Genomic DNA, 57,671 nt, shown 5'->3' with positions numbered 1-57,671 from the left:
GTGTTGCACCGTTTCGTTGAAGAACTGATCGGCGCAGACCACCATTTCCAGTTTTTCAAACGCTTTTTTCATCTTGCTGCGATCGAAATCCTGGGCAAACGGGTTTTTACAGGCGACCCACAGCATACGAACCGGCGGATCGTTGGCCTCCAGAATCCCCTGCGCCGTTTGGTTGATATTCAGAGAGCGATCGGAGTACTGCACGGCGTCGCTGCCAGCGGCAGCCCCGAATTCACTGGTGGTGCCCGCCGCTCCCGGTATGCCAATAGCGCCCACCGGCGGCTTCTGCAGCATGGCGTTATAGTTAAAGCCCCAGGTATGCAGATGGCCATAACGCGCGCCGCCGCCTTCGACACCGATGTTGCCGGACATAGCGACAAAGGCATCGATAGCGCGAACGTTGGCGCCGCCGTTGACATGACGCTGCATCCCGTAACCAATCCAGACCGTGGCCGGCTTAACCGCCGTAAACTCTTCCGCCAGCTGGCGAATGACATCCGCAGACAGGCCGCAGATTTCTGCCGCCCATTCCACGGTGACGTTATTGCGCAGATAGGCTTCAAATTCCGGATAGCCGTGAGCATCGTTGTTGACAAAATTCTGATCCACCAGGCCTTTATCCACCAGATGACGCGCCATTCCCAGCGCCAGCGCGCCGTCTGAGCCAGGCCGCACGCGCAGGTAGAGATCGGCTTTGGCGGCAGTCTGCGACAGCAGCGGGTCGATAACGACGACCTTCGCCCCTTTCTCGCGCGCCTGATAGATGTACTTCATGCTGTGCATTGAGCACCAGGCCGGGTTGGCGCCCCAGATAATGATGTATTTCGCTTTCACCATATCTTCCGGGTCGTTACACCACATGTCGCCCATGTCGTAGTTTTGCGCGTCGATACCGGCAGGCCAGCACGGCGTACCGGCAAAACGGGTGGTATAGCCAAGCGAGGACATCATCCCTTCAACGGCATAGTTCAGCACGCCAAACTTACCGGAATATTTGGTCAGCGCCAGACCGAGCATAGAACCGTCTTTTTTCTTAATCTCCAGCATTTTGGCGGCAATGCGCTGCATCGCCTCTTCCCATGAGATGCGACGCCAGTTGCCGCTACCGCGAACGTCCTGCGCCATGGGATATTTAATACGATCGGGGCTATAAACCCGGCGCGGATAGCTTAACCCTTTGACGCAAGGGGTACCGTGAGTAAATGTTGATTCCGGCGCGCCTTCCACGAAAGTAATGACCCCGTCCTTTACCCACGTCTTGAGGCTACAGGTGTCATAGCAGTTACGCGGACACGCGTTACGATAAATTTTGTACGTTTTAGGGTTAAAGGGAACAGGCGGCTGCGCAAGCGCGCATCGGGAGGTCAGTAATCCTCCGGGTAAAGCCGCAACGGCGCCCAGTGCCACTATCCCCTTTAAAAAAGAACGTCTGTTCAGATGTCCCGTCTCATTACTCATATTGATACTCTCGTTTTAATTCATCAAGCCAATAAAATAAGATGTCCGCCACCGTATATAACGTGGTCGTTTGTGCATGAGTTTTTATTTTTTCGATATATAATGGCACCCACTTTGTTAAATAGTTATTGATATATTGAGTGAGAGTAGATCGGTATTGTGACGTTTGCCGGGTATTAGCCAGTAATAGTGTGGTCAATTCCAGTACGCAGGAAATATGATCGTCAGGAATATTGCTCTCCTGATTAACCGATAATCCCAACGCTGCCATAAACTCCCGTATCTCCAGCGTCGCCTTTCCCATCACCAGCGCATCATCTTCCAGATACACTGAAGCGAAAGGCGCAGCCAGCAGCTTGCCAGGACCGACGAATAGCGCATTAAAGTCATACTCCGCCTCCAGCCACGCCCGATCGGTAAGGTTTACCGCAGCAGTGGGATTTAATCTCACGTAGGCAGATTTCAGTGAACGACTATCATGAGAATTAAAAAAATCACGCAATGTAAGCCCTGTTTTTTCTAATTCCGTCAGTGATTCATAGATTGAATCCATGAATAAATAACCTCACATACAAATGCAATATAAATCAAGAAAAAAGAATGAGCATGTTAACGGAAGCGCTTAATCTTTCTTTGATAAAAAAACAGAAAAATTCCAGTTAAATCCGTAGAAGACTTTTTTATTGTTTCAAAGTTTAAAAACAGAAGACCGTTGAAATAAAAAACCGTCTGTTATTAACAGACGGTTTCAGAGTATTGATAATGAAGAACGTGTTTTACCCGGCGGCGTTCCCCAGGCATAAACACCGCAGGCCCGAATAGCTTACACTATCGGGCCGTTTACGATGGCCAGTTAACTGACCTTGCAGGTGTGCTTACTTCTTTTTATGCGATTTTGGTACGAATCAGATAATCAAAGGCGCTCAACGAGGCTTTCGCCCCTTCGCCTGTGGCGATGATAATCTGTTTGTAAGGAACGGTGGTGCAATCGCCTGCGGCGAAGACGCCCTTAACGCTGGTTTCACATTTGGCGTCAATAATGATCTCGCCCATGCGGTTACGCTCAAGCGCGCCTTCCAGCCAGTGGGTATTCGGCAACAGACCAATCTGCACAAAAATCCCTGCCAGCGCGACGCTATGAATATCGCCGCTGACACGGTCACGATACTCCAGCCCCACCACTTTCGAACCGTCGCCCTTCACTTCTGTCGTTTGCGCATTCAAAATGATATCGACATTTTTCAGGCTACGCACTTTGTCCTGTAGCACCTGATCCGCCTTCATCTCCGGCGCAAACTCCAGCAACGTAACGTGTTCTACAATACCTGCCAGATCGATAGCCGCTTCAACGCCGGAGTTGCCGCCGCCGATAACCGCCACACGCTTCCCTTTAAATAACGGACCGTCGCAGTGCGGACAATAGGTGACGCCTTTGGTGCGATACTGATCCTCGCCCGGCACATTCATATTGCGCCATTTCGCGCCGGTGGCGATGATGATACTGCGCGCTTTCAATACTGCGCCGGACGCCGTTTCAATCTGATGCAAGCCGCCTTCTGTTGCGGCCGGAACCAGTTTACTTGCGCTCTGGCTGTCGATAACGTCAACGTCGTAATCGCTGACATGCGCTTTCAGCGCGCCCGCCAGTTTCTGGCCTTCGGTTTTCGGCACCGAGATATAGTTTTCGATATCCACGGTATCCAGCACCTGACCGCCGAAGCGCTCGCCCATCAGACCGGTACGGATGCCTTTGCGCGCCGAGTAGACCGCCGCCGCCGCGCCCGCCGGGCCGGAGCCGACAATCAGTACGTCATACGCATCGCGTTTGTTCAGCGCTTCCGCCGCGCGTTTTTCTGCGCCAGTATCCACTTTAGCGACAATCTCGGTCAGAGTCATACGTCCCTGGCCGAACTCTTTACCGTTAACAAATACCGCCGGAACACCCATCACGTTACGTTCGGTGATTTCGTTCTGGAAGGTGCCGCCATCAATTGCCGTATGTTTAATACGCGGGTTCAGCACCGCCATCAGGTTCAGCGCCTGCACTACGTCCGGGCAGTTATGGCAGGAGAGTGAATAATAAGTTTCGAATTCAAAATCGCCGTCAATATCGCGAATCTGCTCCAGCAGCGACTGCGCTTCTTTTGACGGATGACCGCCGGTCCACAGCAGCGCCAAAACCAGCGAGGTAAATTCGTGGCCCAGCGGAGAACCGGCAAAGCGCGGCCCCTGCTGAGAACCTGGATTCGTAATCAGGAAAGACGGCTTGCGCACCGGCAGAGTATTGTCTTCTTTAAATGTGACTTTGTCGGACAGCTCGGCGATTTCAGCCAGCAGTTCCTTGATTTCCGCCGATTTAGCGCTGTCATCCAGCGTGGCAATCAGCTCAACAGGTTTGGTCAGTTTCTCAAGGTAAGCCCTGAGCTGGGTTTTCATATTTGTGTCGAGCATTCTTCTTCCCTCTCTGAAAACATCATCATGCAAGCCGACTTCGCGGGACTGCATTAATGCAACTTGCGTCATGGTGCTGAAATGAAATGGGCGCGGGTGCGCCCATGACTGAAACAATTTCCAAAGTATTTCACGTCAGAGTAAGGCGGCTAGCCTGAGAATCCCCGGGAGCTTACTGAAGTAAGTGACCGGGGTGAGCAGGCGACGCCAACGCAGCTATGGCGTGAAAGACGACGGAAATTTAGATTTTACCGACCAGGTCTAAAGATGGAGCCAGAGTCGCTTCGCCTTCTTTCCATTTCGCCGGGCATACTTCGCCTGGGTGAGCGGCAACGTACTGTGCTGCTTTAATTTTACGCAGCAGGTCAGACGCGTCACGGCCGATACCTTCAGCGGTAACTTCGATCGCCTGGATGATACCCTGCGGGTCAACAACAAAGGTCGCACGGTCTGCCAGACCTTCATCTTCACGCATGTTGTCGAAGTTACGGGTCAGGGCGCCAGTCGGGTCGCCGATCATCGCATATTTGATTTTTGCGATAGTTTCAGAGCTGCTGTGCCATGCTTTGTGCGTGAAGTGAGTATCGGTTGAGACGGAATAAACGTCTACGCCCAGCTTCTGCAGTTCTTCGTAATGGTCGGCAACGTCACCCAGTTCAGTCGGGCAAACAAAGGTAAAATCGGCCGGGTAGAAGAAGAAGACGCTCCAGCGGCCTTCGGTATCTTTCTCGGTGACTTCAATGAATTCACCGTTTTTGAACGCCTGGTTTTTGAAAGGTTTGATTTTGGTGTTAATTAAGGACATCTATACTTCCTCCGTGTTTTCGTTGAGGAGTAAGTTAACGAAATTTTGCTGATTCGGCTAATGCGTTTCCATTATCAAATCAATAAGCGTTAACTAACAACCCGATTCGGGCGACATTGTGAACACTGCGCCCTGTCAGCCATCTAAAGTAAAAAGGCCGCCTGACAGGCGGCCCCATTACCTGAACTACCCGTAGGTAACTTCAGAGCCAGTACGACTCGTCTTGCAAATTACAGACGTATTGTCTGCAACTCGAAATCCATAGCGTATATGCTGGCTAAGTGTTGCGCTCTACATTACCTTAACAAAGGCTGTAACAGCGAAAAGGATTACATCACCCCAGCATAGAAAGGGCAATCCCGTCACGCCAGCTCTTACCTATGTCTGTGATAGGCATCATCATTAATACTCTTTTCGCTTTGATCTTAAAAGGAAAAAATATGATTAAACGTACACTGCTGCTTGCTATGCTGCCCATTCTCGCCCACGCGGAAGAACTGCCTGCGCCGGTAAAAGCCATTGAAAAACAGGGCATAACAATCCTGAAATCCTTCGAGGCGCCGGGGGGCATGAAGGGCTATCTCGGAAAGTATCAGGATATGGGCGTCACGATTTACCTGACGCCGGACGGTAAACACGCGATTTCCGGCTATATGTATAATGAAAAAGGTGAAAATCTTAGCAACGCCCTGATAGAAAAAGAGATCTATGCGCCGGCCGGACGAGAAATGTGGCAGAAAATGGAAAAAGCGTCATGGATACTCGACGGTAAAAAAGACGCGCCGGTGGTGCTGTATGTCTTCGCCGACCCTTTCTGCCCCTATTGTAAGCAGTTTTGGCAGCAAGCTCGCCCGTGGGTCGAATCCGGCAAGGTACAATTACGTACGTTACTGGTCGGGGTGATTAAACCGGAAAGCCCGGCCACAGCCGCAGCGATTTTAGCCGCGAAAGACCCGGCGAAAACCTGGCATGACTACGAAGCCTCCGCAGGAAAGATGAAGCTGGAGGTTCCGGCGTCCATCCCCCCGGCGCAGATGAAAGTCATTAATCAGAATCAGCAGTTAATGGACGATCTTGGCGCTAACGCGACGCCAGCAATCTATTACATGAATAAAGATAAGATTTTGCAACAGGTTGTGGGTTTACCGGAAAAAGCGCAACTGGACGCCATGATGGGGCAGCCTTAACGCAGAAATTAGCAAGGCAGAAGCTTAACCGTACCCCGCCCGATAGCGCTGCGTTTGTCGGGCCAACCTCCTCCCGGCATTAACGCGACGCCAGACCAGCATGTCATCCGGCACAGCCTTTTTAGACTAACGGCGTGATTATAAAAGTGTACGTTATGTCCGCCTTTACTGTGATTATTTACTCGCTAAAATATTCATAACTGTGGTATTTTAGTTTAAATAAACTCTACATTAAGTTTAATAAACATAACTCTGGTAAATTATTGAGATTAAGTCATAATCATGAAAGATACCATGATTATGCCAGGAAGATACTATGGCTAACCTTTACGACCTTAAAAAATTTGATCTTAACTTGTTGGTTATATTTGAATGTATCTATCAACATTTAAGCATTAGCAAAGCAGCAGAAACACTCTATATTACACCTTCTGCCGTAAGCCAGTCATTGCAACGCCTGCGCACGCAATTCAACGACCCTCTATTTATTCGTTCAGGTAAAGGAATTACGCCTACCGTAACAGGCATTAATTTACATTATCATTTAGAAAATAACCTTAACAGCCTGGAACAAACTATTAATATAATGAATCAGTCCAGCCTGAAGAAAAAGTTTATTATCTACAGCCCACAGCTGTTGATCACCCAATATGTGATGAAATTAGTTAAATATATCCGCAAAGATCCACAGGTTGAAATTGAACATCACGACATTTTGACCACTGACGAACAGCCTGAAGATCTGCTTGCCTACCGCAAAGCAGATGTTGTGGTTTCATCGGCCCCACTGAATAATCGTTCTATTGTTTGTTCTCACTTTAATAGGATGGAATGTATCCTGGTTTGCAGTGAAAACCATCCCCGACTAGGCGACACCGCCACTATCGATGAAATTCTACAAGAGTCATTTACGCAACTCGTCGCCCGGGCAAGCGGTATAAAAGAGTATCATTCACTTATAGATGATGTGCTGGGGGAAAGAATAATTGGTTTCAGAAGCAAATCGCTGATGACCATCGCCAACGCCATCAGCTCCACGGAGCTTATTGGTTTTTTACCAGAATCACTTGTTGACTATTACTCTTCCTCTATCAAACTTAAAAAAGTCACTACACCTTTTACCATTGCTCCCATACAGCTCTATCTTATGTATAATAGAGCTTCGCTGAATAATAGTGGATTTGCTGAACTCATTGAGCACATCACAAAAAAGCATTAATAAGAAGGTCAGATAACAGGTGTTAATATAAATTCAATGTATATATTTATGGGATATATTTATTTTACAAATATAATAAAGCATTGCAAGTTCATCTAATCCGCTTATCCTTTATGTTAATTATTTCGAATATACTGTAGTTAACACATCGGAGACTATCCAGAGATGTCGGTTTATAAAGTTCCACTTGAGCAAAATGTTCTGGAAGCGGCTCAAGAGCGTATAATGTGGACCCTGGAAACCTTACCCCGGGTCTGCGTCTCATTTTCTGGTGGTAAAGATTCAGGACTTATGTTGCACCTGACGGCAACGTTGGCGCGCAAAATGAATAAAAAGATCCATGTTCTCTTCATTGACTGGGAAGCGCAATTCTCCTGTACCATCGCCTATATTGAATCGTTACGTGAATACTACGCGGACGTTATTGAGCGTTTTTATTGGGTCGCATTACCCTTAACCACACAAAATTCCCTTTCACAATACCAGCCGGAGTGGCAGTGTTGGCAGCCGGGTACCGACTGGGTACGACAACCGCCAGAAGATGCGATTACCGATCCGGCCTTTTTTTCCTTTTATCAACAAGGCATGACCTTTGAACAGTTCGTTCGCGATTTTGCCGACTGGTTTTCAGAAAAACGTCCTGCCGCTATGCTGGTCGGTATTCGTTCCGACGAATCCTATAACCGATTTGCCGCTATCGCTAACTCGCATAAGCTGCGCTTTGCCGACGATAAGCCCTGGACCACGTTAGCCCCTAAGGGGCACACCTGGTATATCTATCCCATCTATGACTGGAAAACCGCAGATATCTGGACCTGGTTCGCCAAAACAGGTAAACCCTGTAACCCTTTGTATAATTTGATGTATCAGGCTGGCGTACCACCCCGTTACATGCGTATTTGCGAACCGTTCGGCCCGGAACAACGACAGGGGTTATGGCTGTATCATGTTATCGAACCTGAGCGCTGGGCGGCCATGTGCGCCAGAGTCAGCGGCGCACTCAGCGGGGGAATATACGCCGGACAAGACAGCCATTTTTACGGCCACCGGAAAATTTTAAAACCCGATCACCTTAACTGGGAAGAGTACGCGCTGCTCCTGCTACACAGTATGCCTGAAGTCACTGCCGAACATTACCGTAATAAAATCGCCGTTTATTTGCAGTGGTATAAGAAAAAAGGCATGAACACTATTCCACAGACGCAGCATGGCGATATCGGATCGCGCGATATTCCGTCATGGCGACGGATCTGCAAAGTATTACTGAACAATGATTACTGGTGCCGGGCGCTGTCATTCAGTCCGACAAAACCTAAGAATTACCAGCGTTATAACGAACGTATGAAAGCTAAACGCCAGGAATGGGGGATCTTATGCAACACCGACTCACAACCGAAATAACTCACTTTCTCTCTGAACTGCCTGAAGAGGAGAGGATCGCCGCCATTAATGAATTTAGAATGGCGATACATAGCGTTAGTCCTTTTCGCGATGAGCCTGTCGATTGTGTCCTGTGGGTGAAAAACGATCATATTTCGCCTAATGACTACAACCCGAATAACGTTGCGCCGCCCGAGAAAAAACTGCTGCTTAAATCGATTGAACAAGATGGGTTTACTCAGCCGATCGTGGTGGTAAAGGCCGATGCCGAGGAGTACGAGATTGTGGACGGTTTTCACCGTCATGAGCTGGGCAAAGGAAAAGCGGCCCTGAAAAGGCGTCTGAAAGGCTACCTGCCGATAACGTGTCTGGACAGAGAACGTCACGAACGCATGGCGGCAACCATTCGGCATAACCGCGCGCGCGGGCGTCACCAGATCCACGCCATGTCAGAAATCGTGCGCGAACTTTCTCTGCTAGGCTGGGACGAGAGCAAAATCGGCCAGGAGTTAGGTATGGACGCCGATGAAGTCCTGCGCCTGAAACAGATCAACGGCCTGCAGGAGCTTTTTGCAGACCGTCGATTCTCCAGAGCGTGGACGGTTAAATAACTACAGTTTACACAGGCGCTCTGCGGCGGCCAGCAGCGTTGATTCCTGTTTAGCGAAACATAAACGTATAAGCTGATGCGGGAAAGGGGCGGCGCAAAAGACAGAAAGCGGAATAGCGGCGACACCGACTTCTTCGGTTAGCCACTGACAAAACTCAACGTCATTTAGCGTCGACACTGCGCTGTAATCGATTAACAGAAAATAGGTACCTTCACAGGGCAGCACTTTTAATCGGCTTTGCGCCAGCGCGTTAACCAGCACATCGCGTTTTTTCCGGTAAAAATCGGGTAACGCGCGATAGTGTTCCGGCGCGGCGCGCAGCATATCCGCCAGCGCCAGTTGCGCCGGCGTATTGACGCAAAACGTCAGGTACTGGTGAACTTTGCGTATTTCGGCGCTAATGGCCGCAGGCGCAACGCAGTAACCAATCTTCCATCCCGTCATATGAAAGGTTTTACCAAACGATGAAACGGCAACCGCCCGCTCTCGTAACTGAGGGTGCGCCAATACGCTGGCATGACCTTCGACGGCAAAACAAATATGTTCGTACACTTCATCGCTTAATACATAAATTTCCCGCTCGCCGATAGCCTGCCACAGCGCCTCGATATCCTCCTGACGCCAGACGGTAGCGGTGGGATTATGCGGCGTATTGAGGATCACCAGCCGCGTGCGCTCGCTAAGCAACGCCGAAAACGCCTGCCAGTCGACGCGAAAATGCGGCGGCGTAAGCGCTATGCGTTTTAACACGCCGCCGGAAAGCGCCACGGCCGGGGCATAGCTGTCGTAACTGGGATCGAAACAGATAACCTCATCCCCTGCCCGCACCAGCGCGGTAATCGCCGCATACAGCGCCTCTGTCGCGCCCGCCGTGACGGTGATATCACTGACGTCATCGGGTCGATAACCATATATTTCCGCCGTTTTATCGGCTATGGCCTCCCGCAGCGCCTGCGCGCCCGTCATCGGCGCATATTGATTCGCGCCCTGCGCGACATGATAAGCCAACCGCTCGTGCAAATAACGAGGACCATCAAAATCAGGGAAGCCTTGCGATAAATTTATTGCCTGATGTTTCTGCGCCAGCGCGCTCATTTGCGTAAAAATCGTGGTGCCAAGATTGGGCAATTTGCTTTTTGGAATCAGTGGGTTATTTCTCATTATCTTCATACCCGCCAGTGATGTGGTTATTGACACACTATCACAGGGTGTTAGTATTTGGCAATCAAGACGTTTAGATGTCTAAATATAATAACAGCGGTGAGAAGACCCTAAGGACAACACAACATGAACCACACTGAAATCCGCGTCGTTACCGGCCCGGCGAATTATTTTTCCCATGCCGGAAGCCTCGGAAGACTGACAGACTTTTTCACGCCGGAACAGCTTTCCCACGCCGTTTGGGTGTACGGCGAACGCGCGATTGCCGCCGCCCGGCCTTACCTGCCGGAAGCGTTTGAACGTGCTGGCGCAAAACATCTGCAGTTTACCGGCCATTGTAGCGAACGCCATGTTGCCCAACTGGCGCACGCCTGCAACGACGATCGTCAGGTGGTGATAGGCGTCGGCGGCGGCGCGCTGCTCGATACCGCCAAAGCGCTCGCCCGTCGTCTGGCGCTGCCGTTTGTCGCTATCCCGACCATCGCGGCGACCTGCGCCGCCTGGACACCGCTTTCCGTCTGGTATAACGACGCGGGACAGGCGTTACAGTTCGAAATTTTTGATGATGCCAATTTTCTGGTGCTGGTCGAACCGCGCATTATTCTGCAGGCGCCCGATGACTATCTGTTAGCTGGCATTGGCGATACGCTGGCGAAATGGTATGAAGCCGTTGTGCTTGCGCCGCAGCCTGAAACGTTACCTTTGACCGTAAGACTGGGCATTAACAGCGCGTGCGCTATTCGCGATCTCCTGCTGACCAGCAGCGAACAAGCATTAGCGGATAAACAGCAGCGTCGGCTGACCCAGGCATTTTGCGACGTGGTGGATGCGATTATCGCTGGCGGCGGTATGGTCGGCGGCCTCGGAGAACGCTATACCCGTGTCGCCGCCGCCCATGCGGTACACAACGGTCTGACCGTCCTGCCGCAAACGGAAAAATTCCTGCACGGAACGAAAGTGGCTTATGGCATTCTGGTGCAAAGCGCGCTACTGGGACAAGATGACGTGCTGGCGCAATTGATTACAGCGTACCGGCGATTTCATCTGCCGACCCGGCTTAGCGAACTGGACGTGGATATTCATAACACCGCCGAGATCGATAGGGTCATCGCGCATACCCTGCGCCCGGTCGAATCCATCCACTATTTACCGGTGACGTTAACGCCAGACACCCTGCGTGCGGCGTTTGAAAAAGTTGAATTTTTCAGAATATAGCCTGGTGACGTTGCGTTTATCAGGCCTGGCAACCATCAGCAGCAACGCGCGCCGCCTTTTCCACCATAGCGCGCATCCTGCCGCTCGCGGAAAAATTCTTCATAGGTCATCGGCGTCTGATCCGGATGCGTTATGCGCATATGCTCAACATAGTTGTCGTAGTCTGGCACGCCAATCATCATTTTTGCGGCCTGTCCCAGATATTTTCCGGCTTTCGAAAGCGTATCGAACATTGTTGTCACCTGTCATCCAAATGCCCTCTCCTTATTCTGGAGAGGGCTATTGATGAAAAAAGATTAGTGCGCGCCTTTCGCCTGCGTCACGATCTCATCCACATTTTCCGGCATCGGCTCATACGGCGTTTCATTCGCCGTCGGTTTGTCAATCTTCAGAGCGGCCAGCGCCGTCTTAATAGAGAAGACCGCCAGCACCACGACCACCACCATAAAGAAGATGGTTAGCCCGGCATCCAGACGGTTATTGAATACCAACTGCGCGAGCTGCGATTCGGTGTACTGCGGCGGAATATTGCCGCTGTCGATCATCGCCTGGAACTTATTGGCAATGGCCAGGAAGCCGATTTTCGCATCCGGACTAAACGCTTTCTGCCAGCCCGCCGTCAGCGTACAAATCAGCAGCCAGGCCGTTGGCACCAGCGCGACCCACGCATAACGCTGACGCTTCATTTTGAACAGTACCACGGCGCAAAGCATCAGCGCCATCCCCGCCAGCATCTGGTTGGCGATGCCAAACAGCGGCCACAGGGTGTTAATACCGCCCAACGGATCGACCACGCCCTGATGGAGGAAATACCCCCACGCCAGCACGCACAATGCCGTAGCAAGCAGGTTCGCTGGCAGCGAATCGGTACGTTTCAGCCCTGGCGACACTACGCCCAACAAATCCTGCAACATAAAGCGCGCCGCACGGGTACCCGCATCCACCGCCGTCAGAATAAACAGCGCTTCAAACAGAATGGCGAAGTGATACCAGAAGGCTACATCCATCATGCCGCCCAACGCGCCATGTAAAATGTAGGCCATCCCTACCGCCAGCGTTGGCGCACCGCCTGCGCGGGAGATAATGGATTGTTCGCCGACTTCATTGGCAATCTGGTGTAACGTATCCGGCGTGATAGCGAAACCCCAACTACTGACCACCTGCGCGGCAGAAGCCACGACATCCGCTGTCCCCGCTGGCGCCAGTACCGCCATCGGGCTATTCATCGCAAAGTAAACGCCCGGATCGATAATACAGGCGGAGACCAGCGCCATAATGGCGACGAAAGATTCCATTAACATCCCGCCGTAGCCGATAAAGCAGGCCTGGCCTTCGTTGGCCAACATCTTCGGCGTCGTGCCGGAGGAGATGAGCGCATGGAAACCGGAGACCGCGCCGCAGGCGATGGTAATAAACAGGAACGGGAACAGGTCGCCCGTCCAGACCGGTCCGGTACCATCAACAAATTTGGTCAGCGCCGGCATAGTCAGCGTCGGACGCATAATCAGAATCCCGACCGCCAGACCGACAATCGTACCAATTTTCAGGAAGGTAGAGAGGTAATCACGCGGCGCGAGCAGCAGCCAGACCGGCAGTACCGCCGCGACAAAACCATACCCCACCAGCATCCAGGTAAGCTGCACGCCAGTAAAATCAAAGTACGGCGCCCAGGTTGGGCTTGCCGCCACCCATCCGCCGGAAATAATAGCGAAAATAAGAAATACCAGCCCAATGACCGACACCTCGCCGATGCGCCCCGGACGCAGATAACGCAGGTAGATGCCCATAAAAATCGCCAGTGGAATAGTGAACGCGACAGTGTACGTTCCCCACGGGCTATGGGTCAGCGCTTTCACCACGATCATCGCCAGGACGGCCAGAATGATCACCATGATCATAAAGCAGGCTACCAGCGCGATCACCCCTGCCGTCGCGCCCATCTCCTCTTTAACCAGCTCGCCAAGCGAACGCCCATCGCGCCGGGTCGAGACGAACAGCACCATAAAGTCCTGCACCGCTCCCGCCAGCACGACGCCCGCCAGCAGCCAGATCATCCCCGGCAGATAGCCCATCTGCGCCGCCAGTACCGGCCCGACCAGCGGACCTGCGCCAGCAATGGCCGCAAAATGGTGACCGAACAGCACTTTTTTATCGGTCGGGACATAATCCAGACCATCATTATGACGTACCGCGGGCGTCATACGCGTTGGGTCAACCGCCAGCACTTTTTTGGCGATATAGAGCCCATAAAAACGATACGCAATAAGATAGACACAGACCGACGCCACCACGATCCATAGCGCGTTGATCTGTTCCCCACGATTTAACGCAATATAGCCCAGGGCAAACGCACCCAATACTGAGAGCGCTGTCCAGACGAGGTATTTCCCTGATTTATTCATAGTTGTTGTCCGTTTGGGTGTTCCAGAGAGATGTTACATTTTGTTTCTATAACACCTTTACCGTAATTAACAACACAACAACATGATAAAACCGGATCGTTACCCATTTTTTACATTACAGTGTTAACCAGATCACTTCCTTTCTTCGTTGACGCTGCAATTGCATTTTACTTTGCCAGAACTATCCCATTACCGCCGTTCCCAGGCGACAGGTGCAGCAGCGCCTCCCTTGCTCGTCAAAGAGCGTAATTTCCCAGCTTTGATTCTGCCGCCCCAGATGCAGCGGCAGGCAAACGCCGCGTACTTTCCCCTGCGAGACGGCGCGGTGGTGAGTGGCGTTTAACTCGGTCCCGACCACGCACTGCCCGTCGCGGGTCATCAGATAACCGGCCATTGATCCTAACGTCTCCGCCAGCGCTGCCGATGCGCCGCCGTGTAGCAGACCAAACGGTTGATGAGTGCGGGCATCGACGGGCATTTCCGCCTCCAGCACGTCATCGCCCAGACGGGTGTAAACAATGCCCAGATGCGCCACCAGCGTGTTCTGACTGGTAGCGTTCAATTCATCCAGCGTTAAATGCCGTTTCCAGATCATCGTCAGGCTCCCAATGTTGAACCGCCGTCCACCACGATATCCTGCAAGGTAATGTGGCTGGCTAGATCGGAGGCAAGAAACAAAATGGTATTGGCTATCTCCTGCGGACGGGCGATTTTCCCGAGCGGTATGCCGAGCTTAAACTGTTCGCCGAAACCGCGAATACGCTGCTGTTCGGCATCTTCACTCACCCATAACGTGCGCTGCATATCGGTGTCAGTCGAACCAGGCGACACCACATTACAGCGCACCCCACAGCCCGCCAGCTCCAGCCCTACGGTTAGCGCCAGGCTTTTCAGCGCCGCTTTAGAGGCGCCGTAAGCGCTCATACCGATACGCGGCGTATGCGCCGCATCTGAGGCTACGGTAACAATCGCCCCTCCCTGCTGACGGCGAAACTGCGCCATCGTCTGCGAAAACAGGTTAAATGCCCCGCCCACATTGACCGCAAACGTCTGCTGCCAGTCGTCGACGCTAAGCGCATCGGTCGCTCCCATACGCAAAATACCGGCGGCGTTGACCAGCACATCCAGCCGCGGCGTTTTTTGCAACACACGCTGGCACACCTGCGCAACCTGTGCGGCATCCGCCACATCCATGACTTCGGTAGCAAAGGGATAATTCTCTTGCATAAATTCGCGATCGAAGCCGATCACCCGCGCCCCGGCGTCGACAAACGCCAGCGCCGTCGCGTAACCGATCCCTTTCCCCGCCCCGGTCACCCATACCGTTTTGTCTGAAAAATCAAAGCCGGTCATTACTCTACCCCGCGAGAAAGCAGCGCCCACCAGGCGTCAATGGTCGGGTTTTTCGCCAGCATCACGAAGTCGATATCGCCGTGTACTTTACGCCAGCGCGCTGCCAGCCCCATCATGCGTACTGAATCCAGGCCATAATCAATCAGGTTTTCATCATCCAGCGGCTCGTCGGTCTCATCCAGCAACGGCAGAATCAACGCCCGCAGCGCCGCTTTACTGGCAGGAACCGGCGTCGGCAGCAGCGACTCGGTCATGACGACGCGACCGGAACGCCCCGCCACATAGTTCAGCGCCATCAGATGCTCTTCCCGGCTGAAATCTGCCAGCGCATCCGCCACCATAAACGGCTTAATGTCGCGCATAAACGCATCGGTAGCGGTGGTCATACAGCCAATATGCGCATACACGCCGGTAATGATGAGCTGATTGCGTCCGGTATCTTTTAACATCTGTTCCAGCGGCGAGCGGTGAAACGCGCTATAGCGCCACTTCACCAGCACCGTATCCGCCTCATCCGGCGTTAAGGCTTCTACCACCTTCTGCTGTTCCGGAGAGCGCGTCAGTCCCGGCCCCCACATATCATTGAGTAACGCGCGATCTTCATCGCTTTGCTCTTTCGGCTGAGCGGTGTAATAGACCGGGATATGATGTTCCTTACAGTACTGGCGCAGAGCGGCGATATTGGCAATCACCTGGTCCATCATTGGGCAGTTGCGGCCCCAAAAGCTGACAAAGTAATCCTGCATATCGTGGATGAGCAGCGCCGCGCGCTCCGGCTCAAATGCCCAGTTCACTTTGTTGGTCGGGATATCCAGTGCGGTGGGCAGCGCGTAAGACTGTAGTTTTGGAATGGCCATCTCTCTTTCTCCTTCAGAGCGGTGAACGTGACGCCAACCGCTGGCGTAATTGTTTTTTATCGACTTTACCAACCGGCGTCAGCGGCAGTGACGCAACGCACTCCACGCGATCCGGTAATTTAAATTCCGCCACGCCCTGCTCTCGCAGGAAACGGCGTACCTGTACCGCTCGCAGCGGCTCTTTTACCACCAGATATGCGCAACTTTTTTCCCCCAGCAGTTCATCTTCCATGCTGACCAGCGCCGCATGGATCACCGCCGGGTGGCGCAGTAACAGGTTTTCTATCTCTTCGGCGGCTATCTTCTCGCCGCCCCGATTGATCTGATCTTTTTCACGCCCGTGAACGGTGATGTAGCCGTCTTGATCAATGGAGATCAGATCGCCGGAACAGTAAAAACCGTTGGCGTCAAAGGCGCTGGCATTGTGTTGCGGACTGTTGAAATAGCCGCGAAAAGTATAGGGGCCGCGCGTCATCAGACGACCAATCTCGCCCGGCGGCAGTGGATTCCCGTCGGCATCCGCCACCCACACTTCGTCGTCCGGACACATGGGTCTTCCCTGGGTATTGATAATCCGTTCCGGACTATCGTCCAGCCGGGTATAATTCACTAACCCTTCCGCCATGCCGAAGACCTGCTGCAACTGACAGCCAATTTCAGCCGGAATACGGGCGGCCAGCGTCGCAGAAAGCCGCGCGCCGCCAACCTGCAATAACCTTAATGACGCCAGCGGCGCATTGCCGCCCCACTCCTGGATAGCCTGTAGCCATAGACTGACCGCGGGCGGCACCAGCGCCGTGGCATTAATCTGGTGTTTTTCGATCAGCGGGAAACAGAGCGTGGCGCTAGGATCGGTCGTCAGCACTACCGTTCCTTTGGCGAGAAAAACGCCCAGCGCGCCCGGCGAACTCATGGCGTAGTTATGCGCGGCGGGAATCGCGCACAGAAAACGCGTCTCCTCGTTGAAACCGCAAATCTCATTGCTGCGGCGCACGCTGTAGTAATAGTCGTTATGGGTACGGGGAATAAGCTTTGGCGTGCCGGTAGTACCGCCGGAAAGCTGAAAGTAGGCCACTTCGTCAGCAGGTGATGGCGTGGCGGTGAAATCTTCCGCCGCCTGCCGCATCGCCGCGTCCAGGCTGTGATCGCCGTCGTCGTTGCGCAATAACACCACCCGCACAGAGCGGTGTTCAGCCACAAACGTGTTGAGAAAGTCCTCCCCGGCGAACAGCGTATGTTGGCGATCGGCAATCACCAGCGTCGGCGCGATCTGCATCGCATAGGCGTTAAGTTCGGTACGTTGATGGCTAAACAGCGCCAGAACGGGCGCTACGCCAAGCTTCAACAGGGCGAAAAAGGTGATATACAGTTCCGGTACATTCCCCAGTTGCACCAGAGCGGTTTCGCCAGGTTTGATGCCCTGACGGCGTAAACTGCAGGCCAGATTATCCGCGGCCTGGTTGAGCTGGCGATAGCTGAATGCGCGCTCGCCTTCAATGACCGCCGTCTTGTCGCTGTCAGCGTGGCGGGTCAGAATATCGGTCAACGGCACGTCTTGCCAGTAGCCTTTTTCACGATAACGGCGGGCAAATTCATCCGGCCAACGGGTGAAAGGTATACGCATCATCGTTCCTTAATGCAGTCCAAAAACGTTCAACATCGTAGAGAGCTTGACGCCGGTTTCCCGCCACTCGCCGACTGGCGAAGAGGCAGGGACAATCCCGGCGCCAGCGAACAGGCGCACCTGATTACCGTGCAATTTCGCACAACGAATCGTCACTACCCACTCGCCGTTTCCTTCGGCGTCGCACCAGCCGACAATGCCGCCAAACAGTTCACGATCGAACGGCTCCAGTTCAGCAATCAGCTTTTTCGCGACCTGATGGGGGAAACCGCTTAACGCAGGGGTCGGATGCAGCAGACAGGCCAGCGTCAGCGCGTTTTCTCCGGCGTTGGCCTTGCCCTCAAACGGCGTACCGAGATGCCATAGCGTCGGCGTGGTGATCAACTGCGGAGAGGAAGGTAATTGCAGTTCCGTGCTGCGATCGCGCAGGATCTGCTTCATTGCCTGCGTCACCAGCTCATGTTCATGGCGATCTTTTTGTGAAGCCAGCAGTCGGTTTCCCGCCTCGCGATCCAGAACGTCATCGGGCTGTCGGCGTGCCGAGCCTGCTAACGGCAGCGAACTAAACCGCTCGCCATCCTTGCGTAGCAGCAATTCGGGGCTGGCGCCCAGCAGAACGCCGCCATCCGCCAGTGGCACATGGAAGTTGTAACTAACTGGATTCTGCGCAACCAGCCGCTCCAGCAATGCTCCGCTATCCACCGCCACATCAGTGGTGATATCTATTAGCCGGGAAAGCACCACTTTATCGACGTCTGGCGTGGCGGTCAGCATAGCCGCGCGTGCGACCATCGCTTCAAAAGCATCCTGCTCCGGAATCGCCTTTCGCGCCGTCACCGTCAGCGGCTGATGGTCAGTAAAATAACGCGCCGTGCGCTGCTTTTGCTGGCGGGAAAAGGACTGCCACGCCATCGGGATAAATAGCGACGACGGCTGACGGGTATCAAAGGGGATTGCCCCCACCAGGATAGGGTTGGCGATGCCCTGCGATTTGGCCTCGGCAAACTGCTGGCGCAATTTCTGCTGGAAAGGGCTATCCGGCGAATCTCCGGCAACCGCAGGCTCGGTATAACGGGCGAAGCACCCGGAAGTGGTAAAACTGCGATACGGCGACATGAAGAAAAAGCGATCGGGAGCAAGCGTTGCCATTGTCTCCTGAGCGTCCTCGGCCAGTGACATATCCATATCATCCTCCAATGATAAAGGCTTATATACACTTCATCTTTCAAGCTGCCTCTTTGTTGGCTGCGCTCAGAAACCCCGGTCACACAGTTATCTATGCCCGCGGGGATTCTTCCCTTGCCGTCGCGATGCTTCTTGAATGATTTTGTGTATAATAATGATTATTATTTCTATTTTTAGTGCGCTAACCTAAGAGTAAAACGTCGCTCTGTCAACTCTGGTCATGAGTTAAATGGCACTAAGGCTTGCATCTCGTTGCTTCCGATATGAAAATGAGAAGCATTAACTTTATTAATAACAGGACGCTATTGTGAGACTCCCCGCCTTTTATCGTTGGCTGCTTTTAGTGGTTGGTATATCAATTTCAGGAATATCCTTAGCCCAGGACGCCGGTTGGCCCCGGCAAATCCAGGACAGCCGCGGCGTTCATACTCTGGACCACAAACCCGCGCGTATCGTCTCTACCAGCGTGACGTTGACAGGCTCGCTGCTGGCGATTGATGCGCCCGTCGTCGCCAGCGGGGCCACTACGCCGAATAACCGCTTTGCTGACGATCAAGGGTTTATGCGCCAGTGGAGCGACGTAGCAAAGGCTCGCCATGTCGCCCGGCTGTACATCGGCGAACCGAATGCCGAAACGGTCGCCGCGCAAATGCCGGATCTCATTTTGATTAGCGCCACCGGCGGCGACTCCGCGCTGGCGCTTTACGATCAGCTCTCCGCTATCGCGCCGACGCTCGTCATCAATTATGACGATAAAAGCTGGCAGAGTTTGCTCACGCAGCTTGGCGAGATCACCGGCCAGGAGAAACAGGCCGCCGCGCGAATAGCGGAATTTGAGGCGCAACTGACGACGGTTAAACAGCGAATCGCCCTGCCGCCGCAGCCGGTTAGCGCGCTGGTATATACCCCTGCCGCGCATAGCGCCAATCTGTGGACGCCAGAATCAGCACAAGGCAAGCTATTGACGCAGTTAGGCTTTACGCTGGCGACATTGCCCCGAGGGCTGCAAACCAGCAAAAGCCAGGGTAAGCGCCACGATATCATTCAGCTTGGCGGTGAAAATCTGGCCGCCGGGTTAAACGGCGAATCTCTTTTCCTGTTTGCCGGCGACAACAACGATGTTGCGGCCCTTTACGCCAATCCGCTGCTGGCGCACCTGCCAGCGGTGCAAAATAAGCGCGTCTATGCCCTGGGTACGGAAACGTTCCGTCTGGATTATTACAGCGCAACATTGTTGCTTAACCGGCTGGCCGCCCTGTTTTAGCCTTATCGGAGTCTTATCCGACTGACCAGACCGATTTTGTCAGTCGGATAAACGTCCCTTCATCAGCCAGCATCGCTAACCGGCGGCGTCTGGCGAAAACGACGTAGCTCGCCCAGCACTAACAGCAGCAGCAAACCGATAATCACCAACCCGAATCCACTCACGCTCGCGGAAGCGACCGGCGTCATCATTGCGCCAAGACCGCCTAACAGCGCCGCGCCGATAGCGTCTCCCGTGACGTTTTGCGCGGTCCACAGGCCATTCATTCGCCCCAGCATATTTTCCGGCGTCTGGGTTTGCAGCAGAGTGTATTGTAATAACGAACTGATGGCGCTAAGCCAGCCAAATAGCGCCAGACAGATAACACCTGCGATCCAGACCGGCATGATGGCGAACAGCCCCACCGCCAGAAAAGAACCGACTGTCGAAACCAGCATAATGAGCCCCGGACGAACGCTATGCGCCAGTTGTCCGCTGGTCAGCGCGCCAATGGCCGCCCCCAGCGGAATTGCCACATACAGTAAACCGATTTGCGCCGCCGACATCTGCCAGCTCATCGCCAGCGCCGGATAGAGGACGCGTACCGCGCTTGCCATCGTCACCAGACCGCCAAGCAGCGCAATACCGCCGATAAGCGGACTGGCGAGCAAAAAACGAAATGCCGCCAGTAACGCGATAAAAGGATTTTCCCGCGGCTGCGGAGGAACAGGCAGTCGCGGCAGCGTCAGTAGCGGCAATAGCGTAATAAACGTCCCGGCGGCCGCCAGCCCATAGTTCCAGGCTACACCGCCGCTGGCAAGCAATATGCCCCCCAACATCGGGGAAATAACCGATCCCAGACGTACCGTCAGCATGGTAATCGCGCCAGCCTGCATCAGATTTTCTCTTCCGACCAGCGCTGGCGTCGCCGCCAGTAACGCGGTCACGCCCAGAGACGCGAAAAAGCCGTCCCACAGGCCAAGGAGATATATCGCCAGCAATGATGGTTCCGGCAACAGCGCGTTCACACACAGGCCAATAAAGCCAATACCGCAAGTACCGCGCGCCAGCAGAATCACCTTTTTACGTTCGTAGCGATCGGCCAGCACACCGCCCACCATTAAGCCAATAAACATGGCGCCGCCGGTTAACGTTACCGACAGCCCTACCTGCCAGGTGGAGTGCGTCATCATTTGGATCTGTACCGGAACCGCCACGCCAAGCAGCCCCAGCGAGACAATAGAGATAAAACGGGCCAGAAATACTGCGCGAAATGCAGGGTGCGTCTTCAACAGGCTGAGATTGAGCAGCCAGGATTGTCGATTCATTACAACGCCTTAATGCGAGTTTTTTTAAATATCCATTCAATGGCTGCACATGCTAACATAACCAAATAAGATAGATAACGATAATTACTATCATTATCAGGGAAGTTACTATGTCATGCTCGTTTTCCGTGACGCGCGCGTTTGCCGTGCCCGGATTGTTGTTATTACTGAGTCTCGCCGCGGTTTTAAGCCTGGTCATTGGCGCGAAACCGCTGCCCGCCGCCGTCGTGCTGGAGGCGTTCACCGGCGTGTGCCAAAGCGCCGATTGCACCATCGTCCTGGATGCGCGTCTGCCGCGTACGCTGGCCGGATTACTGGCGGGCGGCGCGTTGGGTCTCGCCGGGGCGCTCATGCAAACACTCACTCGCAACCCGCTCGCCGACCCGGGGATTCTGGGCGTTAACAACGGCGCCAGCTTCGCCATTGTACTGGGCGCGGCGCTGTTTGGTTTCTCCACGCCGCTGGAACAGCTTTTCATGGCATTTAGCGGCGCGCTTATCGCATCGCTGATTGTCGCCTTTACCGGTAGTCAGGGCGGCGGCCAGTTAAGCCCGGTCCGCCTGACACTGGCGGGCGTGGCGCTTGGCGCGGTACTGGAAGGACTGACCAGCGGCATCGCGCTGTTAAATCCAGAGGTCTATGACCAGCTTCGCTTCTGGCAGGCGGGATCGCTGGATATTCGCAGCCTGCAAACGTTGAAAGTCGCGCTCGCACCCGTGGTTATCGCTGGGATCGTGGCGCTATTTCTGAGCCGTGCGCTGAACAGCCTGAGCCTCGGCAGCGATACCGCGACGGCGCTGGGGAGTAAAGTGGCGCGCACCCAACTTATCGGTTTACTGGCGATTACCGTCTTGTGCGGCAGCGCAACGGCGCTGGTCGGCCCTATCGCCTTTATTGGTCTGATGATGCCGCATATGGCGCGTTGGCTGGTGGGCGCAGACCACCGCTGGTCGCTGCCAGTGACGCTACTGGCAACCCCTGCTCTGCTGCTTTTTGCCGATATTATTGGTCGTCTGTTGGTGCCGGGCGAACTCCGCGTATCGGTTGTCAGTGCGTTTATCGGCGCGCCGGTACTTATCTTTCTGGTACGCCGTAAATCGAACGGAGGCGGCCTGTGATGTTTCTTTCTCGTCGGCTTATCGTAAGTTGCCTGCTTCTGGCGGCTGGCTGCTTCGCCATTGGCTTATGGAGTCTGCAAAGCGGCGCCGTGCCTCTTGAGACCGGGCAGATTATTGCCGCGCTGCTGGGCGACGCGCCGCGTAACATCACCCTTGTCGTAACCGAATGGCGACTACCGCGCGTATTAATGGCGCTGCTGATTGGCGCTGCGCTTGGCGTCAGTGGCGCGATTTTTCAGTCGTTGATGCGTAACCCGCTAGGCAGCCCTGATGTGATGGGCTTTAATACCGGCGCCTGGAGCGGCGTACTGGTCGCAATGGTCCTGTTTGGCCAGCATCTTACCGCGATCGCGCTGGCGGCAATGGCGGGCGGTATCGTCACGTCATTGATTGTCTGGCTGCTCGCCTGGCGTAACGGGATTGAAACTTTCCGGCTGATTATCATCGGTATCGGCATCCGCGCGATGTTAGTCGCCTTTAATACCTGGCTTCTGTTGCAGGCGTCGCTGGAAACGGCGCTCACCGCCGGCTTATGGAACGCCGGGTCGCTCAACGGTCTGACATGGGCAAAAACCTGGCCTTCGGCGCCGCTGATTATTGTAATGCTGACAGGCGCCGCGCTACTGGTGCGTCGTATGCGGCTGCTGGAGATGGGCGATGACAGCGCCTGCGCGCTGGGTGTTAGCGTGGAGCGGTCACGCCTGATGCTGATGCTGGTGGCGGTGTCGCTCACCGCTGCGGCAACGGCACTGGCTGGCCCCATCTCGTTTATTGCCCTTGTCGCGCCGCACATCGCCCGCCGTCTTAGCGGCACAGCGCGCTGGGGATTAACCCAGTCGGCGCTGTGCGGCGCGTTGTTACTACTGGCCGCCGATGCGTGCGCGCAGCAACTGTTTATGCCTTATCAGCTTCCAGTGGGCGTGGTCACCGTCAGCCTCGGCGGTATTTACCTTATCGTCTTGTTAATTCAGGAGTCCCGCAAAAAATGACCGAATCCGTAGCCCGTTTGCGCGGCGACCAGTTAACGCTGGGTTATGGCAGCTATACCGTCGCAAAAAACCTTAATGTTTCGATTCCGGACGGCCATTTTACCGCCATCATCGGCCCTAACGGCTGCGGCAAGTCAACGTTACTACGCACGCTAAGCCGTCTGATGACGCCTGTTGACGGCCATGTCTGGCTGGATGGCGAACAAATACAGCGTTACGCCAGTAAAGAGGTGGCGCGGCGCATCGGATTGCTGGCGCAAAACGCCACTACGCCGGGCGATATCACCGTACAAGAACTGGTCGCCAGAGGGCGTTATCCGCATCAGCCATTATTTACCCGCTGGCGCAAGGAAGATGCCGACGCCGTCGCCAGTGCCATGCGTGCAACAGGTATCACCTCACTGGCGACGCAAAGCGTAGATACTCTGTCCGGCGGCCAACGTCAGCGGGCGTGGATAGCCATGGTGCTGGCGCAGGAAACGTCCATCATGCTGCTGGATGAGCCGACAACGTGGCTGGATATTAGCCATCAAATTGATTTGCTGGAGTTGTTAAGCGATCTCAACCGCGAAAAAGGTTATACGCTCGCCGCCGTCCTGCACGACCTGAATCAGGCCTGCCGATACGCCACGCATTTGATTGCATTACGCGAAGGTAACATTGTCGCACAGGGCGCGCCGAAAGAGATTGTTACCGCAGAGCTTATCGAAAAAATCTATGGGCTGCGCTGTATGATTATCGACGATCCGGTTGCCGGGACGCCGCTGGTGGTACCGCTGGGGCGGCGATAGTCGCCCACACAGATGACAAAGCCGGATATCGCTATCCGGCTTTTCGGGTAAATCAGACTAACCGTTCATCTATCGCCAGCGCGTTTTCCATTTTACGCGAGACCATCGCGTGACGCAGTAATACGCCGCCGCAGGCCATCATACCGCCAATCAACGCCGCCAGGATAATAATGATGGCTTTACCCGGGCCATCTTTTTTCACTGGCAGAGACGGCGACAGTTGATATTTAAACGGGGTAAACTTCACGTCACTCACATTCATTGCCGCCAGTTGTTCAACATGGTATTGACGGTTACGCAAATCACCGTCGATCTCGGCCACGTCCGTTACCCCTTTTTCAATTTCCAGTTTGCGGGAAATACCATCCGCGCCGAGAGAAATAGAAAAATCCGGATCATCTTTTACCGCCTGACCATTGCTGTAAACCGGTCTCTTAATACCGGCGGCGTTGGCGATTTCCAGCGAATAATGAAGACGTTGAATATTGGCATCAAGCTGATTTTTGAGACGCACCCGATCCATCGCCAGCTTTTCCTGCTCATAGCGGGTTTTGATTTCCAGCTGGTTACGAATATTTTCCAGCGTCTCTTTCACGACGATATCGGAGATGTACTGAATATAGCCAGCCAGCACTTTTTGCGCTTCTTCCCGCGTCGGCGCGGTAAAACTCAGCGTCCACGACGTGAATAACGACGTTTCATTTTTCTTGCCGACATTACTGTCCACCGCTTTCATTTTTTCGCTCAGCAGGACAATCGCCCGGTGAAGATCCTGCTCGTCTATTTGCGCGCCTTTTAATTGATCCATGACATACGGAGAAGAACGAAGATATTCTTCCAGCAGCGAGGGCGAGCTAAACTTTTTAATAAACAGATTAAATACGCTGGCCCGATCAACGCTTACCTCCATATCCAACACGCGCAGCGCGGTCAACGTTCTCTCCAGCCCCTGCCACTGTACCGACTCCGCCGGTGTGACAATCGCCTGGCTGGTCCATTTTTGCGGCAGCAGAAAGGACAGAAGCAACCCCACGCACGCAAAGGCGAAAACGGTAGCAAGAATACGACGTTTCGCCTGCCATAACACCTCTATAAGGCTAAACAAATCGATTTCATGACTGTTGGCGGGCGGCAGTGAGTAACCTGCAAATGACTGATTTTTTTCTTGTTTTACATTAAGAGATGGCATGCCGTATGACCTGAAAACTTTATCCAATGAAAGAACACATTCCTGTCAGAGATTCTAACAGCAAGTCAGAATTATCCGAAACAATCTTTACGCGCCAGTGCCCGAAAAGCTAAATATTCGGAATTAAACTTGCCTGTAGCATGTATCACTTATGTTAAAAGAATTAATAGTTGCAATAAAAAACCCATAATAATTAGTCATTATTATGGGTTTCAGGATTTAATTTGTTAAAGGCAGAAACAACGCCCGTTATTTATTAATAAGTTCGCTGATGATGGGCCCGATAGTTTCAAAAGCGGAGGGAGAAATAATATCTACATGCGCGCACGGCTGGCGATAAATAGCCAAAGACGCTATCCACGGCGACCAGCTCTGTTCAGGCGATACGCCTTCCGGCACCGTTTTATCCGCCACAAAGAGCGTAGCATGTCCATCAAACGGTACGCTATGCGCCGTCGTCAGCAAACGGACTGCATCCGCATAATTGCCTTCAATGGCGGTAAATAAGGCTTCGGAGGCATTTCCCTGCTGCGCGGCGACAAACGCAGCGCGTTCACGTTCAATTTCCGCCAATACGTCCGGATTGAGGCCATTCGCCTCTTTTTCCCGCCAGTTTTGTGTTTCCGGCGGCCAGGTGTCCAGTAACCCCAAAAACGCCACCGTTTCGCCGCGTGCGCGCAACCGGGCGGCGATCCCTTGCGCCAGCGTCCCGCCCAGCGAATAGCCTAATAAATAATAAGGGCCATGCGGCTGCCGGGCGAGCAATGTCGCCAGATGATGTTCACATACCTCATCAAGAGTGGTTGCGGTTTGCATAGGGCCAGCGGGGCGCGGCGACTGAATCCCCATAATCGACCACGACGGGCTGAGATAGCGTGATAATACGCTAAATTGCCAGGCGAACCCCGACGCCGGATGGAAACAAAATAACGTTGGACCATCGCTTTCACGCAGCGGCAACAGCGGCCCGAACCCCAGATTGCGCGAGCGTTCGTCATCGTCAGTATCGAGCAGCTTACTTAACTGCGCCACGTCAGACGCCACCATCACCTGCCCCGGCGTCACCTGGCGGTTAAACGTCTGGCTTAGCTGCGCGGCCAGTTTCATCGCCAGCAGCGAGTGTCCGCCCAGCGCAAAGAAATCACTTTCAACGTCATTAATCTCACAGCCCAGCAGGCGGGAAAACGCCGCGGCGACAGCAATCTCCGTTGCGGACTGCGGCGCACGCCCTTTCACGCGCGGCGTCAGGTCCGGCAGCGGCAGGGCTTTACGATCCAGCTTGCCATTAGCGCTAAGCGGCAAGCTGGCAAGTTGCAACAGCACAACTGGCACCATATGCGCGGGAAGTTTTAGGCGTAATTTTTCCTGCAGCGCCGGTAAATCCAGCGGCAAACCGGAGTGCGACACCAGATAGCCGACCAGTTGCCGGGCATCCCCGCCCGTCGCCGCCGCCTGATTAAAGACGCAGGCATGTGCTACCGCCTGTTCAACATCCGGCAGCGTTTGCATGACGCGGTCAATCTCGCCCAGTTCAATACGTTGACCCCGAATTTTGAGCTGATCGTCGCTGCGCCCCAGGTACTCCACCGCGCCGGAATCCAGCCAGCGCGCCACATCTCCGGTACGGTACATCCGTTCGCCTGGCGCAAAAGGATCGGCGATAAAACGGCTGGCGGTAAGATCCGGACGCCCCAGATAGCCCTGCGCCAGTTGGATACCGGTAAGATAGAGATCGCCAGCCACGCCCGGCGGCACCGGCTGCATATGCGCATCGAGAATACGTAAACCGGTATTCCAGACGGGATAACCAATCGGGATGCTGTTGCCGTCAACAGCCGCCAGCTCATCGCCACAGGCCGGATACCAGCTCACATCCACCGCGGCCTCCGTTGGCCCGTACAGATTGTGTAGCGGCGCGTTGGTTAACGTCTCCCATTCGCGGCACAGCGCCGTCGGCAGGGCCTCGCCGCTACAGAAAACGCGCTTTAAGGAAGCGCAGCTTTTCCCAGCCGACGCTGGCGTGAGCGAGGCAATAAAGGCCGCCAGCATCGACGGCACAAAATGAGTGGTCGTGACGCCGTATTGCGCAAAGAACCGTTGCATCGCGAGCGGGTCGCGGTGCGCTTCCGGCTCGGCCATCACCAGTTTCGCCCCGGCGATAAACGGCCAGAAAAACTCCCATACTGAGACGTCAAAACTGCACGGCGTTTTTTGCGCTACTACATCATCCGCCGTCAACGGATAGTGATCCTGCATCCACAGCAGCCGGTTGACTATCGCCGTTTGTCCCACCATCACCCCTTTCGGCCTGCCCGTCGAGCCAGAGGTGAAAATGATGTAAGCGGTATGATGCGGTAACGACAGCCCCAGCGGAGTGGCGTCACTGACCGGTAGCGGTTGGCTATAACACAAATACTCCATCCCCGGAATATCGTGAAAGCGCGCCAGCTGCGCCTGAGTCGTAATTAACAGTTTCGGCTGCGCATCTTCCAGCATCATTCGCAGCCGATCGTCAGGATAACCGGTATCCAGCGGCAGCCAGGCGGCGCCCGCCTCGACAATGCCATGCAGCGCTAAGGTCAGGAAAACCGACCGCGGCAACGCCACCGCCACGCTATCGCCAGGCTGAACGCCGCGTTCCCGCAGCGCGTACGCCAGCGCCACAACCTGTTCGCGCATTTCACGGTAGGTAAAGTGATAATGCGCATCTGCCAACGCGGAAGCCTCTGGCGTTTTTTGCGCCTGCTGCGCCACCAAATCGCTAAGCGTGGCGGCGGGAATCGTTACCGCCGTATTATTAAGGTGTGCTAATTGCGTTTGTTCTTCCGCCAGCAGCATTTGCGCATCGCCGCAGCGCAGCGCCGGGTTATCCGCAAACTGCGTGATAAGCGCCATCAACCGTAAGGCATGGCGGGAGAGCGTGGCGTCATCGTAACGCTGCGCATTCGCCAGCAATTCAATATCCAGACCGCCGTTTTCATCCGGAAAAAGCGCCAGTTCAAGATCGTTAACCGGCCCCGTCGCCAGGGTATGGGTTTGCGCCTGTATGCCAGGAAGATCCAGATGATAATCAAATACTTTTATATTGAGCACCGGGCCAAATAGCGGCGTTTCCCCTGCGGCTCGCCCGCTATCGCGTACAATCTGTTCGGCGTCGTAACGCTGGTGGCGGCGCATCTTCTTTAACTGCGCCGCAAGACGCTTCGCCAGCGTTGGCAGATCTTCCGTCGCATGAAGGTTAACCGCCAGCGGCAACACGTTAAGGACAGGCCCGGTCGCCGTTAACGCCGCTGAGCCCATCCGCCGCATAAAGATAAATCCGGCGGCATAATCCATTCGCCCGCATAATCGTCCCAGCCACAACGTCACCAGCGCCAGGGCAAGATCCGCTCGCGGTATCTCAGGCATGTGCGCCGCCAGTTGGCGAAACGCCCCCGCCGGCGCGCTCAATTTCATACGCAGAACATCCGCGCTCGCCGACCGCCCCGGCAACGGCGCGGCAGAAATTGACGCCGGCGGCGGCAGCTCGCGGCGCTGCTGCGCCCAGAAGGCGCCGTCACGCTGCCAGGCCTCGCTCTGGTGATAGCGCTGATATTCCTCGACCACATCCGCAAAGGGGGTAAAAGGCGACTCCGGCGTAGGGGCGTCGCTCTGCCAGGCGCGATAAATCGCCGCAATCTGGCGGGTTATCGCCGGGAAGCTAAAGCCATCCACCAGCAAATGGTGATAGCGCTGATACCAATACCAGCGGGTATCATCAATGCGGATTAACTGGTGAAACGCCAGCGGCTTACCGCTATCTGCGCGCAGGTTTTGCCGTAAATCCGCCTGCATTAACGCCAGCGCCGCGTGATGCGGATCGGGCTGGTCGCGTAAATCGGCAATCGGGGGCTCGCCGAAGGTGTGCTCAGGATCTATCCATTGCCAGACCTCGCCGTTCTCTTCGGTAAAACGCATCCGTAGCGTATCCGCCTGTTGCATCCCTACCGCTACCGCTTTTGCCAGCAAGGCGGCATCCAGCTCGCCATTCAGTTCCACGTAGTGCGCCACGCTCCAGGCGGAGGGTAAATCAGAGAGTTTTTCCGCCATCCAGATCCCCGGCTGGGCGGCGACTAACGGTAAACGCTGCGTCATTTCGCCTCCTGCTTATCGGCATAATGCGCCGGATTCAGTGTTGTCCAGCGCGTATTAAGCCACTGCTGGCACGCGTCCTGCGATTGCGGTTCGCATACCACGTCCCAGCCTGCGGGAAGCCCACATGCCGCTGGCCAAAGGCTGAATTGACGCTGCGCATTTTGCAGGATGTAAAACTGTCCCTGCGGATTATCGAAGGGATTACTGAACTCCATACTCAACTCCTGTCATGGACATGTGCCCGGTTAAAGCGTGTCGATAAGCGGCTGCCAAAGCAGCATCAGCCCTTGCGTTAGCCCGCCGCGCCAGCAAAGCGCATCGTGTCCGCCGTCAACCTGACGCCAGAAAATGGACTGCTGCGAGGTGTTCAGTTGGGCATAAAGCGCCTGATTTGCCTGAAACACGATCGGCTCACGCACGCCGGCTTCCAGTACGATACGCAGTTCGCGCGCGCATAATGCGCCGGTTTTCAGCCGGGTAATGACTTCCCCCTCCGGCGGGGTGATGCGATGAGGCCACCAGAACGATCCTGACTGGCTTAGTACACAGCCAAAACGCGTCGGCCAGTTCAGGCCGGCATACAGCGCCGACAGGCCGCCAAAACTCTGTCCGGCGACCACCGTTCTCCCGGCATCATCGCTAAAAGGCGTCACGGCTCTGACTTGCGGCAACAGTTCCTGCTGCACCGCCAGCCAGAAGTCGGCATTGCAGGGCAACTCCTGGCTGCGGTGGTGAGTATCAATCGCGTCAATCAGCAGGTAGACGGCACCGGGAAGCAGGCGTTGATGAGTCAGCGAGGCGAGCGCGGGCCAGACGGGCATATTTTCTGCCCAGAATTGACCGTCCAGCAGAATAGCCAACGGTCTTTCCTCCGGCGCCTCGTCTCCGGTCGTCAATATCCATACGCGGCGGGAGTTACCCAGACGTTCGCTATGCCACTGCATCATCAAAGGCGGCGAGTACGGCGTTTCAGGACGATCCCATCCCGGCTGAAGGGGCGCATCCGGCATTTCCAGCGCTGAAACCGCATGACCACGTCCTCCCCGCCAGCTTTGCGAATTAAGCGGGTCGGCAATCGCCTGCGGTAATAGCTGTCGCCAGCCTTCACGCAGCGCGTTCCGATCGGGCGTTTCGCCCGGCGCAAAAGCGGCAAAAACGTCATCGCGCTCGGTAGGAATAAAACAGTAGCTGCCGCGCCAGTTAGCGCTAAGCGCCGTGCTCCAGCGCCAGACATCCGTTCCGGCAATACGCGCCATCGTCTGAGGCTGCGCGTTTTGATGATGATCGGTTACGCCAGTGATGTAGACCCAGACATGCCGTATCGGGGAGTGTGTTTCGTTTCCCTGCGGGTCGCGCCACCAAAAAGTGACCCGATAATTTCCGTCTTTTTCCCGTATCCATTCCGGCCCGGTTTTCGTCCTCCACCAGGCCTCACTTCCCGTTGCCAGCGCCTCTTTCATTATAACCCTGTGTTTATTATGAATTTTGTATATAAAAGGTGAAATATATTGATAATATTATTGATAACTATTTGCATTTGCAATAGCGTATTGTCGCGCTATGGGACGCGCGAACACAATTTCACCACCCGGCCAATGCCTTTGACGGGCGCTTTGGCTTATGTGGCTAAAGAAAAGCAGGATATACAATGAACAAGAAGATTCATTCCCTGACCTTACTGGTCAATTTAGGGATTTACGGGGCCGCTCTGCCCGTGATGGCAGAAGAAAAAACCGATAGCGCTGCGCTCACCAATGAAGACACCATCGTGGTGACCGCTGCCCAGCAAAACCTACAGGCGCCAGGCGTATCCACCATCACCGCCGATGAGATCCGCAAAAATCCGCCCGCGCGCGACGTGTCAGAAATCATCCGCACCATGCCGGGCGTGAACCTGACCGGCAACTCCACCAGCGGTCAGCGCGGGAATAACCGCCAAATCGATATTCGCGGCATGGGGCCGGAAAACACCCTCATCCTGATAGACGGTAAACCCGTCACCAGCCGTAACTCGGTGCGCCTGGGCTGGCGCGGCGAACGCGATACCCGCGGCGATACCGCGTGGGTGCCGCCGGAGATGATCGAACGCATTGAAGTGCTGCGTGGCCCTGCCGCCGCACGCTACGGTAACGGCGCGGCGGGTGGCGTGGTCAATATCATTACCAAAAAAGGCGGTAGCGAGTGGCACGGTTCCTGGAATACCTATTTCAACGCGCCGGAACATAAAGACGAAGGCGCGACCAAACGCACTAACTTTAGCCTGAACGGCCCGCTGGGCGGGGATTTCAGCTTCCGTCTGTATGGCAACCTCGACAAAACGCAGGCTGATGCGCGTAATATTAACCAGGGGCATCAGTCTGAACGTACCGGGAGTTACGCCGACACGCTACCAGCAGGACGCGAGGGGGTCATTAACAAAGATATCAACGGCGTGGTTCGTTGGGATTTTGCTCCGCTTCAGTCTCTGGAGCTGGAGGCCGGTTACAGTCGCCAGGGCAACCTCTATGCCGGTGATACTCAGAACACCAATACGAACCAACTGGTGAAAGACAATTACGGAAAAGAGACGAACCGCCTCTATCGGCAGAACTACTCTCTGACCTGGAACGGCGGCTGGAATAATGGCGTAACCACCAGTAACTGGGTGCAATACGAACATACCCGTAACTCCCGGATGCCGGAAGGCCTGGCAGGCGGCACCGAAGGAATTTTCGATCCCAAAGCATCGCAAAAATATGCCGATGCCGATTTGAATGACGTCACCCTACACAGCGAAGTGAGCCTTCCTTTCGATCTGCTGGTCAATCAAAACCTGACGCTGGGTACCGAATGGGCCCAACAGCGTATGAAAGACGAGCTCTCCAACTCGCAAACCTTTATGGGGGGAAATATCCCGGGTTATAGCAGTACCAATCGTAGCCCCTATTCAAAAGCGGAAATTTTCTCTCTGTTTGCTGAAAACAACATGGAACTGACCGACAGCACCATGCTGACGCCGGGGCTACGTTTCGATCATCACAGTATTGTGGGGGATAACTGGAGCCCGTCGCTGAACCTGTCGCAAGGTCTGGGGGATGACTTTACCCTGAAAATGGGAATCGCCCGCGCTTATAAAGCCCCGAGTCTGTACCAGACTAACCCAAACTATATTTTGTACAGTAAAGGTCAGGGTTGCTACGCGACTGGCGCGGGTACCGGCATCGGCTGCTATATGATGGGTAACGATGATCTGAAAGCCGAAACCAGCATCAATAAAGAGATCGGTCTGGAATTTAAACGCGATGGCTGGCTGGCCGGCATCACCTGGTTCCGCAATGATTACCGCAATAAGATTGAAGCGGGTACGGTGCCGTTGCAGCGTATCAACAACGGCAAAACGGATGTCTATCAGTGGGAGAACGTGCCGAAAGCGGTCGTTGAAGGTCTGGAAGGCACGTTAAACGTACCGGTTAGCGACACCGTCAACTGGACGAATAACGTTACGTATATGCTGCAGAGCAAAAACAAAGAGACCGGCGAACGCCTGTCGATTATTCCACAGTACACGCTTAACTCAACCCTGAGCTGGCAGGTACGTCAGGACGTTTCTCTGCAATCGACCTTCACCTGGTACGGCAAACAAGAGCCAAAGAAATATGATTATCAGGGTAACCCCGTTACCGGAACAGATAAGCAAGCGGTCAGCCCATACAGTATTGTTGGCCTGAGCGCGACCTGGGACGTGACCAAAAATGTCAGCCTGACCGGTGGCGTGGATAACCTCTTTGACAAACGTCTGTGGCGTGAAGGTAACGCGCAAACCGTCAGGGATACTCAAACTGGCGCTTATATGGCGGGCGCTGGCGCGTACACCTATAACGAACCGGGACGTACGTGGTATATGAGCATTAATACCCATTTCTGATGGCAACCTTCCCTCCCTCATTCGGGGAGGGAATTGGCAAAAACGATGCTGACATCTCATTTTCCCCTTCCCTTTGCCGGACACAGGCTGCATATCGTCGACTTTGATGCGAGCAGCTTTCACGAACACGACCTGCTATGGCTTCCTCATCACGATCGGCTCCGGTCTGCCGGACGCAAGCGTAAAGCTGAACATCTGGCAGGCCGCATCGCCGCCGTTCATGCGCTACGCGAGGTGGGCGTCAGGACAGTGCCCGGTATTGGCGGCAAGCGACAGCCGCTATGGCCGGACGGCCTATTTGGCAGCATCAGCCACTGTGCGACAACGGCGCTGGCCGTCATATCCCGACAGCGTATCGGCATTGATATAGAAAAAATCATGAGTCAGCACACGGCGACAGAGCTGGCGCCGTCCATTATTGATAGCGATGAGCGCCAAATTCTCCAGGCGAGCTCGCTCCCTTTTCCGCTTGCCCTGACGCTGGCTTTCTCCGCCAAAGAGAGCGTTTATAAAGCCTTTTCAGACCGCGTCACGCTCCCGGGATTCAATAGCGCAAAAGTTATCTCACTTACCGCCACGCACATCTCGTTACATCTGCTGCCAGCCTTTGCCGCCACGATGGCTGAACGTACCGTCCGTACAGAATGGTTTCAACGTGGCAATAGCGTTATTACTCTTGTTTCTGCAATAACGCGCTTTCCCCACGACAGGAGCGCTCCCGCTTCTATACTTAGCGCAATCCCCCGATAAATGAGATCGCTATGGCGCTGAATGATTTTCACGTTTCTGAACCTTATACGCTTGGTATTGAGCTGGAGATGCAGGTGATCAATCCACCTGGCTACGATTTAAGTCAGGACTCTTCTACGCTGATCGACGCCGTTAAGCCCCAACTTACTGCGGGAGAAATTAAGCACGATATCACCGAAAGTATGCTGGAGATGGCCACGGGCGTCTGCCGCGATATTGACCAGGCGGCGGCCCAACTTTCTGCCATGCAGCACGTTATTTTACAGGCGGCGTCGGAACACCATCTCGGCATTTGCGGCGGCGGTACGCACCCTTTTCAAAAATGGCAGCGTCAGGAGGTCTGTGATAATGAGCGCTATCAACGCACGCTGGAAAATTTCGGCTACTTAATTCAACAGGCGACGGTTTTCGGTCAGCATGTCCACGTCGGCTGCGCGAACGGCGACGATGCGATTTATCTTTTACACGGGCTGTCGCATTTTGTGCCGCACTTTATTGCGCTCTCCGCCGCGTCTCCCTATATGCAAGGATCTGACACCCGTTTTGCCTGCGCGCGCCTGAATATTTTTTCCGCTTTTCCCGATAACGGTCCCATGCCGTGGGTCAGTAACTGGCAAGAGTTTGCCGGACTATTTCGCCGTCTGTCTTACACCACGATGATCGACAGCATCAAAGATTTGCACTGGGATATCCGCCCAAGCCCGGCCTTTGGCACGGTAGAAGTTCGGGTGATGGATACGCCGCTCACCCTTGATCATGCCATCAATATGGCAGGGTTGATTCAGGCGACCGCGCACTGGCTGCTGACCGAGCGTCCCTTTAAACCGCAGGAACAAGACTATCTGTTATATAAATTCAACCGTTTTCAGGCTTGCCGCTATGGTCTGGAGGGCGTGCTAACCGATGTCTATACCGGCGACCGCCGTCGCCTGGCAGATGATACGCTGCGTCTGCTGGACAACGTTACCCCCTCTGCGCGCAAGCTGGGCGCCGACAGCGCCATTGACGCGCTACGTCTGCAGGTGAAAAAAGGTGGTAACGAAGCGCAATATATGCGGGAGTTTATTGCCGACGGCGGATCGCTGATAGGTCTGGTACAAAAACATTGTGAAATCTGGACGGGACAATAGACAGCATATTTGCCTTACCAGGCGATATCCCGGACAATGGCGTTTTAACTTACGTTTAACAAAGCCATGAAACACCCGCTTGAATCATTGATGACCGCTGCCGGTATTTTGCTGATGGCGTTGCTCTCCAGCCTGCTGCTGCCCGCCCCTTCGCTCGGCCTTGCGCTGGCGCAAAAACTGGTCGGGATCTTTCATCTTATGGATCTCAACCAGCTTTATACTTTGTTGTTTTGTTTATGGTTTCTGTTGCTCGGCGCGCTGGAATATTATGTTATTCGCTTTATCTGGCGGCGCTGGTTTTCGCTGGCCGATTAAACATTTCAATGCGTACGGCCATGCTTTTCTTTACGATAAGCGCCTGGCGGCAGGTTGAACGTGCGGGTAAAAATGCGCGTAAAGGTTTGCTGCGAATCAAAACCATACTTGAGACAAATATCATACACCTTCTGGTCGGTGTCGCGCAGGTCGCGCGCCGCCAGTTTTAGCTTCCGTTCACGCACGTAGCGCCCCAGACTCTCCCCTTTGTACTGCATAAAAAGGCGCTGCAGGTGCCACTTGGAATACCCCGCATGACGGGCAATATCATCAATACGTAACGGCTGATTCAAATTATCATCAATCCACTCGACAATCGTGTCGATAACCTGAGCGGAAATGGTCATCGTGCTCTCCCCTCTATCAAACTCGTCAGCGGCTCCCGCACCGCACATTTACGGCAACAGCAATAAGCATAGTAATAACCACATAAATTGTGAGACGGCTTATCGCATGGCCTGCAATATGCTTTTCTACCACTTCATGCGGCAGCTCTTGATTATGAGTGAGTAAGCACTCATTATAAAAAGCAAAGATACGCCGTCAAGGTACTTTTCAAAGGTTGACATTCACCGTTGCGACGCGACAACGGGCATGATTCAATCATGTTTTTCCAGACATAAGGGTAACGTGTAGTGGCTCGTCCGAAGAGTGAAGACAAAAAACAAGCATTACTGGAAGCGGCAACCCAGGCGATAGCGCAATCCGGTATCGCCGCCTCAACGGCGGTGATTGCGCGTAACGCAGGTGTTGCAGAAGGAACATTGTTTCGCTATTTCGCGACCAAAGATGAGCTGATTAACACGTTGTATTTGCATTTAAAGCAGGATCTCTGCCAGTCAATGATAATGGAGCTGGATCGATCCATTACCGATGCCAAAATGATGACCCGTTTTATCTGGAACAGTTACATCAGTTGGGGTCTGAACCATCCCGCGCGCCATCGGGCGATCCGTCAACTGGCCGTCAGCGAAAAGCTCACCAAAGAGACGGAACAACGGGCCGACGATATGTTCCCCGAATTGCGCGATTTATGTCATCGTTCCGTTTTGATGGTGTTTATGTCGGATGAGTACCGCGCCTTCGGCGACGGCCTTTTTCTGGCGCTGGCTGAAACAACAATGGATTTCGCCGCGCGCGATCCCGCTCGCGCTGGCGAATATATTGCGCTGGGATTCGAAGCCATGTGGCGCGCGCTGACTCGCGAGGAGCAATAATGGACGGTCAAACACTGCACGCCTGGGCAAAACGCTTTGCGCTGGAACTGCCTTTTACCGAACACTGCTGGCCTTTCGGCCCACAGTACGATGTGTTTAAAGTCGGCGGCAAAATATTCATGCTGTTCACTGAACATCACTGTCGCCCAGTAGTGAACCTGAAGTCGGATCCCCAAAAATCCTTGGTAAATCAACAAATTTACCCCAGCATTGCGCCTGGCTATCACATGAATAAGAAACACTGGATTTCAGTCTATGCGGGCGAGGATATCACCGTCTCGCTACTCAACGATTTGATAAATGACTCATGGAATCTGGTCGTAGACGGGCTGCCTAAAAGAGAGCAACTGCGCCTGCGGCCGCGCTGATGCAATAACCGTTTCCGCATTTTCCTCCCTTATCTTTTTACCGATAACCCGGTACCCTGCTGATACAAAAGGGTACTAAACCAACCAGGAGCATTTATGGATATCGTTTCTGTCGCCTTACAGCGCTACTCCACTAAGGCGTTCGATCCCAGCAAAAAACTGACCGCCGAAGAAGCGGATAAAATAAAAACACTACTACAGTACAGCCCCTCCAGCACCAATTCCCAGCCGTGGCACTTTATTGTCGCCAGTACGGAAGAAGGCAAAGCGCGCGTAGCAAAATCCGCCGCCGCCAATTATGTGTTTAACGAACGTAAAATGTTAGACGCCTCCCATGTGGTGGTCTTCTGCGCAAAAACCGCAATGGATGACGCATGGCTTGAGCGCGTCGTCGATCAGGAAGAAGCCGATGGCCGTTTCGCTACGCCGGAAGCTAAAGCGGCAAATGATAAAGGTCGCCGCTTTTTCGCCGATATGCACCGCGTCTCGCTGAAAGATGACCACCAGTGGATGGCGAAACAGGTCTATCTGAACGTCGGCAACTTTCTGCTGGGCGTCGCCGCGATGGGTCTCGACGCCGTCCCCATTGAAGGTTTCGACGCCGAGGTGCTCGACGCTGAATTTGGTCTGAAAGAAAAAGGCTATACCAGTCTGGTCGTGGTGCCGGTCGGCCATCATAGCATCGAGGATTTCAACGCCGGGCTGCCGAAATCACGTCTGCCGCTTGAAACCACACTGACGGAAGTTTAATCCCCTGCCTAAGCCGGACGCCCGTCCGGCTTTTTTCACCTTTCTGCCAGGTTCCTCAATGATCAATGGCGCGAAGTGCCAGGTTTTACATCGCTAGTGTTAACTTCCTCTTTCAACCTATTGAAAATAAATAATATTTAAAACTGGCACGCCGTTTGCCATATCTGGATACCCCCTATCTGGATGAAGGAGAAAACGGGTGAGACATGTTTATGTAGCCAGCCATGGCCCTTTTGCCCGCGGACTTATTAACAGTCTATCGCTGCTGATTGGCGACGAACACGGCGTGACACCGGTTTGCGCCTACGATGGCGATATTGTCACCACGGAGCAGCTTGAACAAACCCTCGAAAATCTGATCGCGCAAGCCAACGGCGAAGAAGTGGTGGTGTTTACCGATCTGCTCGGCGGCAGCATCAACAATAGCGCCGCGAAAGTGCTGATGCGTCACCGTCACGTTTTTGTGGTGGCTGGCGTCAACATGACTCTGCTGCTGGAGTTTTTACTCTGTGAAGAAGAAAGCACAGACGCGGCCATTACCTACGCCACCAATGCGGCGCGTGAATCCATTGTCTTTATCAACACGCTAATAACACAACCATCCGCTGACCTACAGGGAGAATCCCATGATCAAATTAGTGCGCATTGATTACCGCCTGCTGCACGGCCAGGTGGTCTTCGCCTGGACCCGGGCGCTGGATATCGACCATATCATCGTCGCTAACGCCAACGCCGCCGGCGACGCGTTTGTCTCTATGTCATTAAGTCTGGCAAAACCCGCTGGCGTGTCGCTGGACATTATCACGGTGGAACAGGCGGCGGAAAAACTCGCCAGCGGCAAGCTGGATCACAAAAAAGTGATGGTGGTGCTGGGAAATACTGCCGAAACCCTCGCCTTCGTCGAGAAAGTGCCAGGGATTAGCGTTATCAACTACGGCGGTATCGCGCAAAAAGAGGGCGCACAGCAGTTCGGCAAAGCCATATACCTGACCGAGCAGGAGATTGCCGATAGCCAGGCGCTAAAAGCCAAAGGCATCCGTCTGGAAATGCGCCAGGTTCCGGCCCATTCCGCCGAATTGCTTAACGATAAACTCTGAACCCGGAGGTCACTATGTTGCTCACCGCAACGCTGCTCGGCCTGATTGCCGCACTAGGTATTCTTGACGGGCGTTTACTCGGCGTGTCGATGATTGACCGTCCGCTGGTGATGTGCGCCCTCACCGGTCTGGTCTGCGGCAATTTACACGAAGGCATTCTGATCGGCGCGACGCTGGAACTGATCTTTTTAGGTAATGTCGCTATCGGCGCCGCGGTACCGCCTGATGTCGTCACCGGTTCGGTGCTGGCGACCGCGTTTTCTATTATGTCCGGGCGCGGGCCCGAAGCGGCGCTGACCATCGCGATTCCTATCTCTATGCTGGCGCAGACCCTCGGCGTCCTGGTGCGCGTGGTTAACGCCCGCTTTGGCCACATGGCCGATCGTTATGCGGCGCAGGGTAATACCCGGATGGTTGCCGTTATGCACCTGGGAGGCCCAACGCTGCTCTATTTTCTAAGCGGTTTTCTGCCGGTCTTTTTCGCCATTTTGCTCGGTTCTGCCGCCGTCACCTGGTTCCTCGACGCCATTCCCGCCTTTATTACCAATGGCCTGGTTGTCGCCAGTAAGATTTTGCCGGCGCTGGGTTTCGCGTTGCTGATCAGCATGATGCTTAGCAGCAAATTAATACCTTACCTTGGGCTGGGCTTTCTGATCGCCGCATATACCAAACTGGACATCATCGCCATCGCGCTGTTTGCCGTGGTGCTGGCTTTCATTATCAGCCAGTTTCTTAACACATCCCAACAGGAGGGCTAATCATGAGTGAAGTGACGCAGACCCTGATCGACGACGCACAGGCTCACTCGCAAAGCGAAAGCCGCATCACCGCCCGCGATTTACGCAGCGTGTTCTGGCGCTCCTTTACGTTGCAAGGCTCGTGGAACTATGAACGCCAGCAGCATATGGGCTATGCCTTCGCTATGTCGCCAGCGCTAAAGCGTATCTACCAGGACCCCACCGAACTGGGGCGTGCCTTACAGCGCCATCTGGTGCTGTTCAATACCACGCCGCATCTGTCAACGTTTGTCTTTGGCCTGTCGATTGCGATGGAGGAGGAAAATCAACGCAACCCGGACTTTAACGAAGAGTCGATCAATGCCGTTAAAACCAGCCTGATGGGGCCGCTGGCCGGGATCGGCGATTCCATCTTTTGGGGATCGCTGAAAGTTATCGCCGCCGGGATGGGGATCTACTTTGCCCAGCAGGGCAGCATTCTGGGGCCGATTCTCGCCCTACTGGTCTATAACATTCCGCACATCCTCTGCCGCTGGTACGCCCTCAAACTGGGCTACCGGGCGGGGACCACCTGGCTGATGCGCCTCTGGCAAAGCGGGCTGATGGACAGGGTGACTTATATCGCGTCAATCGTCGGGTTGATGGTCGTCGGCGCCATGACCGCCAGCATGATCGACATTACAACCCCGCTGAGCTTTACCGCCGGGCAGACTACCATGAAAGTGCAGGATTTTATTGACAAAATCCTCCCTTCCCTGCTGCCGCTGCTCTTCACGCTCGGCATGTACAAACTTATCCGTAAGGGCGTGAACATTAACTGGATCCTGTTAGGCACCGTCGCGTTTGGGCTTCTTGCCAGCGCGCTGGGCCTGCTTTGACGAGAGGTAACACTATGCAAGTAGAAGACTATATGAACGAGACGCCCCTTCGCCTGCTGGAGATGCTGACGCAGACGCGGGAAGATCTCTGGCGCGCGGCGCAGGCGCTAACGGAACGCGGCGTCACCCGCATTATTCTGACAGGCTCCGGCACGTCATACCACGGCGCGTTGACCGCTCGCGCGTTTATGCAGCGCTGGTGCGCATTGCCGGTGGATGTCTGCTGGCCGTTTATGCTTGACGATGAGACGCTTGCCCGCAGCGGCAAGGCGCTGGTTGTCGGCATCTCCCAGGGCGGCGGCAGCCTCTCAACGCTGGCGGCGATGGAGCGCGCCCGCAATGTTGGTCATATCACCGCCTCAATGGCTGGCGTGGCGCCTGCGACTATCGACCGGGCGGCGGATTATATCCTTACCGTTCCCTGCGGCGAAGAAACCGCTGGCGCGAAAACAAAAGGCTATCACTGCACGGTTCTCAATTTGATGCTGCTGGCGCTCGCCGTCGCCGGGCAGCAACAGCGGCTGGACGGCGAACAGCGCCAGTCACTGCTGCTGCGGATGGAGAAGACCTTTAACCACCTGCCCGCGCTGATTACCGCCTCGCAGGCGTGGGCGCAAACCAATGCGCTGGCGCTGCGCGATAGCGCAGATATTCGTCTGACCGGCCCGGCAACGCTGTTCGGTACGGTGCAGGAGGGGGCGCTCAAGATGCTGGAAACGTTGCGCTGCCCAGTGTCGGGCTACGAATTCGAGGAGTTTATTCACGGTATTTACAACGCCTTTAATGCGCAATCCGCACTCATTATGCTCGACCCGCAGCCTGACGCGCGTCAGGATCGGCTGGCGCAAATACTCGGTGAGTGGACGCCGTCTATTTACCGCATCGGCCCGCAGGTAGAAAATAATGGTCTGAATCTGAATTTCCCGTTTGTCAATGATGAGGACTTTGCCGTCTTTGAATATATCATTCCGCTACAAATGCTATGCGCGATATTACCCCCGCAAAAAGGCATTAATCCGGCGATACCCAAAGATCCGCAATTCCATCAAAAAATGAAAAGTAAGCAAGAAATTTAATTTTTATTAATGCTCGTTATTATCCGCGCTGTTGCGGAGGACGCGCTACACGCTAAGGAGATAAATATGTCTGTTGCTCATGAAAATGCCCGCCGTATTATTAGCGATATTTTAGGTAAACAAAACATTGAACGCGTCTGGTTTGTCGGCTGCGGCGGTTCATTAACCGGCTTCTGGCCAGGGAAATACTTTCTGGACTGTGAAGCGTCAAAACTGGCTGTCGGTTATATCACCAGTAATGAATTTGTCCACGCCACGCCAAAAGCATTAGGAAAAAATAGCGTCGTTATTCTCGCCTCGCAGCAGGGCAATACGGCGGAAACCGTCGCAGCCGCCCGCGTGGCGCGTGAAAAAGGAGCGGCGACCATCGGTCTGGTTTACCAACCTGACACGCCGTTGTGCGAATACAGCGACTACATCATTGAATATCAGTGGGCGCGTTATCCGGAAACGGTCGACCCTGCACAACAAAAAGCCGCATACAGCCTGTGGCTGGCGCTGGAAATTCTCGCCCAAACAGAGGGCTATGCGCAATACGATGAGTTAGTCAGCGCGTTTGGGCGCTTTAGCGACGTTGTTCACGGCGCCCAACGGCAGGTACAAGAAGATGCTCAGCGTTTCGCCGCCGAATGGAAGGATGAGAAGGTGGTCTATATGATGGGCAGCGGCCCCTCTTTCGGCGCCGCGCATCAAGAGTCTATCTGTATTCTGCTGGAAATGCAGTGGATCAACTCCGCCAGCATACATAGCGGAGAGTATTTCCACGGACCGTTCGAAATCACCGAGCCGGGCACGCCGTTTATATTGCTGCAAAGCAGTGGTCGTACTCGCCCGCTGGACGATCGTGCGATTCGCTTTATTGAACGCTATCAGGGAAAACTGCAGTTGATCGATGCGGATAAACTCGGCGTTCAGGATCTGCCCACCGACGTTGGCGAATACTTCTGCGGCTTGTTGCACAACTGTGTGCTGGACGTTTATAACCTCGCTCTGGCGGCAGCCCGTAATCACCCACTGACCACCCGCCGGTATATGTGGAAAGTTGAATATTAATAGTTATGCCGGATGGCGGCTTCGCTTTATCCAGCCTACAAAGCGATCTGTAGGCCTGATAAGCGTAGCGCCATCAGGCCTTTCTTCTGCGGGGCGCTAGCGCCCCTTTTTCCCTGAACTACCGCAGCTACCAGTGAAAATCCTCTATCCGTAATTCGAAAATATCGTGGATATAGCCAATTTCCGCTACCGGCAGCGCCACGTTATAAAGAATTTTCAACCGCTGAAACGAATGATTTACCATCGCGATAAATTCACCATGCCGCTCATTAAATTCCGTCATGTTTTTATAGTGGGTAATTTCATTGCGCATGACCAGCCGCTCAATCATACAGCTCAAATGAACATATAAACTAATAATCAAATTATTATTAAAGCTGAAGCCCAGCGTGTTTTGCCATTCGGCAATAATCGTTTCGATATGCCCTATCGTCTTATTGGCATTGAGAATGGTCAGCGAGTTAACCACATTATGCAACGAAAATTCGCGAACCATATTTTTATTAATTAACGCAATCTGTTTATCGTTAAGATAACCGCTTAATAACTGACTTAAATGCGCATACCCCTGCTCGCCAAGCAGCTCTTCAATCCCCACCCAGGGAACGCCCGCCAGCTGCGGGTCAATGGTGCCGACAACCGCAATCACTTCATACTGATTCAGCAACGAGGCCGCCATCCGGCTGTTTTTCAGACGGGTATATTCACAGGCGATAATATTAATATCAAAGTCGGTCAACTGACTTTTTTCCATCAAATTTTTAAATTTAAACGCCGTCCCGATGCCGGTAATACAGGTCACCAGCAGCGCGCGCGCTTTTTTCTGCGCGGGCCAGAAGACATCCCAGCGCGACTGATTTAACGGGACGATCTCTTCGGCGATCTGTTCGATGTTTTTTTGCAGCGCGATCTCGCTGGCCACGTTCAGCGCCAGACGCGTCGTAACGTTATCGACCACCACCAGCGGGCCATGAATTACGCTCAAAAGCGCATCGGCGATCTCTTTGGTGTATCCCATATCGATCAGCACCATGACGCCTGCGCGGGTATCCGTATGCTGGAGATAATCGACAATGGCCCGGCTGACATCGCTAAACGCGACCTCCATCGGCATATCCATCGCATGATAAATCTTTTCGCCAATCAGACGGTTCGCCACGCCTGCAATGCTGCTGGCGGTCGAATAACCATGCGCGATGATAAGCGCTTTTACCTTACCGCCGCTGGTGGCGTCAATGGCATTACTGACTATGGCCGCCACGACCAGTCTGTCGAGCGTGTCGATCAACAAATCATATTTATTATTTACCACGTCCAGCAGTTTTTGCGCCACACGCTGCGCCAGCCCCGGCGCCTCCTCCAGCCAGCGCAGCATCACATGGCGAACCGATGGCGACGCCTCCACCGGCGTTAACGGCAGGCTGGTAAGGTAACGTCCAGTGAGATAAGCGAATTCCGCATTCAGTTCGAGATCGTAATGTGCAGCGATCGCTTTCCCGACATCTTCGATAAAACGCAGCCGCTTGTCCTGACGAGCGCGAGGGCTCTCTTTATTCATTAAGGCATCGAGATATAACGTGAGGTTTTGATAGACCAGCTTGTCAAACGTCCGTGCGGAAATATTCTCCTGCGCCAGCTCTTCGCACAGGCCGCAAATGTTTTCCGTCAACCGTAAATATTCCTGATGCTGACCGGAAACTCGCGGAAAAACGCCACCTTCGCGATAAATCATGACGCGTTCCGCCGTCTGCGGAACGGTAAAGGGCACCTCCATCAGCAGACGATCCGGCAGTTGCCCGGCTTTTACTTCCAGTACCCCATCGTCACGCTGGCCGAAAGTCCAGGCGCTGGCGCAAATATTACGAATGAGATTTTCCAGGCCGCCGACATTCCCTTCCAGGGTCTCCTGCATCAGTTGGCTGATAATTTCACTATCCAGCGACAAATCGTGATGAAGACGCTGCGCCTCGCGACGAAAAAAATGGTGAATAAACGCCAGCCGCTCATATTGTCCGCGTTCGGCGATAGGCAGAATTTTGACAATGACCGGTATCCGGCGAATAAATGTCGCCAGAAAGTGCTTTTCCAGATCTTCGGTAGAGGCGAATATCAGACGTACCGTGGCGCTGCGTTCATCGCTGCTTTCGCCTAAGCGACGCCAGGTGCCGTTATCCATAAAATGGAACAGTTTTTCCTGCCCTTCCGGCGGTAGACGGTGCACTTCATCGATAAACAATACGCCGCCATTACTGGTCTCAATTAACCCGGATACCGCTCTGTCTGCGCCGGTAAAAGCACCTTTAGCATGACCAAATAATTTTGACGTCAGCAATTCCGGGTTATTAGCGTATTCGGCGCAGTTAAACACGGTAAAGGGCGCCTCCGGGGGCAAAATGCCCTGCTCGATGGCATACTGCCAAAGTTGACGCGCCAAAAAACTTTTTCCTGTCCCCGTCGGGCCGCGCAGCAGCAAAGGCAAGCCCGCGCCGGGATAACTGATCGCCGCCTTACACTGACGCAGGGACTCCTGCAAGCTGCCCTGTGCGCCAATGAGCAGCTCCAGACTGTCCTGCCGCTCCGCGCACAGCGCCTGAATGGACGCGTAATCCCCCTGCCGAACCGCCAACCGGTGGTGACGACGTAGCGCCTCGACGGGCAGGAACAGCACCGGGCGGCTATTCACTTTGACCACCCGCTGCTCACGATGCAAGTTATTAAGATGGTGACTAATAATGCTGCGTTTTTGCCTGAGACTGTCGGCAATCGCCATTGCGCTAAACCCGCTTAACGCGTCGGCTGTTAGTGAACATCCGGCCAGCCGTAGCTCCAACTGACGAAATATGGACTCTTTATTCATACCTGCGCCCCGCCAAAAACGTAAACTCCGCTTATACGATAATTTACAAACGACGTCACAGGCTTCACCCACATTTTTGAAAATACTTACTTTTTATAAAACTTACCGTTGCGCTTTCGGCTCATCGTGTCACGAACGAACGGGGTTGGCCCTCCCTGGCGTGTCATCAAAATTGGGCGCTAAACCCAACGTTATAACGGGTTTGATTGCCATCGCTTAACCCTGCCGTTTGCGCCAGCCCGGCGAAAGCGGACACCGTTGCCGACAGCGGAAAATCTGCGCCAATCGCGATATCAACCCAGTTTTTATCCTGCGCTTTTCCGTCGCGGCTAAACGTCAGCGCGGTCGATTTAAGGCCGCCGTTCGCCACATACGTATCATCGCCAAACTGACGGCGATAATTAATCTGCGCCCAGGAGTGAATGATGCTGTGGCGGAGATCCAGACGCCAACCCGCGCTACCCACCTGCGAATGGGCGTTTTGGTCGCCAAAACGCATTGATGTACTGGTATTGAGCTTCTCGCTATAACCATTAACGTGGCTGTAATCCCATGCATATTGCAGCATCGGTCCGGTCGTTAACCACGGCATCATGACAAAATCATAACCACTGGTTAACCTCGCGCCCCACAGCCTACCGTTGGTTTCGCCCTCTTCCACCCGTCTTAGCGCACCGAGCGTGATACTGCGCTGAATGTTACTGAATTTAGCGGACAGGTAGTGTAAATCGCTATCCAGCCACGCCTGACCGGCGCGTAAATGGCTGAATACGGCGGCCTGAAAACCACGGGCGTCATAACGATAATTATCGTCAGGATGTTGCTTATCCAGAGAACCGGCTATCAGCCCTCCCAGCAGTACCTGCTCGTTAAGCTGATAATCGACGCCAACCGTCAGATTATTATGATTACCGTTCCCGTCGGCCTCATTATTATCATAACGTTGATATCCCCCGCTGTATCCACCGAACATGCCCAGTGAACCAACAGGATTTTCCCCCTGGCGAAGCTGCTGATAACGGCTGTCAAGCGTGGTACGACTACCTTGCGCCATCGACTGAACGCTTTGGTTCAGATATGTCGCCTGTACCGGCGCGGCAATGATCGACTGGATATATTGCGCAATAATGGTATGGACCTGCGGACCGGGATGTAAATGATCGGCAAACAGATAGTCCTGCGACGCATTAAATCCAGGCATTGCCGAGGAGCACGCCGAAGCGGATACGCCCGGCGGGCAGGCCATGCCTACGGTATTTGTCAGACCAAACGCCTGCGGGTTGGCAAGAATTTCCTTAAAGAGGCCGTTGATATCGGCACGGGCTATATTGCCGCCGTGTTGCTCCAGCCCCTTCTCTTCCATCTGATTATAATAATCGGTCAGAGCTGACGCCTGCCCTGCCGCCGCTTCATAGCCCGCCAGCAGTTGCTCAACGAGCAGTTGCTGAATAAACGGATTGCTGCTTACCGTTGCAGCCGCCGCCAGCAACGCCTTGCGGATCGCCTGTTGCCGACTGGCGAAATCGGGCGTAGCTCCCTCCGCCAGCGCCTCTAACGCCGCTTTTAGCGCCGGGGGTGCCGCTGCGCCCAGCCCGGCGGTGATTACCGCCTCCAGAAGCATTGGCGTCGCACTAATATCCGGTACGTTTGGCACCACGACCAGCCCGGCGCCGGCATCCAGTAACAGCCCTACCTGCGCCGCCGCGCTAGTGGCGCTATTACCGGCTATTTGCTGTGCCATGGTTGGTTGCGCGATGGCCGCCGCCAGATCGTTTCCGCCGACCCAGTGAATATACAAACCGTTGTGGTCGGCTTTTCCCCCCGTTTTGGCAAGCCACTGCCGTACCTGATCCGCGGTATTATCCTGCGGGTTTAATTCCGGGGTCGCCGTCGCGCCGCCGGCGGCATAATTAGAGCCGCCATTGCTGGAAGGGCTTAATTCCAGCCCATATCGTTCGGCCAACTGTTCGTCGTAGAGCTTATTTTGACCACTATCCCAGGTCCAGCGACCGTTATTCCCGGTATCGCTAAGGCTATCGCCAATTACCGTAAGAGAATCAAACGCACAGGCAGATAATGGCGCGGCCAGCGCCAGCGAGAGTATGCCGTATTTTAGCAGGGTACGCTTTTGGGTCATCCGATGTTCCTTAATGTTATTGTTGATAGGTACGACGGTGCTAATCATTATCCGACAGAGATATTGCAATCGTTTTAAACATCTGGTTAAAAAGTTTTCATTCATTGTTGACGTACTGGCGCCTGTTCAAAAAGAGGGAACCGCGTAAAATAACGACGTTTATAGGGCGCTGGATAAAATATAGCGTATGGATAACCCCAGAGGCGCTTTTACCCGTCTGTTGCTGATTATGCCGGAAGCGCAGGCGTCCTGATTTGCATAAATGCCATTCAGCAGTCATCATAGGCTGCTGTTTATAAAGGAGAGATTATGCAGGAATTGATATCCCAGGTAGAAGATTTAGCGGGAATTGAAATGAATCACACCACGTCGCTGGTGGTGATATTTGGTATTATTTTTCTGACAGCAGTTGTCGTGCATATTATTTTGCACTGGATAGTACTGCGCGCTTTCGAAAAACGTGCCAACGCCAGTTCCCGCCTGTGGCTGCAAATTATTACCCAGAATAAATTATTCCATCGTCTGGCTTTTACGCTGCAAGGCATCATTGTCAATATTCAGGCCGCGCTCTGGCTACAAAAAGGCAGTGAGGCTGCGGATATCCTGACGACCTGCGCGCAGTTATGGATTATGACCTACGCCCTGCTGTCGTTATTTTCTCTGCTGGACGTGATTTTCAATCTATCGCAAAAATGGCCCGCCGCCTCTCAGTTACCGCTAAAAGGAATATTTCAGGGTATTAAGCTCATCGGCGCAATTATCGTCGGCATTCTGATGATCTCACTGCTGATTGGCCAGTCACCAGCAATTTTAATCAGCGGGCTGGGCGCGATGGCCGCGGTATTAATGCTGGTCTTTAAAGACCCGATTCTTGGCCTGGTTGCCGGTATCCAGCTTTCCGCCAACGATATGCTCAAACTGGGCGACTGGCTGGAGATGCCAAAATATGGCGCAGATGGCGCGGTCATTGATATTGGCTTAACCACGGTAAAAGTACGCAACTGGGATAATACCATCACCACCATTCCCACCTGGTCACTGGTTTCCGACTCGTTCAAAAACTGGAGCGGCATGTCTGCGTCCGGCGGACGCCGGATTAAACGCAGTATTAATATTGACGCGACCAGTATCCATTTTCTGGATGATGATGAAAAACAGCGGCTGTTAACCGCGCAACTGTTAAAGCCGTACCTTACCAGCCGTCATCAGGAAATCGATGAATGGAATAAACAACTGGATGCGCCGGAATCAGCCTTAAATCACCGCCGAATGACCAATATCGGGACATTTCGCGCCTATCTGAACGAATATTTACGCCACCATCCGCGCATCCGTAAAGATATGACGCTGATGGTACGCCAACTGGCGCCTGACGATCATGGTTTGCCGATAGAGATCTACGCCTTTACCAATACCGTCGTGTGGCTGGAATATGAGAGCATCCAGGCCGATATTTTCGACCATATTTTTGCCGTGGTGGAAGAGTTTGGCTTGCGTATTCATCAGACGCCGACCGGCAGCGATATTCGCGCGCTGTCAGGGACATTGCGGCATTAATGGATTGCCCGATCGCATGAGCATGGGATCGGGCAAAAAAGTTAATGAGCCTTACGGCGCAAAACGGTAAACGCGATAAACAGGAATACAATCCATACCGGCAGCAAAATCGCCGACAATCGCATATCGTCCATCGTACACATTAACACCAGAATCAGCGCCAGAAACGCAATGCACAAATAGTTTCCGGCGGGATAGAACAGCGCCTTAAATTGCGTCTCGCGCCCTTTACGACGCATCGCCGCGCGAAAACGTAAATGCGCGAGACAAATCATTATCCAGTTTAGCAATAGCGTCGCGACAACCAGCGCCATCAACAGGCTAAACGCTTTTTGCGGCAACAGATAGTTGATCAGCACCACCAGCGAGGTAATCGCTCCGGAAAGTATCAGCGAGTTCACCGGCACGCCGCGATGGCTGACGCGGGTTAAAAATTTCGGCGCATTGCCTTGTACGGACAGGCCGAACAGCATTCGGCTATTCGAATAAACGCCGCTGTTATACACCGAAAGCGACGCGACCAGAATAACGAAATTCAGCGCCGAAGCCACCACATTACTGTCCAGGTTATGGAAGATCATCACAAAAGGGCTGCTATTGGATTTCACCTCTACCCACGGATAGAGCGCCAGCAACACCACCAGCGAACCGATGTAGAACAGCAAAATACGGTATACCACCTGATTCACCGCTTTCGGGATGCTTTTTTGCGGATCGCGCGCTTCCGCCGCAGTAATGCCGATCAGCTCCAGTCCGCCAAAAGAAAACATAATCACCGCCAGCGACAGAAGCAAACCATGCCAACCGGTAGCGAAGAAACCGTTATAACGCCAGAGGTTATCAATGCTGGCATGTTCGCCGCCGTGGCCGGAGAACAGCAGCCACAGACCAAAACCTATCATGCCAATAATCGCCAGCACTTTAATCAGCGCGAACCAGAATTCCGTTTCGCCATACAGACGAACGTTCACCAGATTTACGGCATTAATGATAATAAAAAACGCCGCCGCCCATACCCATGTTGGTACATCAGGCAGCCAGTACTGCATATAGATGCCCGCCGCGGTCAGCTCCGCCATCCCGACCAGCACAAACATGACCCAATAGTTCCAGCCCGACAAAAAACCCGCAAACGGCCCCCAATATTTCCAGGCGAAGTGGGCAAACGAGCCGGAAACTGGCTCTTCCACGACCATTTCGCCCAACTGGCGCATAATGAGAAAAGCGATAATCCCGGCAACGCCATAGCCCAACAAAACAGCTGGCCCCGCCATTTGAATCGCCGGGCCGATGCCCAGAAACAGTCCGGTGCCAATGGCGCCGCCCAGCGCAATTAGCTGAATATGGCGGTTTTGCAACCCCCGTTGAAGCGTCGGTTCATTCTTCGACGCGGCATCCGACACGCTGGCGCCGGATGCAGTTGACGCGTTTTTCACGTCCTACCCCTGTATCGTTTTTATTGAGGGGCACCTTTTAACATTTCGCTCTCGCTGCCGCAAGGCGCAATCGTTTGTCAAGGCTCAACTCCGGACGTTAACGTTATCGTGTAAAAAAAGATGTCGCGGGGAGTAAAAAGAAAAGAGTACGCGCCGATATAGAACGTTACGGGTGACAGACGCCGAGTATAAAATATGTGAATAACTCTGGACGAAAAGTACGACACCCTACAGAATACATTTAGTATTTTTTCAGTATTTTCAAAAAGGTGAATCAGACCTGGTATCTGTTATCCGTTTTTGAGCCACGCCAGGCATCAACGTCATGAATAAGATCATCAAACGTTTAGAGATCATCAAAAGCGCCATCGAACTTGAGGACGAAGAGATTATCCGTCAGCAGCTCATCTACCTGAAAAATGAGCCGCAGGATGCCGTAATCAGCGCGATTGCCCAGGCGATTGAAGCTCGTCGATTCAGTGACGCCATGCAAGAGATCGCCGCCTGGCTACAGACTCAACGGGCGCTCTCGACGTGGCAAGATCCCTCTATTGCCGCCAGTAAACTGGAGCTGAAAGCGCTTGAAGCCCAACTTCGCGATCTGATTGACAAACGAAATGCGCGGGTACAAATCCTCGACGATTTCAACGACCTCTATCATCTGCGCCTCGGGCCGTTGATGAGCCGTATTCTGGAGTTGCGTAAACAGCTCGCGGTGAGTATGCAGCGTAAGCAAGAAGCCGAAATAAAACGCCGGGAAAAGGATTATCAATCCTGCCTGCAATTTATTTCCCAGGCCGTGGATCAACTGGCAACGCTAAAACAGCAGTGGACAGGATTGAATGCCGCCTCGCGCGAAGCGGTGGGAATCCGTCAGCGAATCCAGCAGCAGACGGAATTAATTACCGCGTTGCTGGCGGAAATTCGCGAGCTGGAAGCGGATTTTTCCCATCAGGACGACAGCGCATTCCGCCAGGCGCAGGAAAATGCGGAACAGGACTATCACCAGTACCGGGAGCAGCAGCAGGAAGCGCAATTCCGCTACGCCCGCGATCAACGTTTGTCGGCTGACGAACGCAGTGAATTAAAACGTTTGTGGCGTCAGGCCAGCCGCCTGTGTCACCCGGATGTGGTCGCCGATGAATTGAAAGAAAAAGCGCACCAGATGATGGTACAGCTTAATCAGGCGCGGCAGAATGCCGATCTGGCGGCAATTCGCGCGTTATTGACGCAGCTGCAAAGCGGTCTGGAACCGATGATGGCAAGCGACAGGCTAAATAATCTGGAACATCTGCGCCATAAAATACGCCAGCTCCGCACGCAAATCGACGCGCTGTTGAAAGAGATAACGCAACTGGAAACGGAAAACGCCTGGCGGCTCGCCTCTTCCGTTGCGGATAAGGAAGCCTATTTCTCCGAGCAGGAACGGGCGCTAACCGAAATTCGCAATACGCTGGAGGCGCAGGTTCAACAGGTGGAACAGGAACTTCTGTCAGGGTAGTTCATCATTCATCAACACATTGTCGGATGGCGCAAGCGCCATCCGACGAATCGCGGCATAAAGAGGGTAAGAGGGTAAGAGGGTAAGAGGGTCGCTACTGTCGCTGTAAAAGTAACGAACGGGCGGAGTCCGCCATGATCATCACCGCACCTGCCAGCATTAACGTATCTTTTAATACCAGCCGTCCGGCGCCCGATAAATACGGAAAACCATAATGCGCATCGCCCAGCGGCATAACCCAGGCCTCCGGCGTGGTGATTAAAAACGACAGCGTGACAAATGGCGTCAGGAATGCCAGCACGCCGCCTGCCAGCCCTAACCAGCGGCTGACAGGGTTAGCCAGTACCAGCGCCGCGATAATCAATTCCACCACGCCCAGACCATCCGAAAACGCATACGTATTATTGGCCGTTTGCCAGGCGCGTTCCTCCGGTTTTAGTTCGCCCTCATGAGTCAGATGCTGACGATATTCTTCCGGATGTTCATAGAAAAAAGACATAAACGGGCTGTTCGCTACAAACGGGGTAATACTGTCTGCCTCATAGGGCACAAATTTTAGTAGTCCAATCCAGATAAAAACGATGGCGATACTCAGGCGAATTAATGTTAATCCCAGCCGATCCCCCTGACTTAACAGACGAAGATATTTATCCATCTCAGGCTCTCCTTATTTATATAATATCGCAGTGGCGTAACCCGTATTATCAATACGCATGGACGTAATTTTCCATGACGACGCCTGTTTACTTTGCGCCAGTCTGGCAATAGCGTCTTCAAGCATTGACGGCGTTGCTGACACCGCAGAAACGCTGATATATTCAACGTCAGTTAGCGGCTGGGCGGAGGCGGAAAACGCCAGCGGCGCAGCCAATAATGAAGCAATAAGCGTGGTAATTTTTAACATCGAGATTTCCAGTCGTGGGTTATTTCAATGGTGTTATAATACGTTATGCCTGACTAAAGCCTTTTCTTTCAGACGCCAGCATATTTGTCCTGGCGTATTTTTATAGCCTGACAGGCAAAAAAAAGCCCTGATTAACAGGGCTACGTTATTTATGTTTTACTTAATGAGAGAGAAGAGATCGTTTAAAGACTCACTCATTGTAGGATGGGTAAATATCTGGTCGCGTAACACCGTATAAGGTAAATCTGCATCCATAACGGTTTTAACGATATTAATCATTTCATGAGAATCGACGCATAACAATGACACCCCTACAATACGCTGCGTATTCACGTCCACTACCGCTTTTAGTACGCCACGAGTATCGTTCATAACACGGGCGCGAGGGATCGCCGCCACCGGTAATGTCACCACCTGCACCGTTGCGCCGCTTGCCCGCGCTTGTTCTTCCGTCAGCCCGACACGAGAGAGCGGCGGCGTCATAAAGACGGAATACGGAACATTCTGGCGATCGCGGGTACTGCGTTTGCCATCTCCCAATAACCCGTCGCGTACAATACGAAAATCATCCAGTGAAATATAGGTAAACTGCAACCCACCGGTAACGTCGCCCATCGCCCAGATATTGTCCGCCGTGGTACGCAGGTAATCATCCACGATGATCCCGCCGCGTTCGTTCACCGCCACGCCGGCGTTCTGCAACTGTAAACCAGCCGTCGCCGGTTTTCGCCCCGACGCCACCAGCAGGGCATCCACAAGATGCGCGCCTTCCGGCGTTTCTACTTGTACCGCGCCCTCCTTTGAGGATACGGCCTGTACGTTGGCGTTTAAAATCAGCTCGACGCCCTTTTCCTGTAAAATGCGGGTAATTGCCTGCGCGATATCCCGATCTTCACGAGGCAGGAATTGCAGCGATGCTTCAAAGATAGTGACCTTCGTACCGAAGTTGGCGAACATTGAGGCAAATTCAAGGCCAATATAACCGCCGCCTAAAATCCCCAGCCGCGCCGGACGCTGGCTCAGGCTGAGTAGCCCGGTGCTATCGAACACCCCTGCCGTCGTTGTTAAGCCCGTAATAGCCGGGATCACCGACTCTGCGCCAGTATTAATGAAGATCTTTTCTCCCCGTAACACCCGCTCGCCGTCCGCCTGAAATACCCGTAAGGTATGGTTATCAATAAACTCCGCCCTTCCCTCAATCACATCGACATTGTCCAGGTCGGCAAGATTATGAAAATTTTTGTCGCGTAAAAAATTTACAACCGCCGCTTTGCGTTGCATGGCGACAGAAAAATCGCCCTCACGTTCCGCGTCATGCACCAGCGTTTTCGTTGGAATACAGCCAATGTTGATGCAGGTTCCGCCGAACATACTGGCGGACTGTTCGATAATCGCCACGCGCCATCCCGTCTTCGCCAGAGTTGCCGCCAACGTTTTTCCTGCCTTGCCAAAACCAATAATGAGCGCCTGATACTGTGTCATCTTCTTTCTCCGCCAAATCACCATCTGTTTGTCAGGACAAGTATAAATAACGTCAAAAAAAACAGGGTTATCCGCAACGCGTCATTTTTTGTCTTATCGTCTAAATTGGCGGTTAGCAAAAACAAGAGTAGAAATGACATTGAGTCCGAAATATAGTGATCAGAGACAGAAATGGTTATCCCTATTTTTGAAAAAGAATCTGTTTTGGAGTCTATATGGATGCGCTTAGTCGGCTATTGACGCTTAACGCCCCTCAGGGCTCAATCGACAAGAATTGCCCGTTAGGCGGCGACTGGCAGTTGCCGCACGCCGCTGGCGAGCTATCGGTGATTCGCTGGCATACCGTTACGCAGGGCGAAGCGCAACTGGAAATGCCTACCGGCGACGCCATGACGCTTACGCCGGGAAAGGTGGTGATTCTGCCGCAAAACTCCGCCCACCGTTTGCGCCAGTCTGGCGAAGCACCGACACATATCGTGTGCGGTAGTCTACGTCTGCACACGACGTCACGTTATTTCCTTACCGCGTTGCCGGAAGTGTTATGTCTTGCCCCGCCGCCGCATAGCCCCGCCAGTATCTGGCTTAACGCCGCCATTTTGCTGTTACAGCAGGAGTCAGAACGCCATTTACCTGGCGCTGATGTCTTATACAGTCAGCAGTGCGCCACGCTGTTTACCCTCGCCGTTCGCGACTGGCTATCGCAGGCTGGCACAGCGAAAAGCGTGCTCAATTTATTGCTGCATCCCCGGCTGGGCCGCGTGATCCTTCACATGCTGGAAACACCGGCGCATCCCTGGACGGTCGAAACGCTGGCGCAACGGGTACACATGTCGCGGGCGAGCTTCGCCCAGCTATTTCGCGACGTGTCCGCTACAACGCCCTTAGCCGTGTTAACAACGCTGCGCCTGCAAATCGCCGCCCAGACCCTGTCGCGTGAAGCGCTGCCGGTGATGGTGATTGCCGAGTCGGTAGGTTATGCGAGCGAATCTTCTTTTCACAAAGCTTTTGTCCGTGAATTCGGTTGTACACCAGGCGAGTACCGCAAACGGGTCAGCGCGCTCGGACGATAAACGTAGGCTGAACCCGCCTACAGTTTGACGCCGCAGGCGGGCGACACACGTTATGCCGCAAGGCGACGATGCCTGCGCAGCCACATCAGCTTGTAGGCTACCGGAATGATAAACAGCGACAGCAACGGCGCGGTAATACGGCTCATCACCTCAGAACCCGCGCCGGTCCCTCATAAAACAGGTAGCAGACCGGCGATAATCACCGCTACCGTCATGGCTTTTGGCCGCACCCGGAGCACCGCCCCGTGGTAGAGCGCCTCATTGAGTGTTTCTGCCGAAAAGGTGTTGGGAGCTTGCGCTTTGAAGGCCGCGCCTGCTGAATCACCGGCGATCCCATCATGCTGCGCAGAGCGATCAGTAATTTACTCTCTAATGCGATGCGCTATACGCCGCCAGGTAAAACCATTACTCTTCGGATAAAAGAAGCGGACGACCAGATACATATTATTGTTGAAAACCCCGGTACGCCAATCGCGCCGGAACATTTGCCGCGCCTTTTCGATCGTTTTTATCGCGTTGATCCCTCCCGCCAGCGTAAAGGGGAAGGCAGCGGTATAGGCCTGGCAATTGTAAAATCCATCGTCATTGCGCATCAGGGAAAAGTTTCTGTCACCTCCGATACGCGCGCTCCTCGTTTTATTTTGACATTACCCAAACACCTCCGTTGAACTGTAGCGATAGTGAAAGGCGCTATCACTAGCCAGCAAAATACTCTGACATCATCGCCATTATCCCGTCACGCGCCAGCCCCAACAACTGTTTTATTATTTCTCTTATTAACCCACACCGGAGAAATAAGATAAATAAGTTTACATCCCTTTTAGCTGTCGTTTTTTTATTTCAGCTGGCGTAAAAGCCGCAGAGAAAATGGAATCTCGCCAATTATCCGCCACGGCGCATGAGATGATGAATAACGGTGACGCCTTCGCGCACCAGCAAATGGCTCAGACACAGAAACCCAGCGCCCTGACTACAGTGGAAAATGCGACACCCTTTTCTGAAATGGACGACCATGAAAAAGCAATGGTCATCCATCAATCGATGAATAATGCCCATTCTTTCTCCCACGAGATCTAGGCTGAGGAGTACCATAAACAGATTAAACGCAATTAGTTATTTGCATATTAGCGTCACGTACAGCGGATGGCGCAACGTCGCCGCCGCAGAAGCTTACGGATTAACATAATTTTGAGAGGTTAAATGGCGCGCCCTGCAGGATTCGAACCTGCGACCCACGGCTTAGATGTTTCTGGAACTACTTGAGCTAACAACAAGTTATCCCATTACTACGGCACTCACACTCGCCCCATCTTCGAAAAACATGCAAAGCCTTGCAAGCCGATGCAAAGCTTTGTGTGTCCCGTTTTTGTCCCAACCCACTCAGCAATCAGTAGCCCCAATCGATCGGTAACAACGATCAATTAATAAGATAACAATAAGTTTAAACTATTAAATATCATATTATTGATCGTTTATATCGATCAAAGCAATTTGTAGTGCTACACTCCAGACCTTTCCGAATCCGCTGATTTTCATAATGTTGAAGTTATTCGCTAAGTACACATCGATCGGTGTTCTTAACACGCTTATTCATTGGGGCGTATTTGCTTTTTGTGTGTATGGGATGCATACGCATCAGGCGTTGGCGAACTTTTCCGGTTTTGTTATCGCCGTATCGTTCAGCTTCTATGCCAATGCGCGCTTCACCTTTAACGCCAGCACCACCACGCTTCGCTACATGATGTACGTGGG

At 53.6% G+C, this 57,671-nt stretch carries 51 protein-coding genes and 2 pseudogenes (1 of these 53 running past the window's edge); 28 read left to right on the top strand and 25 right to left on the bottom strand.

Features of this window, described 5'->3' with window-relative positions; genetic code table 11:
* The 4 genes from ABVN36_RS14965 to ahpC all read right to left on the bottom strand — a co-directional run.
* Nucleotides 1-1,458 carry the 5' portion of a molybdopterin-dependent oxidoreductase gene (locus tag ABVN36_RS14965; protein ID WP_023137877.1) on the bottom strand. It extends 822 nt beyond the left edge of the window, so the window shows 1,458 of its 2,280 coding nt (coding positions 1-1,458); its start codon is at nt 1,456-1,458; the stop codon falls past the left edge of the window.
* On the bottom strand, nt 1,451-2,011 hold the full coding sequence (locus ABVN36_RS14960; protein WP_000377440.1) for a molecular chaperone: 561 nt from the start codon (nt 2,009-2,011) through the stop codon (nt 1,451-1,453). Before ABVN36_RS14960 ends, ABVN36_RS14965 begins: the two co-directional genes overlap by 8 nt.
* A 332-nt stretch (nt 2,012-2,343) precedes the next feature.
* On the bottom strand, nt 2,344-3,909 hold the full coding sequence (gene ahpF, locus ABVN36_RS14955; protein ID WP_000887644.1) for an alkyl hydroperoxide reductase subunit F: 1,566 nt from the start codon (nt 3,907-3,909) through the stop codon (nt 2,344-2,346).
* Between the two features lie 241 nt (nt 3,910-4,150).
* Nucleotides 4,151-4,714 (bottom strand): alkyl hydroperoxide reductase subunit C, encoded by a 564-nt coding sequence (ahpC, locus tag ABVN36_RS14950; protein WP_000052802.1) that lies wholly within the window; start codon nt 4,712-4,714, stop codon nt 4,151-4,153.
* Between the two features lie 440 nt (nt 4,715-5,154).
* Between ahpC and dsbG the strand changes: the two genes are divergently transcribed.
* The 4 genes from dsbG (at nt 5,155) to ABVN36_RS14930 (ending at nt 9,111) form a co-directional block, all read left to right on the top strand.
* Nucleotides 5,155-5,901, top strand: coding sequence for a thiol:disulfide interchange protein DsbG (gene dsbG, locus ABVN36_RS14945; protein WP_000597122.1), 747 nt, complete (start codon nt 5,155-5,157; stop codon nt 5,899-5,901).
* A 316-nt stretch (nt 5,902-6,217) separates the two neighbouring features.
* Nucleotides 6,218-7,120, top strand: a complete 903-nt coding sequence (locus ABVN36_RS14940; RefSeq protein WP_000002501.1) for a LysR family transcriptional regulator — start codon at nt 6,218-6,220, stop codon at nt 7,118-7,120.
* A gap of 165 nt (nt 7,121-7,285) precedes the next feature.
* Nucleotides 7,286-8,521, top strand: a complete 1,236-nt coding sequence (locus ABVN36_RS14935; protein WP_000118142.1) for a phosphoadenosine phosphosulfate reductase — start codon at nt 7,286-7,288, stop codon at nt 8,519-8,521.
* Nucleotides 8,494-9,111 carry a ParB/RepB/Spo0J family partition protein gene (locus ABVN36_RS14930; RefSeq protein WP_001164755.1) on the top strand — a complete coding sequence of 206 codons (618 nt, stop codon included), beginning with the start codon at nt 8,494-8,496 and terminating at the stop codon, nt 9,109-9,111. The genes ABVN36_RS14935 and ABVN36_RS14930 overlap by 28 nt, the downstream gene beginning before the upstream one ends.
* Here the strand turns inward: ABVN36_RS14930 and ABVN36_RS14925 are convergent, their stop codons facing one another.
* Nucleotides 9,112-10,272: a pyridoxal phosphate-dependent aminotransferase gene (locus ABVN36_RS14925; protein ID WP_001245599.1), complete on the bottom strand. Its 1,161-nt coding sequence runs from the start codon at nt 10,270-10,272 to the stop codon at nt 9,112-9,114.
* A 126-nt stretch (nt 10,273-10,398) separates the two neighbouring features.
* Here ABVN36_RS14925 and ABVN36_RS14920 point away from each other — a divergent pair, with 126 nt between their 5' ends.
* Nucleotides 10,399-11,487 (top strand): oxidoreductase, encoded by a 1,089-nt coding sequence (locus ABVN36_RS14920; RefSeq protein ID WP_023137878.1) that lies wholly within the window; start codon nt 10,399-10,401, stop codon nt 11,485-11,487.
* Between the two features lie 35 nt (nt 11,488-11,522).
* Here the strand turns inward: ABVN36_RS14920 and ABVN36_RS14915 are convergent, their stop codons facing one another.
* From ABVN36_RS14915 to entC, 7 genes are all read right to left on the bottom strand, one after another.
* Nucleotides 11,523-11,720, bottom strand: a complete 198-nt coding sequence (locus ABVN36_RS14915) for a YbdD/YjiX family protein (protein WP_000460619.1) — start codon at nt 11,718-11,720, stop codon at nt 11,523-11,525.
* Nucleotides 11,721-11,783: 63 nt separating this feature from the next.
* The gene (gene cstA, locus ABVN36_RS14910) at nt 11,784-13,889 is read right to left on the bottom strand and encodes a pyruvate/proton symporter CstA (RefSeq protein WP_001043108.1); all 2,106 of its coding nucleotides are present in this window, start codon (nt 13,887-13,889) and stop codon (nt 11,784-11,786) included.
* 181 nt (nt 13,890-14,070) lie between these two features.
* On the bottom strand, nt 14,071-14,484 hold the full coding sequence (gene entH / locus ABVN36_RS14905; RefSeq protein WP_000637966.1) for a proofreading thioesterase EntH: 414 nt from the start codon (nt 14,482-14,484) through the stop codon (nt 14,071-14,073).
* Nucleotides 14,485-14,486: 2 nt separating this feature from the next.
* Complete coding sequence (gene entA / locus ABVN36_RS14900) at nt 14,487-15,242, bottom strand: 2,3-dihydro-2,3-dihydroxybenzoate dehydrogenase EntA (RefSeq protein WP_023137879.1); 756 nt, start codon at nt 15,240-15,242, stop codon at nt 14,487-14,489.
* Nucleotides 15,242-16,099: an isochorismatase gene (locus ABVN36_RS14895; protein ID WP_001007166.1), complete on the bottom strand. Its 858-nt coding sequence runs from the start codon at nt 16,097-16,099 to the stop codon at nt 15,242-15,244. Before ABVN36_RS14895 ends, entA begins: the two co-directional genes overlap by 1 nt.
* A 13-nt stretch (nt 16,100-16,112) precedes the next feature.
* Nucleotides 16,113-17,723 carry a (2,3-dihydroxybenzoyl)adenylate synthase EntE gene (entE, locus tag ABVN36_RS14890; protein ID WP_023137880.1) on the bottom strand — a complete coding sequence of 537 codons (1,611 nt, stop codon included), beginning with the start codon at nt 17,721-17,723 and terminating at the stop codon, nt 16,113-16,115.
* 9 nt (nt 17,724-17,732) lie between these two features.
* Nucleotides 17,733-18,908 carry an isochorismate synthase EntC gene (entC, locus tag ABVN36_RS14885; RefSeq protein ID WP_023137881.1) on the bottom strand — a complete coding sequence of 392 codons (1,176 nt, stop codon included), beginning with the start codon at nt 18,906-18,908 and terminating at the stop codon, nt 17,733-17,735.
* 307 nt (nt 18,909-19,215) lie between these two features.
* On the opposite strand from entC, the gene fepB reads away from it, so the two are divergent.
* Nucleotides 19,216-20,172: a Fe2+-enterobactin ABC transporter substrate-binding protein gene (fepB, locus tag ABVN36_RS14880; RefSeq protein WP_001238987.1), complete on the top strand. Its 957-nt coding sequence runs from the start codon at nt 19,216-19,218 to the stop codon at nt 20,170-20,172.
* A gap of 62 nt (nt 20,173-20,234) precedes the next feature.
* Here the strand turns inward: fepB and entS are convergent, their stop codons facing one another.
* Nucleotides 20,235-21,479, bottom strand: a complete 1,245-nt coding sequence (gene entS, locus ABVN36_RS14875; protein WP_023137882.1) for an enterobactin transporter EntS — start codon at nt 21,477-21,479, stop codon at nt 20,235-20,237.
* Between the two features lie 110 nt (nt 21,480-21,589).
* Between entS and fepD the strand changes: the two genes are divergently transcribed.
* From fepD to fepC, 3 genes are read left to right on the top strand one after another with little or no spacing between them, the layout of a single operon-like run.
* Nucleotides 21,590-22,597, top strand: coding sequence for a Fe(3+)-siderophore ABC transporter permease (gene fepD / locus ABVN36_RS14870; protein ID WP_001277879.1), 1,008 nt, complete (start codon nt 21,590-21,592; stop codon nt 22,595-22,597).
* The gene (gene fepG, locus ABVN36_RS14865; protein ID WP_000480064.1) at nt 22,597-23,586 is read left to right on the top strand and encodes an iron-enterobactin ABC transporter permease; all 990 of its coding nucleotides are present in this window, start codon (nt 22,597-22,599) and stop codon (nt 23,584-23,586) included. Before fepD ends, fepG begins: the two co-directional genes overlap by 1 nt.
* Nucleotides 23,583-24,377, top strand: a complete 795-nt coding sequence (gene fepC, locus ABVN36_RS14860) for an iron-enterobactin ABC transporter ATP-binding protein (RefSeq protein WP_000140622.1) — start codon at nt 23,583-23,585, stop codon at nt 24,375-24,377. The genes fepG and fepC overlap by 4 nt, the downstream gene beginning before the upstream one ends.
* 52 nt (nt 24,378-24,429) lie before the next feature.
* On the opposite strand, the gene wzz(fepE) is transcribed toward fepC, so the two are convergent.
* From wzz(fepE) to fes, 4 genes are all read right to left on the bottom strand, one after another.
* Nucleotides 24,430-25,566, bottom strand: coding sequence for an LPS O-antigen length regulator Wzz(fepE) (wzz(fepE), locus tag ABVN36_RS14855; RefSeq protein ID WP_023137883.1), 1,137 nt, complete (start codon nt 25,564-25,566; stop codon nt 24,430-24,432).
* Between the two features lie 249 nt (nt 25,567-25,815).
* Nucleotides 25,816-29,700 carry an enterobactin non-ribosomal peptide synthetase EntF gene (gene entF / locus ABVN36_RS14850; RefSeq protein WP_023137884.1) on the bottom strand — a complete coding sequence of 1,295 codons (3,885 nt, stop codon included), beginning with the start codon at nt 29,698-29,700 and terminating at the stop codon, nt 25,816-25,818.
* Entirely contained in the window at nt 29,697-29,915 is a 219-nt protein-coding gene (locus tag ABVN36_RS14845) for an MbtH family protein (RefSeq protein WP_023137885.1), read from the bottom strand. The genes entF and ABVN36_RS14845 overlap by 4 nt, the downstream gene beginning before the upstream one ends.
* A gap of 30 nt (nt 29,916-29,945) precedes the next feature.
* Nucleotides 29,946-31,160 carry an enterochelin esterase gene (gene fes, locus ABVN36_RS14840; RefSeq protein ID WP_023137886.1) on the bottom strand — a complete coding sequence of 405 codons (1,215 nt, stop codon included), beginning with the start codon at nt 31,158-31,160 and terminating at the stop codon, nt 29,946-29,948.
* A gap of 188 nt (nt 31,161-31,348) precedes the next feature.
* On the opposite strand from fes, the gene ABVN36_RS14835 reads away from it, so the two are divergent.
* From ABVN36_RS14835 to ABVN36_RS14820, 4 genes are all read left to right on the top strand, one after another.
* Nucleotides 31,349-33,604 (top strand): TonB-dependent siderophore receptor, encoded by a 2,256-nt coding sequence (locus ABVN36_RS14835; protein WP_017466026.1) that lies wholly within the window; start codon nt 31,349-31,351, stop codon nt 33,602-33,604.
* A gap of 45 nt (nt 33,605-33,649) precedes the next feature.
* Nucleotides 33,650-34,354: an enterobactin synthase subunit EntD gene (entD, locus tag ABVN36_RS14830; RefSeq protein ID WP_023137887.1), complete on the top strand. Its 705-nt coding sequence runs from the start codon at nt 33,650-33,652 to the stop codon at nt 34,352-34,354.
* 11 nt (nt 34,355-34,365) lie between these two features.
* On the top strand, nt 34,366-35,484 hold the full coding sequence (locus ABVN36_RS14825) for a YbdK family carboxylate-amine ligase (protein ID WP_001196911.1): 1,119 nt from the start codon (nt 34,366-34,368) through the stop codon (nt 35,482-35,484).
* Nucleotides 35,485-35,550: 66 nt separating this feature from the next.
* Entirely contained in the window at nt 35,551-35,799 is a 249-nt protein-coding gene (locus tag ABVN36_RS14820) for a DUF1158 family protein (protein ID WP_000682497.1), read from the top strand.
* Nucleotides 35,800-35,804: 5 nt separating this feature from the next.
* Here ABVN36_RS14820 and ABVN36_RS14815 read toward each other — a convergent pair whose 3' ends face one another.
* Nucleotides 35,805-36,146, bottom strand: coding sequence for a RamA family antibiotic efflux transcriptional regulator (locus ABVN36_RS14815; RefSeq protein ID WP_000155633.1), 342 nt, complete (start codon nt 36,144-36,146; stop codon nt 35,805-35,807).
* A 288-nt stretch (nt 36,147-36,434) separates the two neighbouring features.
* Here ABVN36_RS14815 and ABVN36_RS14810 point away from each other — a divergent pair, with 288 nt between their 5' ends.
* The 9 genes from ABVN36_RS14810 (at nt 36,435) to ABVN36_RS14770 (ending at nt 42,975) form a co-directional block, all read left to right on the top strand.
* Nucleotides 36,435-37,016, top strand: a complete 582-nt coding sequence (locus ABVN36_RS14810; RefSeq protein ID WP_000113609.1) for a TetR/AcrR family transcriptional regulator — start codon at nt 36,435-36,437, stop codon at nt 37,014-37,016.
* Nucleotides 37,016-37,384 carry an MmcQ/YjbR family DNA-binding protein gene (locus ABVN36_RS14805; RefSeq protein ID WP_000348999.1) on the top strand — a complete coding sequence of 123 codons (369 nt, stop codon included), beginning with the start codon at nt 37,016-37,018 and terminating at the stop codon, nt 37,382-37,384. Before ABVN36_RS14810 ends, ABVN36_RS14805 begins: the two co-directional genes overlap by 1 nt.
* Nucleotides 37,385-37,480: 96 nt before the next feature.
* Nucleotides 37,481-38,134 (top strand): oxygen-insensitive NAD(P)H nitroreductase, encoded by a 654-nt coding sequence (gene nfsB / locus ABVN36_RS14800; RefSeq protein ID WP_023137888.1) that lies wholly within the window; start codon nt 37,481-37,483, stop codon nt 38,132-38,134.
* Nucleotides 38,135-38,333: 199 nt separating this feature from the next.
* On the top strand, nt 38,334-38,783 hold the full coding sequence (locus ABVN36_RS14795; RefSeq protein WP_001216659.1) for a PTS sugar transporter subunit IIA: 450 nt from the start codon (nt 38,334-38,336) through the stop codon (nt 38,781-38,783).
* A complete protein-coding gene (locus ABVN36_RS14790) occupies nt 38,761-39,231 on the top strand; it encodes a PTS system mannose/fructose/N-acetylgalactosamine-transporter subunit IIB (RefSeq protein ID WP_000594177.1) in 471 nt (156 codons plus the stop codon). The genes ABVN36_RS14795 and ABVN36_RS14790 overlap by 23 nt, the downstream gene beginning before the upstream one ends.
* A 14-nt stretch (nt 39,232-39,245) precedes the next feature.
* Nucleotides 39,246-39,989 carry a PTS mannose/fructose/sorbose/N-acetylgalactosamine transporter subunit IIC gene (locus ABVN36_RS14785; RefSeq protein WP_000927522.1) on the top strand — a complete coding sequence of 248 codons (744 nt, stop codon included), beginning with the start codon at nt 39,246-39,248 and terminating at the stop codon, nt 39,987-39,989.
* A gap of 2 nt (nt 39,990-39,991) precedes the next feature.
* A complete protein-coding gene (locus ABVN36_RS14780) occupies nt 39,992-40,846 on the top strand; it encodes a PTS system mannose/fructose/sorbose family transporter subunit IID (RefSeq protein ID WP_010835289.1) in 855 nt (284 codons plus the stop codon).
* Nucleotides 40,847-40,878: 32 nt separating this feature from the next.
* Nucleotides 40,879-41,922 (top strand): SIS domain-containing protein, encoded by a 1,044-nt coding sequence (locus ABVN36_RS14775; protein ID WP_077908589.1) that lies wholly within the window; start codon nt 40,879-40,881, stop codon nt 41,920-41,922.
* Nucleotides 41,923-41,988: 66 nt separating this feature from the next.
* The gene (locus ABVN36_RS14770; RefSeq protein WP_023137890.1) at nt 41,989-42,975 is read left to right on the top strand and encodes an SIS domain-containing protein; all 987 of its coding nucleotides are present in this window, start codon (nt 41,989-41,991) and stop codon (nt 42,973-42,975) included.
* 127 nt (nt 42,976-43,102) lie between these two features.
* Here the strand turns inward: ABVN36_RS14770 and ABVN36_RS14765 are convergent, their stop codons facing one another.
* A complete protein-coding gene (locus ABVN36_RS14765) occupies nt 43,103-45,832 on the bottom strand; it encodes a sigma 54-interacting transcriptional regulator (protein WP_020898512.1) in 2,730 nt (909 codons plus the stop codon).
* A gap of 166 nt (nt 45,833-45,998) precedes the next feature.
* Nucleotides 45,999-47,969, bottom strand: a complete 1,971-nt coding sequence (locus ABVN36_RS14760; protein WP_023137891.1) for an autotransporter domain-containing esterase — start codon at nt 47,967-47,969, stop codon at nt 45,999-46,001.
* 309 nt (nt 47,970-48,278) lie between these two features.
* Between ABVN36_RS14760 and ABVN36_RS14755 the strand changes: the two genes are divergently transcribed.
* Entirely contained in the window at nt 48,279-49,526 is a 1,248-nt protein-coding gene (locus ABVN36_RS14755; protein WP_001156965.1) for a mechanosensitive ion channel family protein, read from the top strand.
* Between the two features lie 41 nt (nt 49,527-49,567).
* Here ABVN36_RS14755 and pheP read toward each other — a convergent pair whose 3' ends face one another.
* A complete protein-coding gene (pheP, locus tag ABVN36_RS14750) occupies nt 49,568-50,962 on the bottom strand; it encodes a phenylalanine transporter (RefSeq protein ID WP_000786288.1) in 1,395 nt (464 codons plus the stop codon).
* Between the two features lie 325 nt (nt 50,963-51,287).
* On the opposite strand from pheP, the gene ABVN36_RS14745 reads away from it, so the two are divergent.
* Nucleotides 51,288-52,463, top strand: coding sequence for a DnaJ family molecular chaperone (locus tag ABVN36_RS14745; protein ID WP_001033461.1), 1,176 nt, complete (start codon nt 51,288-51,290; stop codon nt 52,461-52,463).
* A 94-nt stretch (nt 52,464-52,557) separates the two neighbouring features.
* On the opposite strand, the gene rclC is transcribed toward ABVN36_RS14745, so the two are convergent.
* From rclC to rclA, 3 genes are all read right to left on the bottom strand, one after another.
* Complete coding sequence (gene rclC, locus ABVN36_RS14740; RefSeq protein WP_000362177.1) at nt 52,558-53,118, bottom strand: reactive chlorine resistance membrane protein RclC; 561 nt, start codon at nt 53,116-53,118, stop codon at nt 52,558-52,560.
* Between the two features lie 12 nt (nt 53,119-53,130).
* Entirely contained in the window at nt 53,131-53,367 is a 237-nt protein-coding gene (gene rclB / locus ABVN36_RS14735; RefSeq protein WP_000913122.1) for a reactive chlorine resistance periplasmic protein RclB, read from the bottom strand.
* Between the two features lie 156 nt (nt 53,368-53,523).
* Nucleotides 53,524-54,849, bottom strand: a complete 1,326-nt coding sequence (rclA, locus tag ABVN36_RS14730; RefSeq protein WP_023137892.1) for a reactive chlorine resistance oxidoreductase RclA — start codon at nt 54,847-54,849, stop codon at nt 53,524-53,526.
* A gap of 215 nt (nt 54,850-55,064) precedes the next feature.
* On the opposite strand from rclA, the gene rclR reads away from it, so the two are divergent.
* Nucleotides 55,065-55,919, top strand: a complete 855-nt coding sequence (gene rclR / locus ABVN36_RS14725; protein WP_000339625.1) for a reactive chlorine-specific transcriptional regulator RclR — start codon at nt 55,065-55,067, stop codon at nt 55,917-55,919.
* Between the two features lie 50 nt (nt 55,920-55,969).
* Here rclR and ABVN36_RS14720 read toward each other — a convergent pair.
* Nucleotides 55,970-56,209 (bottom strand): annotated as a pseudogene (locus ABVN36_RS14720) (efflux RND transporter permease subunit); the annotation flags it as partial.
* A gap of 3 nt (nt 56,210-56,212) precedes the next feature.
* Between ABVN36_RS14720 and ABVN36_RS14715 the strand changes: the two are divergent.
* From ABVN36_RS14715 to ABVN36_RS14705, 3 genes and pseudogenes are all read left to right on the top strand, one after another.
* A pseudogene (locus ABVN36_RS14715) lies at nt 56,213-56,587 on the top strand (ATP-binding protein); the annotation flags it as partial.
* Nucleotides 56,588-56,786: 199 nt separating this feature from the next.
* Nucleotides 56,787-56,996, top strand: a complete 210-nt coding sequence (locus tag ABVN36_RS14710; protein ID WP_033903559.1) for a hypothetical protein — start codon at nt 56,787-56,789, stop codon at nt 56,994-56,996.
* A 460-nt stretch (nt 56,997-57,456) separates the two neighbouring features.
* A partial coding sequence (locus tag ABVN36_RS14705; RefSeq protein ID WP_139780424.1) for a GtrA family protein occupies nt 57,457-57,671 on the top strand: 215 nt, incomplete at its 3' end.

The sequence above is a fragment of the Salmonella sp. SJTUF15581 genome (genome assembly GCF_043356775.1).
Lineage (GTDB): Bacteria > Pseudomonadota > Gammaproteobacteria > Enterobacterales > Enterobacteriaceae > Salmonella > Salmonella enterica.
This window is presented reverse-complemented; position numbering and strand designations above follow the sequence as displayed.

Bases quoted from the DNA above. Each gene is read 5' to 3' on its own strand.
- ABVN36_RS14805 (WP_000348999.1), top strand. From the start codon at position 37,016: ATGGACGGTCAAACACTGCACGCCTGGGCAAAACGCTTTGCGCTGGAA.
- ABVN36_RS14755 (WP_001156965.1), top strand. From the start codon at position 48,279: ATGCAGGAATTGATATCCCAGGTAGAAGATTTAGCGGGAATTGAAATG.
- ABVN36_RS14770 (WP_023137890.1), top strand. From the start codon at position 41,989: ATGTCTGTTGCTCATGAAAATGCCCGCCGTATTATTAGCGATATTTTA.
- ABVN36_RS14710 (WP_033903559.1), top strand. From the start codon at position 56,787: ATGGAATCTCGCCAATTATCCGCCACGGCGCATGAGATGATGAATAAC.
- rclR (WP_000339625.1), top strand. From the start codon at position 55,065: ATGGATGCGCTTAGTCGGCTATTGACGCTTAACGCCCCTCAGGGCTCA.
- fepD (WP_001277879.1), top strand. From the start codon at position 21,590: ATGTCATGCTCGTTTTCCGTGACGCGCGCGTTTGCCGTGCCCGGATTG.
- ABVN36_RS14915 (WP_000460619.1), bottom strand. From the start codon at position 11,720: ATGTTCGATACGCTTTCGAAAGCCGGAAAATATCTGGGACAGGCCGCA.
- entC (WP_023137881.1), bottom strand. From the start codon at position 18,908: ATGGATATGTCACTGGCCGAGGACGCTCAGGAGACAATGGCAACGCTT.
- dsbG (WP_000597122.1), top strand. From the start codon at position 5,155: ATGATTAAACGTACACTGCTGCTTGCTATGCTGCCCATTCTCGCCCAC.
- ABVN36_RS14745 (WP_001033461.1), top strand. From the start codon at position 51,288: ATGAATAAGATCATCAAACGTTTAGAGATCATCAAAAGCGCCATCGAA.
- ABVN36_RS14780 (WP_010835289.1), top strand. From the start codon at position 39,992: ATGAGTGAAGTGACGCAGACCCTGATCGACGACGCACAGGCTCACTCG.
- fepG (WP_000480064.1), top strand. From the start codon at position 22,597: ATGTTTCTTTCTCGTCGGCTTATCGTAAGTTGCCTGCTTCTGGCGGCT.
- ABVN36_RS14790 (WP_000594177.1), top strand. From the start codon at position 38,761: ATGATCAAATTAGTGCGCATTGATTACCGCCTGCTGCACGGCCAGGTG.
- entD (WP_023137887.1), top strand. From the start codon at position 33,650: ATGCTGACATCTCATTTTCCCCTTCCCTTTGCCGGACACAGGCTGCAT.
- ABVN36_RS14785 (WP_000927522.1), top strand. From the start codon at position 39,246: ATGTTGCTCACCGCAACGCTGCTCGGCCTGATTGCCGCACTAGGTATT.
- ABVN36_RS14835 (WP_017466026.1), top strand. From the start codon at position 31,349: ATGAACAAGAAGATTCATTCCCTGACCTTACTGGTCAATTTAGGGATT.
- ABVN36_RS14935 (WP_000118142.1), top strand. From the start codon at position 7,286: ATGTCGGTTTATAAAGTTCCACTTGAGCAAAATGTTCTGGAAGCGGCT.
- cstA (WP_001043108.1), bottom strand. From the start codon at position 13,889: ATGAATAAATCAGGGAAATACCTCGTCTGGACAGCGCTCTCAGTATTG.
- entS (WP_023137882.1), bottom strand. From the start codon at position 21,479: ATGAATCGACAATCCTGGCTGCTCAATCTCAGCCTGTTGAAGACGCAC.
- entF (WP_023137884.1), bottom strand. From the start codon at position 29,700: ATGACGCAGCGTTTACCGTTAGTCGCCGCCCAGCCGGGGATCTGGATG.
- ABVN36_RS14895 (WP_001007166.1), bottom strand. From the start codon at position 16,099: ATGGCCATTCCAAAACTACAGTCTTACGCGCTGCCCACCGCACTGGAT.
- rclB (WP_000913122.1), bottom strand. From the start codon at position 53,367: ATGTTAAAAATTACCACGCTTATTGCTTCATTATTGGCTGCGCCGCTG.
- ahpF (WP_000887644.1), bottom strand. From the start codon at position 3,909: ATGCTCGACACAAATATGAAAACCCAGCTCAGGGCTTACCTTGAGAAA.
- rclC (WP_000362177.1), bottom strand. From the start codon at position 53,118: ATGGATAAATATCTTCGTCTGTTAAGTCAGGGGGATCGGCTGGGATTA.
- ABVN36_RS14760 (WP_023137891.1), bottom strand. From the start codon at position 47,969: ATGACCCAAAAGCGTACCCTGCTAAAATACGGCATACTCTCGCTGGCG.
- ABVN36_RS14765 (WP_020898512.1), bottom strand. From the start codon at position 45,832: ATGAATAAAGAGTCCATATTTCGTCAGTTGGAGCTACGGCTGGCCGGA.
- ABVN36_RS14925 (WP_001245599.1), bottom strand. From the start codon at position 10,272: ATGAGAAATAACCCACTGATTCCAAAAAGCAAATTGCCCAATCTTGGC.
- ABVN36_RS14845 (WP_023137885.1), bottom strand. From the start codon at position 29,915: ATGGAGTTCAGTAATCCCTTCGATAATCCGCAGGGACAGTTTTACATC.
- rclA (WP_023137892.1), bottom strand. From the start codon at position 54,849: ATGACACAGTATCAGGCGCTCATTATTGGTTTTGGCAAGGCAGGAAAA.
- entE (WP_023137880.1), bottom strand. From the start codon at position 17,723: ATGCGTATACCTTTCACCCGTTGGCCGGATGAATTTGCCCGCCGTTAT.
- ABVN36_RS14820 (WP_000682497.1), top strand. From the start codon at position 35,551: ATGAAACACCCGCTTGAATCATTGATGACCGCTGCCGGTATTTTGCTG.
- ABVN36_RS14815 (WP_000155633.1), bottom strand. From the start codon at position 36,146: ATGACCATTTCCGCTCAGGTTATCGACACGATTGTCGAGTGGATTGAT.
- ABVN36_RS14775 (WP_077908589.1), top strand. From the start codon at position 40,879: ATGAACGAGACGCCCCTTCGCCTGCTGGAGATGCTGACGCAGACGCGG.
- nfsB (WP_023137888.1), top strand. From the start codon at position 37,481: ATGGATATCGTTTCTGTCGCCTTACAGCGCTACTCCACTAAGGCGTTC.
- ABVN36_RS14960 (WP_000377440.1), bottom strand. From the start codon at position 2,011: ATGGATTCAATCTATGAATCACTGACGGAATTAGAAAAAACAGGGCTT.
- ABVN36_RS14940 (WP_000002501.1), top strand. From the start codon at position 6,218: ATGGCTAACCTTTACGACCTTAAAAAATTTGATCTTAACTTGTTGGTT.
- fes (WP_023137886.1), bottom strand. From the start codon at position 31,160: ATGAAAGAGGCGCTGGCAACGGGAAGTGAGGCCTGGTGGAGGACGAAA.
- ABVN36_RS14825 (WP_001196911.1), top strand. From the start codon at position 34,366: ATGGCGCTGAATGATTTTCACGTTTCTGAACCTTATACGCTTGGTATT.
- fepC (WP_000140622.1), top strand. From the start codon at position 23,583: ATGACCGAATCCGTAGCCCGTTTGCGCGGCGACCAGTTAACGCTGGGT.
- ABVN36_RS14930 (WP_001164755.1), top strand. From the start codon at position 8,494: ATGCAACACCGACTCACAACCGAAATAACTCACTTTCTCTCTGAACTG.
- entA (WP_023137879.1), bottom strand. From the start codon at position 15,242: ATGACCGGCTTTGATTTTTCAGACAAAACGGTATGGGTGACCGGGGCG.
- ABVN36_RS14920 (WP_023137878.1), top strand. From the start codon at position 10,399: ATGAACCACACTGAAATCCGCGTCGTTACCGGCCCGGCGAATTATTTT.
- ahpC (WP_000052802.1), bottom strand. From the start codon at position 4,714: ATGTCCTTAATTAACACCAAAATCAAACCTTTCAAAAACCAGGCGTTC.
- entH (WP_000637966.1), bottom strand. From the start codon at position 14,484: ATGATCTGGAAACGGCATTTAACGCTGGATGAATTGAACGCTACCAGT.